Origin of the sequence: Komarekiella delphini-convector SJRDD-AB1 (assembly GCF_014831675.1) — a bacterium.
GTDB lineage: Bacteria > Cyanobacteriota > Cyanobacteriia > Cyanobacteriales > Nostocaceae > Komarekiella.
The window spans coordinates 57672-115342 of sequence record NZ_VJXY01000002.1 but is presented as its reverse complement, the minus strand read 5'-3'; the positions used below and the strand labels follow the sequence as shown (position 1 = coordinate 115342).

Here is a 57671-nt window from a genome sequence, read left to right as displayed (position 1 = left end):
CGGCAATTCGCTCTTTAGACTGGGATCGCGATCGCTTCGATATTGAGTTTGGTCTGCAAAACGGTACTACTTACAACTCGTTTCTGATCCGAGGCGAGCAGACTGCCTTAGTTGATACCTCCCACGAAAAGTTTCGTCAATTATATTTTGATACGCTTACGGGACTAATCAACCCAAAAGAAATTGATTATTTGATCATCAGCCATACAGAGCCAGACCACAGCGGCTTAGTTAAAGATATGCTGCAACTGGCCCCAGAAATCACCGTTGTTGGTTCTAAGGTGGCGATTCAGTTTCTTGAGGATCTGGTACATCAACCATTTAAGCGGCGGATTGTGAAAAATGGCGATCGCTTAGATTTAGGTAATGGTCACGAATTTGAATTTGTCATTGCACCCAATTTACATTGGCCAGATACCATCTTCAGCTTTGACCACAAAACCCAAATTCTCTACACCTGCGATGCTTTTGGGTTGCACTATTGCTCAGATAGCACGTTTGACGAAGACTTGGCAGCTATCGAAGAAGACTTTCATTACTACTACGATTGCTTGATGGGGCCAAATGCGCGGTCAGTTTTATCCGCCCTCAAGCGCATGGGGGAACTGAAAAATATTGGCATGATTGCCACAGGTCACGGCCCGCTATTATCTCACAATGTTGAGGAACTAACTGGACGTTACCGCACTTGGAGCCAAAACCAAACCAAGGCAGAAACAGCAGTAGGCATATTTTACGTTTCCGAATATGGGTATAGCGATCGCCTAGCTCAAGCAATTGCCAACGGTATCAGTAAAACTGGTGTCGCCGTGGAAATTGTGGACTTGGGATCAGAAGTAGATTTGCAAGAGTTGCGGGAACTAGTTAGCCGCTGTACTGGACTTGTAGTTGGTATGCCTCCGGCTTCTGGTGCTGCTAGCATCCAAGCTGCACTCAGCACAGTGTTAGGATCTGCCAAAGAAAAGCAAGCCATAGGTGTATTTGAAACTGGCGGTGGCGATGATGAGCCGATAGATCCGTTGCTGAGTAAATTCCGCAATTTGGGTTTGACAACAGTTTTCCCAGCGATTCGGATTAAGCAAACCCCTACAGAAAACACCTACAAGTTGTGTGAAGAAGCGGGTACAGACTTAGGTCAATGGCTGGGACGCGATCGCAGCATCAAAGCGATGAAATCCCTAGATGCTGACCTAGATAAAGCATTAGGTAGACTCAGCGGCGGACTATACATCATTACCGCCAAAAAAGGCGATGTCTCCAGTGCAATGTTAGCCTCTTGGGTAAGTCAAGCCAGCTTCAAACCGCTGGGATTTTCCATTGCAGTTGCCAAAGACAGAGCAATTGAATCACTTATGCAAGTAGGCGATCGCTTTGTCCTCAACATCTTGGAAGAAGCCAATTACCAAAAACTCATGAAGCACTTTTTGAAGCGATTCACCCCTGGTGCTGATCGTTTTGAAGGTGTGAGAACTCAGCCAGCCGAAAATGGTGCTCCCATCCTCACCGACGCCCTCGCATACATGGAGTGCGAAGTTGTCAGTAGAATGGACTGCGGCGATCACTGGGCAGTATACAGCACCGTTTACGCCGGACGAGTTTCTAAGCCAGATGCATTAACAGCAGTTCACCATCGCAAAGTCGGAAACCACTATTAATTTTGGATTTGGGATTTTAGATTAATAATCCAAAATCCCAAAACACTCAATAAAAAAGTATTTGTGCAGGATAGCCATCCCTACTTAATATCCAGAATTTGGATGTTTAATTAACAATCCAAAATATGTCTTGGAAAGTTCTGATGCCTGCGGCGGGCTGCGCCAACGGAGGAAGCCTCCGCTCAGACTTTCCGCAAAATCTAAAATCTAAAATTGTTTCAGCCATGTCAGCAAACAAACCCCGTGACGTTCAAGTTTACCCCATTGCTACAGACACAAGAGTACTGCGATCGCGCAGTTGGTCAAGGCTCAGATTTGAAATTGAATACGCTCTTGCCAAGGGTACAACTGCCAATTCTTATTTAATTGAAGGCGATAAAACTGCTATCATTGACCCTCCGGGTGAAACGTTTACGCAAATTTATTTAGAAGCTTTGCAGCAGCGTTTTGATGTCACAAAGCTGGATTATGTAATTTTAGGTCACGTCAATCCCAACCGCGCTGAAACCTTAAAAGCCTTACTGGAAATTGCTCCTCAAATTACCTTTGTGTGTTCTAATCCAGGGGCAAAAAATTTGCGTGGAGCGTTGGAAAACCCAGATTTGCCAATTATGGTAATGCGGGGGGAAGAAACCCTAGATTTAGGTCAAGGACACTATCTACAATTTATCCCCACCCCTAATCCACGCTATGCAGATCAGCTTTGCACCTATGACCCGCAAACAGAAATTTTGTACTCAGATAAGTTATTTGGGGCGCATGTTTGCGGGGATCAGGTTTTTGATGAAGGTTGGGAAATATATAACGAAGATCGGCGCTATTATTTTGATTGCCTGATGGCTCCTCATGCTCGTCAGGTTGAAACAGCGCTGGATAAACTGGCCGATTTTCCCGTGAGAATGTATGCTACCGGACACGGCCCTTTGGTACGCTATAGCTTAATTGACCTGACTAAAGCTTATCGAGAGTGGAGCCAGCAGCAAACATCTGCTGATTTGACAGTAGCGTTGATTTATGCTTCAGCTTACGGGAATACTGCAACTTTAGCCCAGGCGATCGCTCGTGGCATCACAAAAGCTGGCGTCGCTGTAGAATCGATTAACTGCGAATTTACCGATCCTGAAGATATCCGCGCCGCTGTCGAAAAATCTGCCGGCTTTGTCATCGGTTCCCCCACCCTCGGCGGACATGCACCCACACCTGTACAAACGGCTTTAGGAATTGTCCTATCGACTGCCACTAACAATCAACTCGCTGGTGTGTTTGGTTCCTTTGGCTGGAGTGGTGAAGCAGTTGATTTAATTGAAGGCAAACTTAAAGATGCTGGTTATCGGTTTGGTTTCGACCCCATCCGCGTCAAATTCAAACCCAACGATGCGACTCTGCAATTATGTGAAGAAGCCGGAACCGACTTTGCCCAAGCACTGAAGAAAGCTAAAAAAGTGCGATCGCCAAGTCAACCTGCTACTACTGTAGAACAAGCAGTTGGTCGGATTGTCGGTTCTCTTTGCGTTCTCACTGCCAAAGAAGGTGATAGATCCAGTGCCATGTTAGCCTCTTGGGTATCTCAAGCCAGCTTTAATCCCCCCGGTTTAACCATCGCCGTAGCCAAAGACCGCGCTATAGAAACCCTGACCCACTCAGGAAACAAATTTGTCCTCAACATCCTCAAAGAAGGCAATCACTTAGGTTTGATGAAGCACTTCCTCAAACCTTTCGGCCCAGCACAAGACCGATTTGCTGGTGTTGCTGCCGAAGAAACTGAAAACGGTTCTCCTGTTCTTACAGATGCCCTAGCATACTTGGAATGTTCTGTACAAAATCGGATGGAATCCGGTGATCATTGGCTGGTTTATGCAACTGTCGAGAATGGCAAAGTTCTAAATCAAGATGGCGTTACCGCCGTGCATCATCGCAAGTCGGGAACTCATTATTAGGCCTCTTGGACTTGTTCTAGCAATTTTTTACGGCGTTCTTCTATAAAATGTTATCCAGATGAGGGTTTAGAATAATTTTGTACTAGTGTGAAGCAGTCGTTTCAGAATTCTTATGCCAATCCAGTTTCGGTTTCATCCAGAGAAAGCTGTTGAAGCCGCAGCCGTACTTTTAAAGCTGCATGGTAAGCCTATGAAGTATCTAGGCTTGCTTAAAATGCTTTACATCGCTGACCGGGTTGCATTGAAACGCATGGAACAACCGATTACTGGTGATCATTATGTGTCGATGGATTACGGCCCTGTCCTCAGCGGCGTTTATGACATGATAAAGGGGAAGCCCGTTGATGACGCTTTACCTCTATGGTCTAAGTTCATTTCTCCTCGTAATGAAAATCATGTTTCCTTATTGCATGATCCAGGAGATGAAGACCTTTGTGAAGAAGAAGAGGAAATCATTCAGCAAGTTTATCAAGCTTTTGGGCATCTTGACCCTTTTGATGTTGCTGAGTGGACTCATGACCTTCCAGAGTGGAAAAACCCTCATGGCTGTGCCATTCCGATTTTGGTAGAGGATATTCTCAAAAATGTGGGCAAGAGTGACGAGGAAATCGAGGAAATTCAGCAAGAAGCCATTCGAGAAGCATATCTAGATAGGGTTTTGAATGGCTAGCATCACCATTAATTTGGGAGATGCATTTTTGCTGGATACGCCTCCTAACAGTCAACACCTCTACATCGCAATAGCACAAACTTCTGGAAAAGACTATCTATTCGTTAATATCACTACCCGTAGACCTAATTCTGAAACTGCCTGTGTTCTCCTACCAGGTTTGGATGTACCAAGCTTTATAATTCGTGAGTCGGTAATAGCTTATCAATTTGCTCGTGAAATGGATGCTACTGAACTAGCTGGGTTGATAAGCATTAGTAGCCCAATTCCGAAAGGATCTTGTTCCATGGCTGTTCTTACACAGATCCAGCAAGGCGTTTAGTCTCCAAGCGGTTGAAGAATAGGTATAAAACTGCTCTTAAAGCTTTCTTGGGAATACCGTAAAATGTCGAACGTCCATTTTAGATGTTTGTCAATTTTTATGAAATTATTATTTCCTATCCTGAAAAGATGTACATGAGTTGTAAAGACTATTCGGATTTACCTTAACAATTCAGACCGTTTTATGGAGAAGTGGAGTCCAGATATTTATTAGTAGACAGGTGATTAACCTCAATCCAAAAAAGCGTAGTGAAAGGATCGCGGCTTTGAATGAAAAAGGAGCACTTTAATGAATACAGTTATCCTAAACCTAGAGCCAATAATTCACCTTACAGATGAGCAGTTTTATCAACTCTGCATGGCAAATCGGGATTTAAATCTAGAACTGAGTGCAACAGGAGAAGTAATTATTGTGCCACCTGTGGGAGGAGAAAGCGGAACTCAGGAAGCAGACTTCATTACCGACTTGAATAATTGGAATCGCCAAACTAAATTGGGAAAGGTTTTTAGCTCCTCTACTATATTTAAGCTGCCGAATGGAGCAAATCGTTCTCCCGATGCTGCTTGGGTAAAATTGGAGCGATGGGAAGCGCTGACTACTGAGGAACGTAAAAAATTCCCGCCACTAACGCCTGACTTTGTAATTGAACTCCGCTCGGAAACTGACCGCCTAAAACCTCTGCAAGACAAAATGCAGGAGTATCTAGAAAATGGTTTGCGTTTGGGTTGGCTAATCAATCCTCAAGATAAACAGGTAGAAATTTACCTACCAGGACAGCCTGTAGAGGTAGTTGCGATACCAGCACTACTCGTTGGGGAGGAAGTTTTACCTGGGTTTGAGTTACAGGTATAAATTGCTGGCGATCAACTAACTCTTCACTCTCTTTTTTTCATCGCCAGTGGAGCTGATAATTATCTGTCTTATGAAGTATTTCTACTAATTAACTTCTACTGTTTTTTAAAACCACCTAGTAAAAGTTGTTATACGGCGTATATCTTAGGGTTGTATCTTCTTTTTAATAAATTCTCTAGCCTAATTGTAGAGTTCATTTAAGCATAGGGAAAAATTTGTATGACAACTAATGTTTCCGATGACGTTAACATCAAAAAAAATATTAATGGATCGCTAGTAACTGGCGTTATCCTGATTATTTTTGGGATTATTGCGATCGCAATACCTACTATTTCAACGATTTTTGCTGAGACTTGGTTTGCTATAATTCTGATCTCTTCAGGATTTGCCAAACTAGTTTACGCTACTCAAACGCGCGATCGCGGAGGTTTCGTTTGGAAGCTTTTATTGAGCGGACTTTATATTGCAACAGGTGTAATGCTGTTTGTTTACCCCAAAACAGGTATCCTAACGCTGACTCTGTTATTAAGTAGCTTTTTGCTGACTGAAGGTATATTTGAGCTGATCCTGGCATTCCGGTTGCGTCCGCAACAAAACTGGACTTGGGTACTTGGTGATGGCATCATTACTCTAGTGTTGGGCGCAATGATTTGGTTTCAATGGCCCTTCAATGCACCCTGGATTCTTGGCACACTAGTAGGTGTCAGCGTTCTGTTCACAGGTGTTTCACGCGTGATGCTGTCGCTAAATGCGCGTTCTTTCTTGAAGCAATCAGATTCTTCTGCAAGCGCTTAAAGCCTTGTAATTTTCTCTAGGTAAGTACCTTGAGTTTTGTCCTTACTTATAAATTAGGCTGAGGAAGAATTCCTATTTTTGAATTCTGAATTCTTCTTTTGCCTTTTTCCTGTGTCTTAAATCTCAATTCTCTTTTCTAAATACTGCCCAATCATCAACTGCTCACCAGCACGAGAGATTATAGTTTGTCTAGTCCGGTATTTGCTGCCAACTAATTTTAACTCTTCCTCAAATACTGAACCGTTGTACTCAGTTCGCAAACATAGAGTTTTGGGGTTGGAGAAATAATATTTAGCTGTGACTGGTTTGGATGTGGCAAAACCGCGATCGCGATATAAAATACTTCCCAGAGCACCAAACAGTGTACAACCTTTCGACTCCTTCCTTGCTTTGAGCAAGTCTGTACTTTCCCAGATAACTTCTGCACCACATTGCAAACTTACTGAATCGGCTAAATCGTGCATCTGAGCAAGCTGTTGCAATTCATGACATCCTTGTTCCAAAAACCGGATGGTGATTATACTCTCCATCTCTTTGGTTTCTCCTTCCGGTAATGTGTAGTAGCGCCGTTCCGAGCGCCATTTACCTGCTGATTCTTGGAAAAATTCCGCAATCGGCGCTCGCTCAGCGGTTTGTGCAATTTGTAGTGGTAATGTCACTGGTCACTTTCCTCACCTAAAGTAAATAGAATTCTGGCAAAAGTTAATTGCTCTAGTTGCTGTGAAACATATCAGCCTGTTCTTTGCCATATATGCAAGGGGTCGAAGAAAAAACTGCATTCATTCACATTATGGCGTTCAAAAAGCAATTTATCTTTAATATTCTTAATATATTACTTTAGCAACGAAAATTACTAGTCTTTTTGCTATGATAAATATGAGTATCTAAAAATAAATATAACTATTTGATACTACTTGTATTAAAAGCGAGGACAAAAAAGTCCCATATCTTTAGGTATTACAGGTCTTCTCCTAGGGGTAGATGTCAAAAAAGTAAAAGATATTTATACTAAGTTAATAATTACAACGTCTGCAAGAAGATTGTTTACCTCCGCGTAAGCACTACAGTAGTGAGATTTTTTTGAGTTTTAAGAAAATAGTAATTTCTGGTACAGAAAATTTAGGAGATATAATCGTGGAACTTTTGTTTTCCATTAATTGTATCTTTTAAAATTGCTTGCTCAGAATTACTTGGTAATACACGGCTGTATAACCCAGAAACTCCCCAACGGCTGTATAACCCAGAAACTCCCCAATAGGAGAAAAGTAAATGATTTTGGATGGAAATAAGCCGCACAAGCAGGCGAAAACATCAGCTTCAGCGGCGGCTAACCAGGTAATTAATACCCAGTTAGATTTAGCTGCGAAAACTGACGCGGCTGTTGCAGACGTAAATAGTAGTTTTAACACTTTACCTAGGTTCCAGTATTTCTTTGTTTCTGTATCTTCGAATTTGGCATCTATCTTATTGATTCCCTGTTTGCTGGGTATAGGAGTATTGACAGCAAGTTGCGGAGCGCTACCCAAAGAATCAGCCGGAGCACAATCCCAGAATCCTGGTGGTGAGCGTAGTGGCGGTGCAACACCTGTGGATGTAGCGATCGCTCGAACTGAGGTGCTAGAAAAACAACCAGAGTATACAGGAAATACCACACCATTCCGCATTGTGTCACTGCGATCGCAAGTAGAAGCCAGACTATTGGCTTTGAACCTAGATGTAGGCGATACAGTTAAGCAAGGGCAAAACGTTGGACAGTTAGATGATGCCATCCTGTTGACAGAATTAAAGCAAGCAGAAGCAGAACTAGCAGCCCTCAAATCAGAAGTAGCCAGAGTTACAAATCAAGTCAGTAATGCTCGTGCTGAAGTAGAACGGGCACGGCTACAAGTCGTCCAAGCTCAAGCAGACTCAGAACGGCAACAGAAATTATTCAAAGCAGGTGCGATCGCCGAACAAACTGCTCAACAAGCACGTACAGAAGCACAAACAGCTGCCCAAGCACTACGAGCAGCTCAAGAGCAAGTCCGTACAGAACAGCAAGCTGTCGCAGCTGCCCAAGGCAGAGTAGTTGCTCAACAAGCATTGGTTGCTCAAACAAAAGAACGTAGATCTTATGCTCGGTTAACATCCCCCATCAACGGTGTAGTCACAGAAAAGGTGACAGAACCGGGTAATCTTCTGCAAGCAGGTAGTGAAGTCTTGAAAATTGGCGACTTTAATCGCGTCAAAGTCGTCGTTCAAATCTCCGAATTAGAACTGGCACAAATTCAGGTTGGGCAATCTGTGCAAGTCCGTTTAGATGCCTACCCTAATCAAACATTAATGGGCAGAGTTACGCGGATTTCCCCCGCTGCGGATGCTACAGCTCGCTTGATACCCGTAGAAGTAGTGATTCCCAACAATGATGGAAAAATTGGCAGCGGACTACTGGCGCGGGTCAACTTTGAAAACCAGACACCACCGCGAGTAGTAGTGTCGCAAGCAGCTATTCAGAAAGAAGCAGGTAACAAAAAGACCAAGAATACAGGGGAAACACAAACAAATGTAGAGCAGTCCTCTCCCACATCCAATACACCCAATGCCACAGCGGCAGAAAAGCGTACAGGGACATTATTTGTGGTGACAGACACAGAAGGCCAGACAAAAGTGGCGGCGCGTGCTGTCACTTTAGGAAACAGAGGTGATGGCAAAGTAGAAATTTTATCTGGTTTGCAGCCGGGAGAACGCTATGTAGTTCGCAGTGGTCAACCTTTAAAAGATGGAGCCGCTGTACGTTTATCGATTATTTCTGAAACAGCGGAGTCTGTACCGAAAGGTAATTCACAATAAAAAATTGCAAGATTAAAAATTCTTTTTGAATTTTGAGAGAAGTTTGAGAGTCGGCTTTTGACCTAGAGAACTTCTGTAATTTGGCATTTTTAATTGGAGCACAGCGACAGTAATGCAGCAAGTTAAGAACGGTGGCGGATTTAGTATCAGTGCCATATCAATTCGCCAACACATCGGCACACTCATGCTCACCCTAGCAGTGATAGTTCTGGGTGTATTTTTTGTCCTCAAATTACCCGTAGATTTGCTACCATCAATCACCTATCCCCGAATTGGTGTGCGGGTACAAGCACCTGGAATTTCTCCAGAGGTAGCAGTTGATGAAGTGACAAGGCCTTTAGAAGAAGCCTTTGCCGCTACCGAGGGCGTGATCCAAATTTTTTCCCAAACTCGTGAAGGGCAGGTGAATTTGGATCTGTACTTTCAAACGGGAGGCAACATTGACCAAGCCTTAAATGATGCCACAGCTGCCTTTAACAGAGCTAGAAGCACTTTACCAGACACCATCGAAGAACCGCGCTTATTCAAAGTTGATCCTTCTCAGTTACCAGTTTATGAAGTGGCATTAACTTCCCCTTCCTTAGAAGGCGTTGATTTACGTGTTTTTGCCGAAGAAGAACTAGCCCGTGAACTGAGTGTTGTACCTGGAGTAGCAGGGGTAGACGTGTCGGGCGGAGTTCAAGAAGAAGTTAGGGTCAATATTGATCTAGATCGCTTACAAGCTTTGGGTGTAGGTTTGACCGATGTGCTAGATCAACTCAGAGATCGCAACGTAGATATCTCTGGCGGCCGGATTTTGGGGCAAGATTCTGAACCGTTAACTCGTACCGTCGGGCGCTTCCAAAATGCCGATGAAATCAGCAATCTTTCTTTTGAAGTCTCCTCCCCCACTTCTCCTACTTCCTCCTCAGTCACCAATAATTCCCAGTCCCCAATCACCAGTACCCAGCCCTCAGTCCCCAATCGCCGCGTCTATTTGCGGGACTTTGCCGAGGTCATTGATGGCTCAGAACAACAAAGAGTGTTCGTCTTGCTTAACGGGCAACAAGCTGTAAAAGTCAGCATCCAAAAGCAGCCAGATGCTAACACTATCAACGTTGTCGAGGGTGTGAAAAAACGGATAGAAGAACTCCGCCAATCTAGTGTAATTCCCGAAGGAACAATTCTGACACCTACCTTGGATGAGTCGCGGTTTATCCGCAATTCCATCTCGAATGTTACCAGTTCCGGGTTAATCGGAACAGCACTAGCCGCGATCGCCGTCCTTCTATTCCTTGGTTCCCTGCGGCAAACTTTTATCATCGTCTTTGCCATTCCCTTAGCAACCCTCGCCGCCATCATCTTCATGGGGCTATTTGGTTTATCCCTCAACGTTTTCAGCTTGGGCGGTTTGGCATTGGGTGTTGGTATTGTGGTGGATAACTCCATCGTCATGTTGGAGAATATTGCCGAGGGTGCTGGTATGACTCCTGGCAAAGATACCAAAACCCGCTTGAATTCACAGCAATTAATTTCTCAGGCGGAACAAAGTAGCCAGCAAGTAGAATCAGCTTTAGTTGCTTCCACCAGTACGAACTTGGTGGCAGTATTGCCGTTTTTGCTCATCGGTGGCTTTATCGCACTACTATTCAATGAGTTAATTCTCACCATTACCTTTTCCGTAGCGGCTTCAATTTTGATTGCTGTTACCGTTGTTCCCATGCTCGCCTCTAGGATGTTGGCATGGCGATTTTCCAGTCGTTTGAGCCGATTTTGGCTGTTGCGGAAGTTTAATGACCGCTTTGAGGCTTCTACGAGGGGATACGGCAGTTTTTTAGCTGGGATATTGCGTTGGCGGTTAGTAACGGTGGCGATCGCTCTTATCCTTTTTGGTGGTGGTAGTTTGTGGATGGCTCCGCAAATTCCCCAAGAAATCCTCCCCCGGATTAATACTGGACAAGCCAACTTCAATGCTCAGTTTCCGCCCGGTACACCTTTAGAAATTAACCGAAAAGTGATGGCTGCGACGGATGAACTAATCCGCAAACAGCCAGAAACAGAGTATGTTTTCTCAACATCTGGTGGTGCTCTATTTGGGAGCAATACCAGTGAGAATGCTCTACGCGGCTCCAGTACTATTACTCTAAAACAGGGTACAGATGTAGAAGCTTATGTAGAACGAGTTACCCAGGAGTTTAACAAGCTAAATTTAGCAGGAATTCGCCTACGCCTTTCCCCCGGTCAAGTACGGGGTTTGATTCTCAGCAACTCTCCAGTACGTGGCGCTGATGTTGATGTAATTCTTCAGGGAAATGACGCAAATATTTTACAACAAGCAGGCCGTCAGGTACTAGCAGCCTTAGAAGAACAAGTCACCCAAGCGAGATTCCGTCCCGATGCAGACGATCGCCAACCAGAAATTCAGATTCGTCCTGACTGGGAGCGGGTTTCTGCTTTGGGCTTAACTACTACAGATATTGGGCAAACAATTCAAACCGCACTCGAAGGTAGTACACCAACTCAGCTACAACGCGGCAACCGTTTAGTAGATGTGCGAGTGCAGTTGAATGAAACATCGGTGCAAACACCTTCTCAATTAGAGAGGTTGCCTTTGTTTGTAGACAACAATCGCCAAGTCCGCTTGAGCGATGTTGCCAAAATTGTTGAAGGGCAAGCTCCTGGAGAGGTTCAACGGATTAATCAACGTCAAGTTTTCTTAATTGCTGGCAATTTGACTGAGGGAGCTAGCCTTAGTGGCGCTCTAGAACAGGTGAGTACAGTACTGGAAAGCATAGATTTGCCTGAAGGCATCAGCATCTTACCCAGTTCGGCAGCCGAATCTAATCAACAACTGCAAGACTCTCTCCAGCTGTTAGGTGCATTAGCTGCCTTTTTAGTCTTTGTGGTGATGGCAGTGCAATACAATTCCCTGATTGACCCCTTGGTAATTATGTTTACCATCCCGCTAGCACTAGCTGGGGGTATTTTCGGGCTTTACATTACCAAAACTGCCATTGGCGCAACAGTAATCGTTGGTGCAGTATTGTTGGTAGGTATTGTGGTCAACAACGCCATCATCATGGTGGAATTGGCGAATCAAATTCTGGAACAGGAAAAGGTTGATCGGAAAACAGCGATTCTAAAAGCTGCTCCTCAACGCTTACGTCCAGTGCTAATGACCACCATTACTACCGTTTTAGGTATGTTTCCCCTAGCGTTGGGAATTGGCGAAGGCTCAGAATTTTTGCAACCATTAGGCGTGGTAGTGTTTTCTGGTTTGTCTTTAGCAACCGTTCTGACGCTGTTTATCATTCCCTGCTTTTATACTCTGCTGCACGATTTATTTGGTGGGAATTGGGCGAAGCCGATATTAATTTGGTTGCGTGGATTTACCAAAAAATTTATTTGAACAGGATTAAATCAGTCAACAGTGAACAGTAAACAGTAAACAGTTGGGGAATTTAAACCCGCCAGATAGCGCCTCCCAATAATCGGCTTTGGGTTATTAGTTTTCAGTTGGAAGTACTCGCCCTCTTAGCGGTTCCACTTAAACCCAATTATGTTTACTGTTTACCGTTTACTGTTAACTGTTTAGGGTAGGATATTATCCTTTGTTCTTCTAACTGTCAAACCCTCAATATTTTCAGTATTTACAGATAGTTTTTCGGTAATTAATTTAATTAACCACAAAAACACTAAGGCACTAAGTAAAATCACGATAAAAGATATTTTTCACTACCTTGACAGGGCTAGTTGGGCTATGCCTACGCTTACTCAGCATAATTACACACTAAGGATATAAATCAAATTTTTAAATTCACATATTGCCCAGTCTGTCAATATATAAGTTCTAATTTAGATTTTTGATAAAGATTCCGTAAAATTACTGGTTATGTTGATAAAGCATTATCAGAATTGCTTTATAAATCTACCTATGAGTATATATCAACCAAGTAAGTAAACACTTCTCAACCAAAAGTATCTGCTAGATAAAAAGCGGTTGAAATGTGAGTATTTGCTGTTTGATTTCACCTACACGCCATAACATTCTTTCAATCCATATAAAGAGGAGAGAACATGAATACAATAGCAACCAAAATAGCATTGTCTGTTCTAGGTGCAGCAGGAATTAGTTTTTTGTCTTTGACACCAGCCAAAGCCGTCATCTTGGTAGAACCCATTGTGACAACCGTCAATGAAGACATACTCAAAATGAGAGATCCAAGAAGCCTTGGGCCAGATATACACCCTGGAGAAATAATCAGATATGGTGTTCCAGATAGAGCTAACAACTTACTCAATGCCACTGAGCGAGATATAGCAAGCCTGGTCTTTGAATTAGAAACGCTTTCGTATAGCAATCCAGATTCTACTCCAGCATTTGACAATGAGTCAGTGGAGTGGGGAGATGTAAATGGAGATGGGAAGATTGGTTTCTCTAATATTCATGGCTTAAAAGATATCTTTAAGAACGTTACTGTTGATGGTAGTACTCTCACTTACAGTGGTGGTGTAATACCGAACCAAACTGTGTTTTTCAATCGATTTTATAGCCAGCCCGATTTATCCCCAGGTGGTGGAATCATCCCAGCAGCACCACCCCTACCAGCAGATCAAGATGGGCCCATCCGAGTGAATAGCTATTACAATGCTGTTCCAGAACCATCTGACATTTTAGGTACATTAGCTTTTGGCGTCTTAGTTGTAGCTTTTAAACTAAAGCGTAAACTTAAGTAGCTTGCAAATGACAACACTGAGAAAGGCACAAATCCCCCAATTTCCATGCCTTTCACTGTGTAATTAGCTCACAATATACTCCCAATGTTTCCTGATGTACGCGGCTAGCATTCAGCCATTCAAGGTTTTGATTTGCCCGATTTTTCCACTCGTACAACGTATCTGCATTACTCAGTAATTGCACTAATGCTTTAGCTAGAGCTTTACTATCTTTTGTTGGTACTAAAAGACCTGCTTGCCCATAATCCAAGGCTTCAGGAATCCCGTCTACCTGAGTACCAATAATAGCAGCGCCAGCTTCCCTAGCTTCTGAAAGTACTAAGGGACAAGGGTCACGATGAGAAGCAAGCACAAATATGTCGCAAGATTTTAGATAGCGTTGAGGTTCTGGTTGGAAGCCTTCAAAATGAATGCGCTCTCCTACAGAAGTTGCTAGCGCTTGAGCCTCGAATAGCTCTCTATCAGGGCCATTTCCAACCAAATAAAGATGCGCTTGGGGAAAATTTAAAGCAATTTGCTCAAAGGCGGCGATTAACTCAGCAATCCCTTTACGTTTATACATCCCGGCTACGGTAGCGATCGCCGGATGCTGTAATGGTAAAGGTTGATAATCGTGTAGGTTACGGGTGCGGGGACTACCCAGAGTTCCGTTGCATACCACCCGCAACTTGTTTTCCGGGATACCGCGCCGTGCCATAGACGCTTGCACAGCCTTACTGACAGCAATTACTCTGTCAGCTAAACCCATTAGCAAACTGGTACGCTGAAATTCGTTGTGTACTGTGGAAACTAAAGCATACTTGTGCCCATATCTGAGAAAGCGTGCTAAGACTATTCCCGTCATCATGTGAGCATGAACGATATCCGGCTGGAATTCTGCTGCGATCGCCTGATAACGCACAGCTGCTTTTATAATATTTATCGGGTTTCTCTGCTGATCTAAATGGTAGTGTTTGACGCCACAAACAGCTAGTAATGCCTCGTATTCGCCACCAACAGAAACTACTGCTACTTCATTCCCAGTTTTTGCTTGGAGACAGGCAAGATCCACAGCTACATTTACAATTCCATTACCTATCTTTTGAACATGATTCAAAATATGAATTATTCGCATGATTTTTGATATGTGTATAAAAAATTTAGATAAATAACTGAGTATTAATTAGCATACTTATTAGGTTTTAAGTGGTAATTTAAGAACCTTCAGTAATGAGTATAATCCCCTGAAACTATTAGTAACCAGCTACTTCTTTTTAAAGACTTACTCATAATATACAGTCTGATTCTATAGCAGTCAGAAATGATTTAGGACATTTATGAATTATTTATTATTTTTTGTTTGGCGGTTTTTGCTTTGTAGCAAGCCTACTTAGCGGTTAGCTAAAAAATATTTTCATATTATTGCCAATTAAAAATAATATGTCTAAATAAAATTAACTATAGTACTTAGTTAAAAAAATACTTAACAAATGTGAGTTTTGAGACACTATTTAAGTTAGTACCTTCCTAACATTACAGAGATTATACAAACGCACTGTATCTGTAAGAAAAAAAGATTATTGCAAAAACTCAAATAATTAAGAATCAATTAATACAAATTTGCGAATATGAGAATTGCGTTCTGGAAAGTGACGTGATAAAAAAGCAGTCAGTAAAAGTCTCCAAGCTAGAAGCGAAAGGACAGATTCATCTATCATCAACAGAAAGTTTTTCATGTTTCTTTGCTTCAGTGCTACTAAAATCCAATGTAGTTTTAGGTAATTTTTTATATCTTGAAGAAGAGGAACTTTTGAGCGGTACTGTTCATCTACTAAGGCGTAAATCTTCTCCTTCATCAAGATATTTGTAGCTAACCGTTGAGTCAAAGAAAATTTTTGATTATAAGCACCGGGCCAAATAGTCCGATAAGCAAGACACTGATTAAGGAAAATGGCATGGCCAAACTGGACAATGCGAATCCAGGAATCAATGTCGTCACAGTTAGCATCAAGAGTAGAGTCCCAACCACCAGTTTGCAAGAAAGCATCACGCCGACAAGCCACTTGCACTGGCGTACCAAAAGGTAAAAGCTCTAGGAGCATACCGTAGTGAATATCAGCTTGTGGAATATAAAAAGCCAGTCCAGAACCAAGTTTGGGGGTGCGGCTGATCTCAACTTCATTGCAATCCACCTGAGCAGCCACGCATGAACAAATGACCGCATCAGGACAAAGTGCGATCGCTTTTGCCATCTCTTCGAGACAATTGGGAGCTAGGTAGTCATCATCATCCAAAAACTTAATCCAGTCGCCGCTAGCTTTCGCAACCCCAGCATTTACCGTCGCCGCATGACCTTGGTTGACTTCGTTACGATGGTAAACAACGCTGTTACCCAAGCTTTTGATATAGGTTTGGGTGTCATCAGATGAACAGTCATCGACAACAACCACCTCGCACTTAAGAGTCTGGTTAAGAGCAGAGTCAATTGCTCGTTGCAGTAAGTTTAAGCGATTATATGTGGTGATGACGATGCTAAATTTCATAAATTCTATACTTGTGGCACAGTCTTTTGTAACATTCTTTCCATTACAAAGCATTCATATCAGAAAAATTCTCAACATCAAATAACTGGACTCTCAGGCGGTTATAGATCTATGATTGATGATCGTGAGTTTTTTAATTAGACACAGAGATTATGAACGCTCAAGAGATCATCCGCTCCATTGAAGCGGAACATCTAAAATCTAATCTGCCCGACATTTATGTGGGCGACACAGTAAGAGTAGGAGTAAAAATTAAGGAAGGCGAAAAATTCCGCGTCCAACCCTACGAAGGAGTAGTAATTGCCAGACGCAACGGCGGCATCAACGAAACTATTACAGTCCGCCGGGTATTTCAAGGTGTTGGCGTTGAACGGGTGTTTTTGTTGCATTCTCCCCGGATTGACAACATCAAAGTATTACGTCGTGGTAAGGTACGGCGTGCTAAGCTGTATTATCTGCGCGATCGCGTTGGCAAGGCAACCCGGATCAAGCAACGGTTTGACCGCCCTTTGTGATTCGCCCTTCAAAGTATGGGAGACTCCAACTTCAAGCGGCTTCTGCCGCTGGTTTATTCACTTACCAAAACTACGAAAAGCCTGTAGCGCTTCTGCGGTAAGCATCAAGTCGTTAAACATCAGAACTTTTCAAAAGCAAGGTAAAATAAAAGTCAAATATTGCGTTAAACTGAGATTTAGTTCAGCGCAATGGCTGAACCAAAAACAGCTTGTGCGCTCTTAGTTCAGTTGGTAGAACGCAGGTCTCCAAAACCTGATGTCGGGGGTTCAAGTCCTCCAGGGCGCGCTCAAGAGCAAAAACAAAGCCCGAAATAATTACACAGCTGCTAACATGGCAGTTAGTGCTAATGATTTCGGGTAAAACTTTTGTATTTGCAGCTTTTTGGCTTCCAGTTAAGTTGTTAACCTGGATAAAAATTAGCAAAGCATAGCTGTACGAGATAACGGAGGGATAAACGGCCGTGGCCAAAAAAAATGAAGCAGAATTGCCAGAAGCAACAAATGGGTTTAGCTTTAACAACTTTATCCAGGGAACCAAAGAAGAACTTGACAAAGTCGTTTGGCCCAGTCGCAAGCAAGTAGTGAGCGAATCCGCCGCCGTATTGTTAATGGTAGTACTCTCCGCATCTTTGATATACTTGGTCGATGGATTGTTTGGTTGGGCAGCAAAACAGGTGTTCTGATGACTTCCTCAACAGACGAACCACGCAACTCCACGTTGCAGTCAGAAGAAACCGCAGAAGCAGCGTCAAATGAAGCACGCTGGTATGCAGTACAAGTAGCCTCTGGCTGTGAAAAGCGTGTAAAAACTAACTTGGAGCAACGCATCCAAACCTTTGATGTAGCTGACAAAATTATCCAGGTGGAAATTCCCCACACGCCAGCGGTGAAAATCCGCAAAGATGGCAGTCGCCAGCATACTGAAGAAAAAGTTTTTCCAGGCTATGTGCTGGTGCGGATGATGATGGATGATGATACCTGGCAGGTGGTACGAAACACCTCCCATGTAATTAACTTCGTAGGTTCAGAACAAAAACGTGGCAGCGGCAGAGGTCGCGGTCATGTCAACCCAATACCCTTGGGCCCTTCAGAAGTAGAACGTATATTCAAACAAACCAGCGAACAAGAGCCGGTTGTCAAAATTGACATGGCTACTGGTGATAAGATAATCGTGCTTTCTGGTCCGTTTAAAGACTTTGAAGGTGAGGTGATTGAAGTCTCTCCAGAGCGGAGTAAGCTCAAAGCTTTGCTCTCGATTTTCGGTAGAGATACACCAGTAGAATTGGAATTTAATCAGGTAGAGAAACAGAGTTAAACACAAATGGCGAAGAAAGTAGTAGCGGTCATTAAATTGGCCCTGAATGCTGGAAAAGCCAACCCAGCACCGCCAGTTGGCCCCGCATTGGGTCAACATGGCGTTAACATTATGATGTTCTGCAAGGAGTACAACGCCAAAACAGCAGACCAAGCTGGGATGGTAATACCTGTAGAAATTTCGGTTTTTGAAGACCGGAGTTTTACATTTGTTCTCAAGACGCCACCAGCATCAGTACTGATTCGCAAGGCAGCGAAAATAGAAAAAGGCTCGAATGAACCCAACAAAAAGAAAGTTGGGTCAATCACAAAAGCGCAATTACAAGAAATAGCCCAAACAAAACTGCCCGACCTCAATGCCAATGACATAGAGGCGGCAATGAAAATTGTGGCGGGAACTGCCAAGAATATGGGCGTAGGAATTGCAGATTAGTCAAGAGTCAAGAGTCATTAGTCATTGGTAAAAGAAGAATACAAATGACAAAGCGCAAAGTCTAAGCTAAGGCATCCTTAGATCAGAACTTTGTAAGAGAGGACAAAAGACAAAGGACAAATAACTAAAATTTATCGGGGGAGAGGCGAAGCTTCGGAATTACCCCAGGAGAGGAAAATGGGAAAAAAATTATCACGCCGTTTGCAGGCGTTGCAAGACAAAGTAGAAGATAGGGACTATGAACCCCTAGAGGCTTTAGCCCTATTAAAAGACACGGCAACAGCCAAATTCCCTGAAGCCGCAGAAGCACATATCCGGCTGGGAATTGACCCGAAGTATACAGACCAACAACTGCGGACAACGGTAGCACTGCCCAAAGGTACAGGACAAGTAGTCCGAGTGGCGGTAATTGCCAGAGGGGAAAAAGTCAACGAAGCAAGCAACGCTGGTGCTGATTTAGTCGGTTCAGAAGAGTTGATTGACGAAATCCAAAAAGGCATGATGGACTTTGACAAGTTGATTGCCACACCGGATGTGATGCCACAGGTGGCGAAGCTTGGGAAGTTACTTGGGCCTCGTGGTTTGATGCCATCGCCCAAGGGTGGAACTGTGACATTTGACTTAGCAAGTGCGATCGCTGAATTCAAAGCTGGTAAATTAGAATTCCGGGCTGATCGAACTGGTATTGTCCATGTTATGTTTGGTAAGGCATCCTTCTCGCCTGAAGATTTGTTAGTAAACTTGAAGGCATTGCAAGAAACGATTGACCGCAACCGTCCTTCAGGAGCTAAAGGTCGTTATTGGCGCACATTTTATGTGGCAGCTACTATGGGCCCATCGATTAAACTCGATATTAATGCCCTCCGAGACTTTAAATTGACCGAAGCCGCTTAAATTTTAGTCATTAGTCATTAGTCTTTACGATGACTCATGACAAAGAGCAAAACTAAATAAGCAAAGCCAAAGATAGCAGGTGCAAATTGCTTAATATCCTGCCGAGGTTAAAGTTCTTATTGTCTAAAGTACCACCCCCAAAGGGCGTGATGATTATGGCATGAAGAATATTACTTTTAAACCCCGGCTGAGATAGCTGGGGTTTATTGTTTTGAGTTGCTTAGAAAAAGACACCAAGTATGGAGGATGGTTTTAAGGAGGTGAAACAAGCATGGGTAGAACACTAGAAGATAAAAAAGAGATAGTAGCTGACCTCAAAGAAACTTTGAGCGGGTCAACTCTAGCGCTGGTGATTGACTACCAGGGACTAACAGTTGCGGAAATCACTGACTTAAGGCGGCGGTTGCGTCCAAGTGGCACTGTTTGCAAGGTGACTAAGAACACCTTGATGGGTATTGCCATTCAAGACCAGGAAAAATGGCAGCCATTGACGGAATTGCTCACAGGTTCTTCTGCCTTTTTGCTGGTCAAAGAAGATTTCTCATCTGCGATTAAGGCTTACCAAGACTTCCAGAAAGTCACCAAGAAGACAGAACTTCGTGGCGGCGTCATGGAAGGTCGCCTGCTCAAAGAACCGGATGTCAAAGCTCTGGGAGATTTACCGTCCAAGGAACAACTGATAGCACAAATTGCTGGAGCTATCAACGCCTTGGCTACCAAGATTGCTGTGGGTATCAACGAAGTTCCTGGTTCACTGGCTCGTGCTTTGCAGGCTGTGGCCGACCAAGAGCAAAGTGGTGGTAACACTGAAACCGCTGCTGTACAAGATAGCAGCACCGAAAGCGCTGCTGAATAGACTTCGTGGTTCATCAGTCAAGAGTCTACAGCTAATGACTAATGCCCCATGACAAATAAATAATCAAAATTACAGGAGTTAAATCAATGTCTGCTGCAACCGATCAAATTTTAGAACAATTAAAAACCCTGTCTTTGCTGGAAGCTTCTGAGTTAGTCAAGCAAATTGAAGAAGCTTTTGGCGTAAGTGCTGCTGCACCGGCTGGCGGCATGATGATGATGGCTCCTGGTGGTGCTGCTGCACCCGCTGAAGAAGCTGTTGAGCAAACCGAGTTTGACGTAGTTCTAGAATCCGTCCCAGCTGATAAGAAGATTGCCGTGCTGAAGATTGTCCGGGAATTGACTGGTTTGGGTCTAAAAGAAGCTAAAGACTTAGTGGAAGCTGCACCCAAGGCAGTTAAGGAAGGTATTGCTAAAGATGCCGCTGAAGATGCTAAAAAGCGGATCGAAGAAGCTGGTGGTAAGGTAACTGTTAAGTAGTCACAATTTCATTACTAGTTTTTGATTGAGGAGCCTAAGTTAGGCTCTTTTTTTATATCAATAGACCACTGGCATTATAACGCCCACCCTACAAGCTACCCTGTGGTTTTAACATGGGAAATAAAAAGAATCATTGAGAGGAAGCAATCGCCATGACTGTTTTCGCTGCCAAATGGACGATTGATGAATATCATCGCATGATTGCAGGTGGTATTTTAAGCGATCGCCAAGTTGAACTGCTCAAGGGAGAAATAGTAGAAATGCCGCCGGAAGGGGAACCTCATGCTTATTCTAGTCATGAAGCGGGGGAATATCTGATGGAATTATTAGGCAAACGTGCCACATTACGTCAAGCCAAGCCTATCACCTTGCCCAACAACTCGGAACCCGAACCAGATATTGCCATTGTTCAACGCTTAGGACGTAAGTATCGAGAACATCACCCCTATCCAGAAAATATTTATTGGCTGATTGAGTATGCTAACTCCAGTTTAGAGAAAGATTTAGAGACAAAAAGTCAAATATACGCAGAAGTCGGTATCCCAGAATATTGGGTTGTGAATCTTAAAAAGCTACACTTAGTAGTGTTTCGAGAACCTTTAGATGGAGAGTATGCTACAAAAATGACACTGACTACGGGAACAATTCAACCACTTTCATTCTCAGATATTTCAATTTCAGTAGAAAAAATTCTTAACAGCTAACTTAGAAAATAAGTCTTAGATGGTCTTAAATAAGTTTAGGATATATTCTCTGACTTCTACATTATCCTTAACAGTGATAGTGATTTTAAGGGTGTTACTCTACAATGTCTATGGAGAATAACGGATTTGAACCGATGACCTCTGCGGTGCGATCGCAGCGCTCTACCAACTGAGCTAATTCCCCTTTTGAACAACCTAAACAAAGTACTCTTTAACTTGTTTTAACTGTCCTAATGATAACTTAATCCGGCGGTGTTTGACTACTTGGATTAAGGGGTTAGCAGAGTGCGAGCGCCATTATTTTTACTCTCAGGCTGCAACACAGATGCTTGATGAATGAGAGAGTATCAAAGGTGGGCGATTAGCCACAGTGCGCTACGCGATCGCATGATCATTCCTTCCACTAATGCTTATGTTATGGGGCTATTGGATACCGATTCTTGAACCATTAGAAAAACAACTTCCTATGAGAATTTTAAAGTCACATCACTTGACTTTTTGCTTAAACAAAAAATAGGAATATTTACTCTGTAAACAACAACCACTGTTTAAAAAGATCCGGCAATCATCCCAGCAAGTAATGTAAAACCAATCCAGACATTTTGCCGGAACATTTGACCGTACATAGGGTTAGGTAAGTCTTGCTGCTTTAATCGTAGAGACTGCCAAACCCAGCCAATAGTAGCCAGTACTAGACTAATCCAAAAAGGCAAGTGAAGGTTGATTAATACACCTAACCAAACTAGTAACAAAATTGTGCCCGCAAAGAAAATTCCAATAGCTACAGGGGCGTAATTACCAAAAAATAGGGCACTAGAATTAACACCAATGCGCCGATCATCTTCGCGATCGCTCATTGCATAAAGCGTATCAAATCCCAATGTCCACAATACAGTCGCGCCCCAAAGTAGCCAAGTCGGTGAAGAAAGGTTTTGCGTCACCGCACTCCAGCTGATCAATACGCCAAAACCCCAAGCAATCGAAAGCACTAATTGCGGTACTGGAAATACCCGCTTTGCCCCTGGATAAAGCAGAATCACGGGTACTGCTGCCACAGATAACCAGAAACTCAGAGGGTTAAGATAAAAGGCAAGAACTGCTGCACACGCCATTGCTACTATAGCGACGACAATCCCAACTTTTACAGACAAGGCGCGGGAGGCGAGAGGGCGATCGCGTGTTCTCTCAACTTCTGGATCAATGTCCCGATCCCACAAATCATTGACAACACAACCGGCTGCACTTGTGGCCAGAGTACCCAAGATGATCACACCAACCAGAGGTAAAGGTGGTTTCCCGGAAGCTGCCAAAAATACAGCCCAGAGGGCAGGAATCATCAAAATTAACCGCCCTTCTGGTTTATGCCACCGCAGCAGCCGAATAATTACAAGCCATACAGGTTCTTGGTTGCGTTCTGGCGTCCTTAACATAAAAATCACTAAAAAATTAAGAACTTCACTTTAGCTAGATGAATTAATGCATCTTTACATCTATAGAATATCGTTATTTGCTATTTGTAAAAGCATAACTACAAGTGGCAACTTTAAAAACGTTTAAATAGTCACGAAAGTTATAAGCAGCAGGGTGAATATACTTAGCTCAGTTAGCCTCAACGCCCTTCGGGCAGGGAAAAAAGCAAGGGGTAAGGGGAACCTCATAAACAAATTTAGTTGCTCTAAAGCGAGTGCGTTTGTTATTTATCCTTTTGCCTTTAACCTTTTCCCTCCGAAACGCAGTTTTGACCAAGCTGAAAGCAAGTGTGTTGCAACAGATATCAGTGCCAACTACCCCGACACACCACTTTTTACCATTATTTCTAATTAAAGAGAGAAAACTAGATGCTGAATTTAGTTTCGGCTAGCTGGGAAAGTATTCCAACTCAACCAGTTGAGCGACATCGGATTATTGCTGCCATTGACCTGGGAACAAATTCACTGCACATGGTAATTGTCAAGATAGACCCGACACTACCAGCTTTTAGTATTATTGCCAGAGAAAAAGATACTGTGAGACTGGGCGATCGCGATCTGGCTACAGGGAATTTAAAACCAGAGATCATTAAAAAAGCGATCGCAGCTCTAGGACGCTTCCAAAAAGTTGCCAAAACTTTAAACGCTGAAACAATTATTGCAGTAGCAACTAGTGCTGTGCGGGAAGCTCCCAATGGTAAAGATTTTTTACACCAGGTAGAAACGGAGTTGGGTTTAAGCGTTGACTTGATTTCTGGTCAAGAAGAAGCGCGACGCATCTACCTAGGGGTGCTGTCGGGGATGGAATTTAATAACCAGCCCCACATCATTGTCGATATTGGTGGTGGTTCTACAGAATTAATTTTGGGCGATAGTCATGAACCGCGTACTCTCACTAGTACTAAAGTTGGTGCAGTCAGGCTTACTGGCGAGTTAATCACCACCGACCCCATCAGCAACACCGAGTTTCAGTATCTACAAGCCTATGCCCGCGGGATGTTGGAACGTTCTGTAGATGAGGTGTTAGCAAACCTACAGTTTGGGGAATCTCCTCGTTTGATTGGAACGGCTGGCACGATTGAAACCCTGGCGATGATTCATGCACGGGAAAAGCTAGGAGTTGTCCCTTCTACTCTCAATGGCTACCAGTTCCATCTTAAAGACTTGCGGGAGTTGGTAAATCGCTTGCGGAAACTGAGTAACTCAGAAAGGGGTGCAATACCCGGTATGCCCGACAAGCGGTCTGAAGTAATACTTGCTGGCGCAGTAATATTGCAGGAAGCAATGACCCTTTTGGGTGCTGAGTCGGTAACAGTATGCGAGCGTTCTCTCAGAGAAGGTGTAGTTGTAGACTGGATGCTCTCCCACGGTTTAATTGAAGATAGACTGCGCTACCAAAGTTCGGTTCGTGAGCGCAATGTGCTAAAACTTGCCAGTAAGTATCATATTAACTTAGAACATAGCGATCGCGTGGCAGCATTTGCCCACAGTTTATTTGACCAAACTCAAGGTACTCTACATAACTGGGGGCAGGACGAACGCCAACTACTTTGGGCGGCTGCAATATTACACAATTGCGGTCATTATGTCAGCCATTCGTCTCACCACAAGCATTCTTACTATCTAATTCGCAATGGTGAATTACTCGGTTATACAGAAACGGAAATTGAAATTATTGCCAATTTAGCGCGTTATCATCGCAAATCGCCACCGAAGAAAAAACATGAAAATTATCAGAATTTACTGACTAAACAGCATCGTCAAATGGTCAGCCAATTGAGTGCCCTTTTAAGATTAGCAGTTGCATTGGATAGGCGACAAATTGGAGCGATCGCCCAAGTGCAATGTGAATATTATCCACAGTTGCGGCACGTTAACTTATTAATTTTTCCATCTCAAACTGCTGATGATTGTGCTTTAGAACTCTGGAGCTTAGATTATAAAAAAGGAGTATTTGAGGAAGAATTTGGAGTGAAATTAATTGCAACTTTAGAAGATTCTGTCGTTGCAACTATCTCCTAGTTCACGATGTCATTACCCACATTTTTGTAACAGTCATTTCATGACGATCTCACTTTTTCGCGTTGCTTGCACATCTATATATAGCGTTTCCTAATCTAATGAGATACAGATTGACCTCACCCCGCTAAAGTAAAGCTTTACCTCCCCTCTCCGAACTTCGGAGCTACGGTGTACACACAAGTCTTTGAGAGTGGCCTCACAAGCTTTTGATCCCCCCAACCCCCCTTCTCAAGGGGGGCAAAAACTTCTCAAAGTCCTCCTTTTTAAGGAGGATTTAGGAGGATCTACACGATTTTGGTTTGGTACAGAGATGTGTGTACACCGTAGTTACTAAGGAGAGGGGCTGGGGGTGAGGTTTTGATATGTACCTCATCCACCTGGGAATCGCTATAAGTGATTGAATATGGCGTAACTCGACTGCGGGGCGATCGCATAGAGTTGTTTTTTGAAAATGACTTGACGAGATGTAGGGGAAACCCCCTTGGCACTAGCCTCTCCCTTTGGGAGAAGACCGCGCTGTCCCACTAAATCTGTCACTGTTGCGGTAGAAATATAAATATGATTCGGCAAACACCCTTTCATAGAGTTTTTCATCCTTTTGGAACTGCACTTCACAAAAATACACCACACCCGGACTTTTATTTTCTGGCGGGAGAAACACCGCATCAATCTCGTCGAATCTAGGTTCTTTAACAGCTACCGAATAAAATTTATATTCATCTGCATTTTTTGGCGGATTTTTCAATAGTTAAAATAGTAAAGTAGGAGATTGTTGAAATAGTTTATAAAAAATCGAATCACGCCGCATTAAGCATTCCAGTAAATAATTAGCCCTATGAAACATTTAACCATAATCCCCTCGATATTGCTATTTTATTACCACTAAAACCATGCCCAAACACACGTTATTCGTCTGCAAATCCTGCCACCGCTCATCTGAAAAGCGACCAGATAATCCACCTTTTGATGGCACTATTTTACTTGAACAACTAAACACTTTATGCGCCGAAAAATTCCCAGATAATCAAGTGGAAATTCAACCAGTGGGATGTTTATGGGCGTGCGATCATGGCTGTGTTGTATCCGTCGCCAGTCCAGATAAACCCACCTATCTCTTCGTCAATCTCACCCTTGAAGAAAGTACCACAGCATTAATAGATTTTATGCAACTGTATATCAAAAGTGCTAAAGGAAATGTAGTTTGGAAACAGCTTCCTGAAGTATTACAGTCTGCTATTTTCGCCCAAATTCCACCACAGAATAATTCGTAATTCGCCCTGGGTCTGCGCTAACGTAATTACTAAATTTGGTTACAAAAAAAACACCGCCGAAACCTACCAAGAGAACGTGTCTAATCTGAAAGTCAAGCCTATCGTCGCAGTAACGCTCGTGCGATCGCTCTTTCTGCTGCCTTTTTTCCAGTGATTGTCTTTGTGGTTGTAATAGGTTTCATCGTTACGCTATTTTTTGGCGGTATTGCAGAAGTAAATAATTAGTTAAATTTGGGTATTTACGCCTTTTTAGACCGTTGACAGTCAACAGTTAACAGTTAACGTGAAATCCTATTCCCTTTTAGGGGTGGGACGAGCTTAACATCTATCAAAAGTAAGACGTTTGCTGGAAGTTAACTGAATGCATTGCACTCACTTTTGAATCACATTTGTTTCCAATACTGGATGTACAGGTCAACTTTAGTAGTTAGCTAGAACTATAAAAACAGCTAATAGTCTTAATTTACCCTGTCAGTGTTGAATATGGGGGCGAATAAGATGACAGCAACACCAAAAGAGATAATTCGGTCAAGTCAATGGCATCATCTATCTGTACAAGAAATAACTCGGCATTTAGATACAAATTTAGAAACAGGTTTAACCTCTGCTGTTGCAACAAAAAAACGTGACTATTTTGGTACAAACGAACTCAAGAGCAAACCTGGAAAAAGTCCATTGCTACGATTTCTCTTGCAATTTAACCAACCGTTGCTGTACATCTTATTAATTGCGGGTGCAATCAAGGCAATACTTGGGCAATGGGTAAATGCTGGGGTGATTTGGGGCGTAACTCTGATTAACGCCATTATTGGTTTTGTGCAAGAATCTAAAGCTGAAAGTGCGATCGCAGCCTTAGCTTCTTCTGTGCAAACCAATGCAAACATCATTCGCAACGGTAAAAAGGTGCAACTATCTTCCACAGAGTTAGTACCGGGGGATGTAGTACTACTTACTTCGGGAGACAAAGTACCAGCTGATTTGCGTTTAGTGCAAGTACGGAATCTGCAAGTTAATGAATCAGCGCTAACGGGAGAATCAATTGCAACTGAAAAAAACACGCAACTGCTCAATCTAGATGCACCCTTAGCAGAACGCACCAATATGGCTTATGCTGGTAGCTTTGTGACGTTTGGCACAGGCAAGGGTATTGTTGTCGCTATTGGAGATGCCACAGAAACCGGGCGGATATCCCAGCTAATGGAGCAAGGAACCAGCTTAAAAACCCCATTAACCCGCAAATTTGACAAATTCAGCCGTACATTACTGTACATAATTCTAGGGATAGCAGCATTCATGTTTGCAGTTGGGCTGGGATACGGCTACTCCTGGACAGAAATGTTTGAAGCTGCGATCGCTTTTGCTGTGAGTGCCATTCCCGAAGGATTACCAGCTGTGGTGACGGTTACACTAGCAATCGGTGTTTCCCGCATGGCACGGCGTCACGCGATCGTTCGCAAGTTGCCAGCAGTGGAAACTCTTGGCGGTGCTACAGTTATCTGTTCTGACAAAACTGGTACGCTAACTGAAAACCAGATGACTGTACAGGCAATTTATGCAGGCAATAGACAGTATAAAGTCACTGGTGTAGGCTATGCTCCACAAGGAGAAATTTTACTCGATGAAAAACCAGTAAACTCAGATAATTCTTCTGCTCTTGAAGAATGTATAAAAGCTGGATTGTTATGTAATGACTCGTACCTGGAAAAAAAGGACGAGCAATGGCAGGTTGTTGGCGATCCTACAGAGGGAGCATTGATAGCTGTTGCCCAGAAAGTTGGATATAGCCGCAGCAGCTTAGAACAGGAAATGCCCAGATTGGATGTTATCCCGTTTGAATCTGAGTTCCAATATATGGCAACTCTGCATGAAACTTCGTCGTTTGTCATTGGTCATACCCCACATGAAGCTGTTAGGGCATCTACGTCATTGGCAAATGACAAAGGACAAAGAATTATCTTCGTTAAAGGTTCGGTCGAGGCAATCCTTAAACGTTGTCAGCAGATGTTAGATGCAGAGGGAAACTTTACCTCTGTGGATGCAGACATGATACATCAAGAAGTTGATGCAATGGCAAATCTTGGTTTAAGGGTGCTAGCGTTTGCCAAGAAATCTGTGCCTGTAGAGACGTTGCATGCAACGTCTCTACAACATGCAGATATCGAAAATGATTTGATTTTCTTGGGATTACAGGGGATGATCGATCCGCCTCGAACAGAAGCAATCAAAGCGGTACAAGCCTGCCAAGAAGCTGGTATCCAAGTCAAAATGATTACAGGCGATCATGCGGTAACTGCACGGGCGATCGCTCAAAGTATGGGCTTCAACAAAAACGGCGAAGTTCTAGCTTTCACAGGAAGCGAACTTGCTCGAATGGAGAAATCAGAACTCGCCACAGCTATAGAAGATGGGGCGGTATTTGCGCGTGTTGCGCCAGAACAGAAACTCCGTATCGTCGAAGCATTACAATCCAAAGGCGAAGTCGTGGCGATGACGGGGGATGGTGTCAACGATGCACCCGCTCTCAAACAAGCAGATATTGGTATTGCGATGGGGGGTGCAGGTACGGAGGTGGCGAAAGAAGCCTCTGATATGATTTTGACCGATGATAATTTTGCCTCAATAGAAGCAGCAGTTGAGGAAGGGCGAACGGTTTACCGGAACTTGCTCAAAGCGATCGCCTTTATTCTACCTGTCAACGGTGGCGAATCAATGACGATTTTGATTAGTGTACTGCTGGCCAGAGAATTACCAATTTTGTCTTTACAAGTTCTGTGGCTAAATATGGTTAATTCCATTGCTATGACTGTACCTTTAGCCTTTGAGCCAAAATCGGAACGGGTGATGCAGCAACCGCCACGTAACCCCCGCGAATCATTGCTTTCCCAAAGTTTAGTCAAGCGCATCATAGCAATTTCTATCTTTAACTGGATTTTGATTTTTGGTGTATTTGAATGGATACGACAAACTACAGGAAATCTCGCTCTAGCTCGGACAATGGCAATTCAAGCTCTAGTAGCAGGAAGAATATTTTATCTTTTAAGTATTAGTCAATTAGGAAATGCTTTTATTGCCAGACTTCGAGGAATTAGACAGAAAATTAACGATGCCTCAGCAATTGGAATTGGAATTGCTTGTACTGTAATTTTGCAGATAATTTTTAGTCAATGGAACTTGATGAATAGCTTATTTTCTACAGCACCACTGAACTTAAATCAATGGTTAATTTGCTTATTTGTTGGGTTGCCAATGATTGTAGTATCCGCATTAGTCAATCGTTTTGACCCTCTTGATTGAACTATAGCAATCTTCTTTAAATTTTAATTTAAAGCCACAGAGTTAGACGATTTTAGATTTTGGATTGACCCCAGGGATCAATCCGCTTGCTTTCTTAATTTTGGATTTGGGATTTCCTATTGATTCCACGAATAAATCTGCTTGCTCTGTACCATTAAGGAATCATTCGGTCATTAATTATTAGAGTTGGGTATAGGTACATACCAATTCCTATTTTTTAGCAAAAGTATAACTTTCATTGCGAGGAAATTATCATTACTATATTTAGATTAATATCAAAAGATAGATTGGGATTAATATCAATAGATAGATTTGGCAATAAAACAAATAAACTACTGTCAGTAAATAAAGCAAACTATTAGGAGTCATAGTCATGACTTTTTCACTGCAATTATTATTAGCAGCTGCATCTTTACCAACGTTATGTTTTGCAGTAAACGCAGTTGCACCGTTACCAATTTATGCTCAAACTCCAACACAGACAGTCTTCAGTGATGTTCAACCTAATTATTGGGCACAGCCATTTATTCAACGCTTAGCACAAAGAAATATTGTGGCGGGATATCCTGATGGCACATTTCGACCAGAGCAAGCAGTACAGCGTGATGAGTTAGCTGCAATCATTCGCAAAGCTTTTAATCAACCGCCAGTGCGACAAATAGAAAGTGGTTCTGTATACGAAGATGTTTCTGAGGGATATTGGGCAGAACGTCCAATTGAGTCGGCATCTCAACAAGGTTTTATGTCCGGTGATTCTAGTGGTAACTTTAGACCAAATCAACCTGTTACCAAAGTTCAAGCAATAACTGCTTTGAACCAAGGTCTGGATTTAACTTCTGATACACCAGTAGCAGCCTCAACACAACCAACTACACAAAGACGAGCAAGGAGAAGACCAGTATTTGTGCCAATAGCAATAACTTCCTTAATGCAGCATCTATTAATTCCTAGAGCCGAGGCTGTACCTTCTCCCGCGACTACTCCTAGAACGACACCTCAAACCACACAGCCAGACCGTTCTGCCTCAGCTATTGTCAGTGACTATTACACAGATGCCAGCAGTATCCCGCAAAATGCTATTCCTGATGTAGCTAAAGCAACCAAACAAAATATAGTGGTTAACTATCCGAATCCAAAAGTACTCAATCCTAACCAGCCTGCTAGCCGTGCAGAAATTGCGGCTTTAATCCATCAAACATTAGTTTCTCAAGGAAGAATTGAACCACTTGCGAAAGATTCATCTGCTACTCAATATATTGTTCGGACTTCTGGTAATAACCAAAATACTCAATAATAGTCATTCATGGTTTATAGAGACGTTACAATGCAACGTCTCTACATGGTCTATCTGCCACATTTTTTAAATTGGTATGACGCACGAATTCGTGTATTCGCTCGTGGCTACAAGGTTGACGTAACGCAATATGTCTGCCAGAAATAAATTCTGTATCTATTTGGTAGGCTTTAAATTCTGGATTCCCAGAGGTGGCGTGGCGATCGCTTCTGCAACTTTTAAATTCTTGCTAAACCAAAACTGAACTAACTCACTAAGAATCCGGCGACGATAAAAAGCACATTTGATAGCATCTTCATTCCAAATATAAGGATTTGGAGAACCGAAGAAAAAATAATGAATTATGCCAGCAATCTTGTCTGTATAAAATATTTTTTTTGCTATTAAACCTTGCTGGGTAGTTACTAAAAATACCTGTCCCGACCTACCAGCCCCCAGCAATTTCCCAGGATAATTGTGCTGTAATTTTGCCATTTATTTTGATTTTTATATTTATTTTATTTATAACAATCATGTCTATTGAGTAGAAGGGCTTAAAGCAAAGCTATTAGTAAGCAGATCTAGCCCTTAAGAATCTTGTATAAAGCGATAAATCACTCACTACGAACAAAAGTTTTATCTTACATACCTACTTGTCGAGAATGCCGGAACTATAAAACGCTACGCGATCGCGTAGCGTTTTATAGTAAAGAATTTTTAGAGTGTGGGTAAGCTTTACTAGATTTACTTGTCCACAATCGGACGTCCTTCGGCATCTATGTCAAGTTCTTCGCGTCGAACAGTTTCTTGAGCTTGAACTGTGTCATGTTCTACAACTTTCTTGACTTTAACTTCTTCTTTCAATACAGCTTCTTTGCGAATATCGGGTGTTTCTTCGTAAATTTCCATGCGAGCTACTTCACCTTCACGAAAGGCATTACCTGGATTGGTTGGTGTAGCATTTGTGGGATTTGTACGCTCAATTACTACTCGTTCTTTTTCAACGGGAACTGCAACACGAGCAGTCTCAGTTTCTACATGTTTACCAATAGTAACTTCTCCAGTCTTGCGACGTTGTTTGCTAGCAACTAACCGTTCTTCGTATAACTTCAAGGTTTGACTATCCTGTTTGTTAATGTCGTAAAGTGACGGTTCTTGCTCGTAGTTGTAAGTGCTGCGGTCATAAGTAGCAGGCTGAGTTATGCCAGAAGCAGCAGTTGAAGTCCGATAAACTCCACGTACTTGTTCTTCATAGTCGTAATCAACCTTTTCCAATTCATCAAAGTTAGGCAAGTTTTCTACTTGCTCTTTAGTCAGACTTTTGGCATAAATCCGTCTGTCAGTGTAACGAATATCAGCAAGCCCGACTGGTAGTAAAACTTTTTTACCAAAAATCCAGAAACCTGTGTCTACTACAAAATAGCGGAATTTACCTGTTTGTTCATCAACTAAAATGTTGTGAATAGAACCAATTTTGTCATTTGTTTGGTCATAGACATCAAAACTCTTGATGTCATCAATGTTGTGAGAGTCATGCTCACGATAGTCTGGATAGAATTCTTCTAATTTTACAAGTGCCATTTGGGTTTTCTCCAATTTATATCTGTTACTTACTATGTTAAAAATATTTATAAAATAATCTTCTAACTATTGGATGATTAAGGATTAAAAATATTGATGATTTTTGTATAATAGCTATTTTTTATTCTAATATGAAATTATAGATTTGTTGTCATTAATTTTAGCAGAGACGTTGCATTGCAACGTCTCTACATGGTCTGTCACATTCTTTTTTGTAATTGGTATTATTTATAAATAAATTTGTCTTCACACTTATGTTAATAGAGTTCCCTGAAACTCACGAAATAGGAGGACTGAAGCTTTCACTCTTCAGTTGCTAGTAGGAAGTTCCAGGACATTGACATCAATAAGAGGTGTGATATTGAGATTTTGTTGTAGTAAACGGGTTTGGATGGCTTGAGTCAGGCGGGAACGAATTTCCTCTGAAGATGCGATCGCATCCTCACGTGGTTGGACGTAGACTACACAAAGTAGTGTGTTCTGGCCTTTAATATTTGCGCCAGTGAATCGAACATTCGCCTCTACCAAGTTCACCAGAGGGCTTTGACTCACCACCTCTTCAATCTGAGCATTAGCGCGTTGAGCAAGAGTGGAGCGTTGCAAATTAGGAGAACTGGTAAACTGCCAAGTCAGTAAGCTTGCTATGACTGCCACAGTAAATGTTAATGCCACAGGAAACAACCAGCGTTTGCCTCGTTTATAACGTACTCCTTGGGCAGACAATCCAAAAAAGCGGAACAACAATGCAGCTGTGAAATTAATTCCTACCAGTTGTAGTAAGAGCAAAAACAAACCGCTAGCTACCAAATCCCACCTAGCAATTGCGCTTGCCATACCGACAATTCCCGCAGGAGGAGCCAAAGAAGCGGCAACTAGCATTCCGGTTGCTGCCCCAGATACCAGACTACTCCGTTCAGATTGAACTAAATTCAGCGCTCCCGCTGCTCCTGCTGCTAAAGGTAATAAAACTGCTACTGAGGAAATTTGACTGCGTTCAAGCATCAAACTAGTGGCAATATCCTGCCGCATAATTAAACTGAGCATTCCGGCGACGGTTATCGTCATTGCTAATGCTGCAAAATAGCGCAGAATGCCGCGCCAGAGCAATTGGCTATCTCCCCTGGCTGTTGCTATCGCTACATTCATCGCTGGGCCAGCAAACGGGGCAATCAGCATTGCCGCAGTTAGTAAGTAAATTGTGTTGGTGTACAAGCCAATCCACACGACAAAACCAGCTACAGCCGCATATCCCAAAAAACCGCGCCAAGAGCCAACACTTTGCAAACCACTGAGAAAAATCTCAATTGGGCTGCGTTCTTCCACATTTTTGACCTGCTGAGGTGCTTGTGAAGCGGGAGGACTTAGAGCTATGACTCCCGTTGGCAGTAGTGTGATATGTAATTTGGGTATGTTTTCTAATTTTCCTAACAACTTTTCAACATACTGATTGGAAACGTGAACCAGCACTAAGTCAAGTAATTCGTCACAGCCTGTTGCCTCCAACTGAGCTAGGTTTACCCCATTAACAGACTTAGCAATATCAAGAACTTCTTTGCCTTGCCCGCGTGGTACTTGGACGATTACTTGGCGCATAGTAATACCATTTCACCTTGAGATGTTTTTGAGCAGGGGAGGCAGGAGGAGTTAAGAAAAGTATATTTGTATCAAAAATTTCGTTAAATGTTATAACCTCCTGCCGATAACAATCTCGTATTGCAAGATAATTTCCTCTCTAACTGAAGGTATATTTGTTAATTTTCTGGGTGATAACAATAGCCCGACGTTTTTAGCTTTGCACAGTAGGAGCTGCAATGAACAGCTCCATCACAGTTTGATGAAAAATCCTTGTTAAAAATCCCCTCTCTAAAACGGAGCTTCAGAGATCATCAAGCTGTACCTAGTTAGGGCGCGACTGCGGAGCACGCTTAGGCCCACCCGCCCAAGGTGGAGGCCCTTGAGATGGACGAATATCAATCACAGAACCATCTGCACGAGTAATGGAAAAAGCATCTAACTCCCCGCCTCTGCCCAACTCACCCGTAACAGTAACCTGCTCACCAGACTTAAGATCAATCTCGCGCCACCAACGCGGCCCCGCATCAACAATTAGTTGCCCACTACCATCGTCAATGATGAAATCATTACCCACAATCTGTGTAACTTTACCAGATACAGTTGTACCAGCGGTACGCTGTTGTAAGTCACTAATTCTGGTTCTAGTTTGGGCTTGTGCCAAGGTAGGTAAGGTTGGAATTGTTATTGCAGAAATTGCTGCTAAGGTTAAGCCGAATAGTAGTTGTTTATTCATTGCTAATTACCTGATTAACTCTGCTATCTTCATTGTTGAAAGCAAATGTGAGCAGAAAGTGACGGTTAAAATTTAGATGAATTTTCAACAGCTATTCAATTGAATTGAGAATATCTAAAAGTTGTAGCCTACACCCAGTAATATGCCTACATCAGTTTCATCGATAAAACTGACATTTACTCCACCCGTTGCTGTAATCTGTGGGGATAAAGGAACATCTACACCGCCAGAAATTAATGCACCTACGGTGCTATCTCTGCCTGTAGAAACTGCAATGCCACCACCAACATAAGGCGCTACATTTAGTTGAGTAACTTCCAAATTTTCTGTAGGAAAATCTACAGTTAGGGGTATGAGGAAAACTGTATTATCTCCAACTAAAGCCGCAGGACGCGCAGACAAATTTTGTGTAAGTCCAATTTTGCTAATCACAGCAAATGAACCTTCACCTACCCGTGTATCGCCACTCAAACCAATGTTACCACCAACACCGATATAGCTAGAACCAGAACGAGTAGCTCTACCAGGTTCAAAAGTTTGAGCTACCTTTTCCGATTGAATATTTGAGGGAGTTTGTACAGTTTGAAGTTGTGTTGATTCTGTAGTCAAACCTGATGCAGAAGTAAGAGCAGTATCAGGAGTTTCACCCACTTTTTCTAACTGATTTGGCGTTAGCGTTACATAATTAGTGGTATTAACAGAAGTAGAGTTCTGCTTTTCAGCACGAGCTGGCATGCTACCAATAACAACCATCCCAAGAGTTAGTAAAGTAGAAGTGCATTTGAAAAAAGTAGTATTCATGGATATTCTTTCCTTTTCATCTTGTTATCTTTAGTATTGACAACAAAAGTGAGGAGAAAGTGACAACGCTGTTGCAATGCTAACATTTTTATCGAAAATTCTTCGGTCTACGTTGACTATCTTGCTTACTTGAAAACGGTTCTTGAGATTCGTGTTGGTCGTTGTGAGAAATATGGATAGCATACTCTTCAGGTATAATCGGGGAGCCATATATTTTGGCATAAACTTTAGTAAATTCTGCACCTAAAAATAGAATGTGAGCGGCGTAATAAATCCAAGTAATGACAATTACAAAAGAACCTGCAACACCGTAAGCAGAGCCAATATCAATTTGACTCAAAAATAATCCAAATAAAAACTGCCCTACCATAAATAAAAGTGCAGTAATTGCCGCACCCACCAAAGTAGAGCGCCATGCAACTTGAGCATCAGGTAGAATTGTGTAGATTGCTGCAAATAACAGTGCGAGGATACTAAAGGAGAGTAAAAAGCTGAGAATTTGCCATAGATAACTTAAACCTGGCAATAAATCACTCAAATTATTAACTATTACTACTAAAATGTTACTTACGAGATAGGAAACAAATAGTAAAAAAGCAATGACCAGCACCATTGCAAAGGTCAAAATACGTTTACGAAGGAAGTGAAAAATCTGCCGTCTAGGTTCTGGTTTTACTTCCCAAATTTTGTCGAGTGCGTATTGGATTTGTGCAAAAACTCCAGAAGCACCAAAGGCAAAAAAACCAAAATTGAAAATTAGTCTCAATACTCCTCCACGAGTATCTTCTCTCATGTTGGCGATCGCAGTGGCAAGTAATTGTGCGCCTTCTTCACCAACTATTTCTTGCAATTGGTCAACAATTTGTTGTTGCGCTGTTGCTTCTCCATAAATTGCACCAAGGATTGTTATAATAATTACCATCAAAGGTGCAAGCGAAAATACTGTGTAATAAGCTAAGGATGATGCTAATAGAGATACTTCGTTAAATTGCCACTCTGAAAATGTTTCTTTGAACAGTCTCCAAACTTTTCTTAAATTCATAATAAAAATTACTTGGCTGGTAGCCCCCTTTTAGTTGTAAAATTACTCTAGCTAGCATTAGATAAATAAACCTTCTCTGCGTTCGCGTAGCGTGTCGTAGAGAAGAGAAGAAATAAGAGATCAAAAGAGTTTGGCGCAGCTTTACAAAGGAACGGTATAAGGTGGTGATTGCCAGCAAACTCATCCTCACAGTCATGCTTATAATTGCGATCGCCCTAACTCCACAAGTTCTTGTCGAGACACACTCGCTCGTGGTGAAGTGTTTTTAGTCAAAAGGAATGATAACCTGCTTATTTAGCTGTTTTCAGTATTAACAAAAAATGTGAACAGAAAGTGACAGCACCAACTACTGCGACTATTTGAGTTGTAAAAAAATTTGAAAAGTTGTTCCCTTCTCGACTACACTTTTGACACTAATGTAACCAGCATGTGCAGCAACGATTTGGTGGACAATAGATAACCCTAAACCATAACCGCCAGTTTTGCGCGATCGCTTTTTATCCACCCGATAAAACCGCTCAAAAATATGCGGTAAATCTGCGTTGGGAATACCGATACCACTGTCCATAACTTCAATTACAGCCCAATATGACTGGGTGAACAGCCGCAACTGAACTTGACCGCCAGCAGGAGTATATTTACAGGCATTACTGAGCAAATTAACTACTGCTTGACGCAGCAAGTTGGCATCACCCAGTACAATCAAACTCTTAGTTGGTAAAGTATAAGTTAGATTGAGATGTTGTGTAGCCTCTTGTGTTGCATATTCATCTGCTATTTGTAAAAGCTCACTCTTTAAGTCAACTTCTTGCAAAGATTCAGGGGATAATCGACCTGCATGACGCGCCAGAAACAGCAGATTATTCACCAGAGTATTCATTGACTTAGCGACATCGAAAATCTTCCCGAAGCGCTGACGCTGCGCTTCAATATCGTTAGATTTAGATATTAAACCATACTGGGCATTGCTAGTAATCGCTGACAAAGGCGATCGCAATTCATGAGAAGCATCAGCTGTGAAGCGCTGTAGCTGGTCATAGCTGTCATGAATTGGTTGCATTGCTATTCCCCCCAAATACCAACCAGCTAAACCGATTACCCCCAAGGTTGCTGGCACTATCAAAAGCAAAACTAGCCGTAACTGAGCCAGATCATTTTGTACGGATGTTAGCGGCGTTGCAACTTGGAGATAACCGATTAACAAACTATCTTGGTAAACAGCCAGCGTTAATTGACGCAGCCAGATTACAGAGGGTATTTCCTTTGAGTAGTAAAACGTAGTCTTGAGAGTGTTAAATCCAGGGGTTATTGTCAGCTGCATCTCTGGAGTTTGACCAAAAAATTGTACAAGTTGCTTTTTGGTGTCGTACCAATGTGCGTATAGAAAATCAGTACCCAATGGAGATACGTTACTTCCCAAAAGCGGCACATTTTCCAGGTCTAACTGTTTTTTACGCAAATCATACTTCGCATTCACCGCCATAACTCTAGATTTTTTGTAGAGCAAGCGATCAAGATCCTCCAGTTCGTCTAAGACTGCTTGGTAGTAAACTACCCCCGCAAAAACGACCAAAATACTCCCCATTGTTAGGGTAAACCACAGAGCTAGATTACTGCGACTACGGAGAAACATTATACTTAGACGAGAGGTTTATAATATACAGATGCAGCTAAAATTTTTGTATAGCAAATTTGTGAAAATATTTATAATGATAATTGTTTATCTTACTACTTGTACTAAAAAACTAGACCTTAACAACATATCTTTTTTCGGTCAGATTGTAAATAAAATCAAAGTTTAAAAAAGTCTTGAAAAGATAAATCTAACACTATATTACTTAAAATTTTTATCTAAATACTAGCTGTAAAACTAAGTTTATTACTGTATGTTTTTGTCCAACTTATTAGAGAAATTACATTCTTTAAAGCTAGAATATTTGCTACCTTTGCCACTGCTCCTAACTGCTTTTGGACTTGGTGGTGAATCGTTAACAAATATCCTATTGAGTCGTTCACACCCTATCATAAACAAGCTCCAAGCTGATACACAAACAGTAAAAATCAGACTTGCAGCTAATGTGCTACTAACCGAAGCTGAAATTGAAAAAGAGCAGGAGTTTACCGAAGTTGAGCTTAAGACCGCAAACTCCGTACTAAAAAAGTTAATATTTAAAATTCCAGTCGCAGAATTAAGCAAAATAAAAGCTATGATTGCTCAAGAGTTGGGAGTATCTGGTGAAATAGAAATACAAGCTAATACACAAATACAAATACGGTCTGCGGTTCAAGTGCTAGGAATCCTAGCTGAAATAGAAAAAAAGCGAAGATTGACAAAAGTTGAGGTCAATACTGCCAACTCCATACTTAAAAAGTTAGAATTTGAGTTTCCAGTCACAGAATTAAGCTCTGTAAAAGCTATGATTAATCAAGAACTGGGATTGTCTCATGAAGATGCTGGAATGTTTATAAGCTATCGGGTAAAAAATTAGCCAGTATTCCAATTAATTTCTACTAAATTTAGGAATCAAGTTTGATTTTTGAAAAAACTCAGTACACTTGAGGTTTAAGTGTAGGGTGAGTATTACTAGCCATTTAAATATGGTAAAAAATCTGCTTTATCGGTGCAATTAAGCTCAGTGTCTTAGTGGTTAATTGAATCCTATAGAGCAATTTTTGATAACTTTGGAGCGTCTCTGTCTCTATTTATATTTAATTATCTGGAGCTTTTAGACTATAACCCATACCGTAGACTGTTTTAATCCAATCTGCTGCACCAACTAACTGCAAACGATGGCGCAACTTCCGTACTAGTACAGTTAATGCATTGCTTTCCGGTTCCGAACCCCATTCCCACAATGCTTCTTCAATCAACTCGCGAGTTAAGATCTGATTGCGGTGACGCATTAAGTACTCTAGCAATTGAGCTTCGCGTGGTGATAAATCTATAATTGTCTGATTGCGTTCCACAGTTAAGTTATATAGGTGCAGTTGTAAATCTGCAACGCGAAGAACATCACCCACCCATTGGGGCGATCGCCTCCCTAAAGCACGTACCCGCGCTAATAATTCTACCAAATCAGCAGGTTTGACAAGATAATCATCTGCTCCTGCATCTAAACCCATAACTTTATCTGGCGTGGTGTCCTTGGCAGTGAGCATCAACACAGGTGTAGTTTTACCACGAAGTCGGTACTGACGACAAAGACTTAACCCGCTAATTGTGGGCAACATCCAGTCCAAAATTAATAAATCATACTCTTTTTTGGACAATAACCACTGTGCAGTTTCGCCATCTTCAACGCCATCTACAATGTATCCAGCTTCCGATAGCACACCTTGTAATGGTTCTATTTGTTCGCGATCGTCCTCTACCAGCAATATCCGCATAAAGCTCTTTTTGGCAATTAAGCTAACCGAAATTGCCAGCCTCCTTGCTTAAGAGTAAAAGAACCAAACGTAGCTTTCTTCTTCCACCAGTAAGATGTTAATGTATATTTTGATATCTAAGATCTTCACACAAAAAATATTACATTTCTGCCAAAAGGTAGTTTTTAGGCTTACGAATTTTGTAACATACTCACCAATTTTTGGTACGATTTGCGATCGCAGGTCATGTTCGCCATGGGCTTGATTGATGGCTTCAAACAGACGCTCCAAAAAACTTGTCAGAGGTGAAGTGATCTGAAGTGTACCCGATCAAGGTCTAGAAGCTTTGAGGACAGTATAGAATCTACAATTTAATTACAGAAACAGCTTTTTGCTTCTGCTCTGACGTAGCCTCTAGATAATATTGCAACGTTCTTAGGTCGCTGTGAAATAAGCAATGTGGTATTGAAACGACCTGACAATTTTACTCTGAAACTGATGGTACTAAGACCGTTAAACCGCCTGGAATACATTTAATTTCAACAGGAGTATTTCCATTCATATCACCATCTAAAGCTACTTTTTTTGGAGGTTCAGTTCTCACCCGCACATTTTTAGCACGTAAATGCCGAATATCATCTCGATTAGTAGCAGTACCCGTAAAGCCCGATCTCAGCAGATGATAACCAGCAAAGAGAGCATTTTGGCGGTTAACAGGAGCAACAATTGTCACATCTAGCAGACCATCATCTATAATTACTCCCGCAGGCCCATGTGCCAAAATCGAAGTCGGTGCGGCTGAATTGGCAATAGTGACAGCCGAGGCTGATAAATTGATTGTTTGCTCCTCTGTTTCTACGTAAACTGTAAAAGAATCCAAGTGTCTAAGTAGTTTTATTCCTGTCCCAATAAACGCCAACATCCCAAAAAGTTCTTTAGCTTTTTTATCAGTTTGTTTGATAGTTTCAGCTTCAAAACCGATCGCAGTCAAGACAATCATTGGTTTGCCATTACATAACGCAACATCAACTTTTCGGGGTATCCCAGTTAAAATTGTTTTGCAAGCATCCTGAATTCCAGTAGGAATACCCAAAGCTTGAGCAAAGGCATTGACAGTACCTCTGGGAATAATTCCAAAAAGAATTCCTGTGTTAATTACTGCTTCAGACGCAGCTGATACCGTACCATCACCCCCAGATACAATAATAATTTCAGCACTATGCTCAATCGCTTCACGGGCTAATTGAGAAGGACTAACTTCATGGGTGGGACGAATATCCAGATTGATTTGCGGTTCCAAAACTTCTCGAATCGCCACTAAATCTTCTACAGGGTCGCCTTTACCCGCAGATGGATTAAAAATTAAACAAGCATTGCGACGAGTCATAATTTAATCCTTTTTATCGGGTAATACGGAGAATTTTGTCCTGCTGTGAGGGACAACTTCCTCGCCCATCGCAATTACTCGTTGTGATATACAACTCGCCATCCGGCCCCATAATTGCCTCTCGAAGTCGTCCATATTTGCCCTGCAAATATACCTCATGGCGCTGGACTTGCTGGGGTGATTGTGGGTTGAAAGCAACACGCTGCAAATGTTCAGAACGGAGGGTAGGAATGATTAAGCTACCTTTCCACTCAGGAATAGAATTTCCGGTATAAATTGCTGCTCCACCTGGAGGTAGAGCTTGACGCCAAACAATGGAAGGAGTCACCAACCCCTCTCCTGATTCACAACGGTAGATAGTGGGCCAGCCGAGGTTGTCGCCTGCTTTTGCTACACTAACTTTATCGTGGCCGCTTCTGCCTAACTCACCACTGGGGCCGTGGTCTGTTACCCATAGTGTTGATGCATCAGACCAATCAAACCCTTGTGTGTTACGAATACCAGTAATATATACGGGATTTTTCCCAAACGGGTTATCTTGCGGTACTTGTCCATCTGGTGTCACACGCAGAATTTTACCAGCAAGGCTATTTTCATCCTGGGAACTTTGCGGATCTCTTGCATCGCCAGTACCTATATAGAGCATTCCATCGCCACCAAACCGAATGCGACCACCGTTGTGATACACAGCCACGGGAATATCATCAAGAATTATTCTATCTGATGAGGCACTAAGTCCATTTTGAGATAGTCGCCATCGTTCGACGCGATTAACCTGTGAGCCATTTCTATCAGCAGTATAGTAGACGTAGAAAAGTCGATTTTCGGCAAACTTTGGATGAGTTGCAATGCCGAGTAAACCACCTTCACCGCTATCTGTAACATCAATAGTGGCTACAGGTTTTTGGACAAGTTTACCATCCTGCACCAACCGAACCCGTCCAGGTCGTTCAGTGACTAACATATCTTGATTTGGTAAAAAAGCAATTCCCCAAGGAACTTCAAGACCTGTTACTACTTCTTGGGCCCGCACATTTACCTTTCCTTGTGAACCAAAGCCATCTTGGACTAAAGTACAGGCTTGATTGTTGGTAGTAGAAGTTTGTTGACTGACTTGTGCAGTTGTTTGGGTTTCTTGATTGTTAGTATTTGCCGAATCAGATGTTGGTACGGTGCAAGAAGAAATTACCAGACATACCACGCCAATAGATAATTTTACTGCAAGATTTCTTGTCAGTTTCATGCTAGTTTTCTCCACAAAATTACTGCTTACATGGTATTTAAAATAGCTAAATAATTTCCCTATTTCTAGGATTTGTTGCGAGCTTGATAGGGATATATAGACAGCTTGACCATCTAGTAGCCATGAAGACTATAGATTATATATTAATATATTATTTTGTCTTTAGCTGAGTTTTATAACCTCTATCCATAGACCTACGTAGACTAGCCACGGGTGCAAAACCAGTGTGAATATTCACATACAACATGGTTGATTCTGCACTTAGTCGCATTTATTGCACTATTTTTCCTTACTACCTGAAACTCCGGCACGTTATTCTGGTGAGCATGTAGCTTCTGAGATATTTTACCAACTAGGTGTTGAAGAAGTTTAGCACTGCATGAGGCTAGAACAAATCGAAAAGGAGAGCACAAAATGTTACAATCTACCAAAAAAATCCTATTATGGCTGTTTGTCATAAACCTCGGTATTGCTTTCGGTGCTGGACTTTACGAGTCAAAAATCATGTTTCCTCAGTGGCTTATCTCTTCACCAGAGTCAGTGTACCGTTGGAATGCTGAAGCCGCACGCAGGGCTAACACTGGACTGAATTTCTGGGTTTATGTAACAACAGTGCCTCTGACTCTGCTTACCCTAGCGAATTTGATCGTCGTTTGGTGGACGCAGGGTAGTGTACGTCGCTGGTGGCTAATCGCCGCCGTGTTTGCTTTAGCGGATAGAATTTTCACCTTCTCATACTTCATTCCCACAATGATCAGGCTGATGAGTAATACTTTATCTCAGCCGAAGGCAGTGTCTTTGGCATTGCAGTGGGAGAATCTGAACTATGTACGTCATGCCATCGCTCTAGTAGCTTGGTTGGCAGCATTGAAGGCGTTCTCGTTGTTATATGCACACCACGCTAACAAGGCGCTACACCGGAATAATTTCTAATCGTCCTATCCACATTAATAATATGAGGGTGAGTTTATGGCATGACGCAAGTATGTTTCACCTGTCTCTGGAAACAGACGATACAGCATTTGACCTAATACTATTGCCGCAGTAGCCGTTGTCAGAAAAGGTGCAATCGCATAATATTCACCAAACCACAAACAGATTAGTACAGAACATAGTCCCATAACTCCGGGTACATGCAAAATTATTCCCAAATCTTGCAAAATGAGGCAAACAGGAGGGCTAAATAAGGAATGTTTAATCTTCATAATGAAACAAAAAATATTTACCGATGGGTAATTTTACGAATCTGGTTCGCTTCCTCTAATATTGTTTCAACTCCAGAATCAGCAATGCCTTTGACATAGTTAATTTTGATTTCTTCTAACATATCGATAAGTAAAGATTGAAATTCCTGAATGTTATGCTTTTTTTGTAACTCCTCCTCTAAAACATCACGAAAGTGGGTAATTAGACGAGAGGTTAGTTTTACTCCAACTGGATCTGATAACGCCTTGATGAGATTGTTATAAGCTGATTGAGATAAATCACGAGCCAGCTTTTCTGTTAGTCGATTCGGTAAGTGATTTAGACCGGGTATATTTTGTATTTGTTGGTAAACCAGAGATTCGTTAAGGGTGCTTGTAATACTGTGATGCATTAAGGCTTCTATGTCAGGCTGGACTTTAGGTAAAACATCATAGACACCGACGTTAACTAAACGAGTGGCTATAGCTTTTACTTCGTTTATTTCATTAACTTGAACATAAGGTTTGCGGCTTTCAGGATGAAATAACCAGCGTGCTAAATCACCTTTGCGAATGGTATCTTGCATCTGGTCAATTACTTGAATACCTACCATCTCAGTGATTTCCTCAGCAAAGCTCACCGCAAAGTCGTGATTAAGTTGCGATCGCAAAGGCTCAAGATTAAGTAAATCAGCTTGATAAAGACGAATAGTGACGGGAATTATTCGTAACCAACGCCAGATGGGAAGTAACAAAAATATATCGTACCATCGCCTTAATATCGCTTCTAACCAGTTTAAATCGGGATTGCGACGGCTTATATAGAAAGTACGTGCCAGAAATTCTACAGCAAAAATAATTACAAAAGGTAAGTCAATCAACCAGAAATGATTGACAAAATTACCAAATCTATCAATATCTCGATAGTAGTTACTATTGATTAGGGGTCTAATTTGAGAATTAAAAAAGTTGATTTCTGATTGCCAACCCTGTTGTAACAAATAAGCTTGACTCCAAAATCTAGTAAATGCTTCCCTAGCAGATAGTTCATTAGTACGCAAGCGTATTTCATGTTTGATTTTTGCTAAAGTACCACTTTTATTAGCCTCATCAAACGAATTATCCTCAATCATGTGGATACTAAGAAGACGTAATTCATCAAGCAAACTTTCTGCTTGAGGTGAAGATAAACCATTTTGCAAAACCTGTTCTTTTAATTCTGTAACCTTGTTGAGGTAGTTTTGCGTTTCTGGGTGTGGTTGAATACCCTTAACTGGGTCATACAGTTGAGTTAAACTTGGTAATACTTGTAGATAGAAATTACGCAAAGGTATGTAGGTCATGTCAAATAAAATCAAGCATAAATTCAGCAATGCTAGGATAGCAATTATTCGTTCAAACCAACGATTGCGATGAACAGGAGATTTTTTTCTCTCTATTTTTGATGTCATATAAAATTTTATTTACTGAATATCAAAACTAATTAACTTTAAATGACTAGGATTTGAAACGAGTTCTTTTGCTACTAAGAATCCAGCAAAAGTCCAGGTTTGACGTTTCCTTGCTTCCTTGCCAATTAATCGGCCATTTTTACCGTCATAGTATTCTGGCCATTTATCCTCAAATAATCGATTTTGTGCAACATCAATTGCTCTGTGGGCAATTTCTAGACGATTTGTTTTTTGTGCTGCTGCTGTTAGCAACCAGAGTAAAACTGGCCAGTTACCACCGTTGTGATATGACCAAGGATTATTTTTTGGATCGCATCCTGTGACGATTTGCCATTCTAAACCTTCAAGTGCTGGAAAACAGATTTTCATCGGCATGTTTCCAACTAAATCATTCCAGCGTTGCTCAATTAAATTCATAATACTTTGAGATTCTTGCTCACTAGCTAAAGAGGTGATAATAGCCATTAAGTTTCCCAAAGTAAAGAAACGAAAATCCATGCGTCCAGAACCGAGATTACCTACTAAATAACCGCCATCATCTGGTAGCCATTCCGTTAACCAAGCAGGTATTGAGTTAGCATAAATATTAAATCTATTCGCTACTTTTCTGCCAAATTCTTCACCTTTAAAGCGATAAATTTCATTTAATCGATTTAGGTCAATCCAATAATATTCTCGTAGATGATAAGTCAAGGGTGCTAAACGTTGATTTATCTTATTAATGCAGAAAGCATTATCATCGTTTGGTAAAATAAGTTCTATGGCCGCGCGTAAAGCAGCATAAAACAGTACTTGAATTTCTAGAGGATGTTCGTAGACTCCCATACGACGATCTATCATAAAAGCGCCATCGGGAACTAACATTGTTGGGTACATAGCAAACCGATGGACAAGACACATTTCTAAAATTAGCTTAATGCCTTGTTGAAATTCGGGTTGATGAGCAAGGGAAATATCACCTGTAGATTTGACATAAGCCCGGAGTAAAATAACCCACCATAAACAAGAATCAATAGGTGGAACTCTAGCGATCGCATGTTCTCCAAAATCAGCGCTCAAATACTCTTCGCCATCTTTTAATACTACTTTAAAACTGGCTGGCATCAATCCTGGCCCCGGCTGAAAAGAGTCCATTTGAGGTTCATTACTCTGTAATTTCAGAGTTTCTATCAAAAAATTGCGGACAATCTCTGGTTTACCACTAATCAAAAAAGCCAGCGCCGATAAAACAAAATCACGGACAAAACATTGATCATAATTTACTGCTTCTGACCCTGTTTCTAAGGCGGCTACTGTTCCAATCGGACGACCATGATAATAGATAATTGACTTATCAAGCAGTGTCCAAGCTTCTAGAACTAAATCATTTTTTGTTTTCATTATTTACACAGTCTCCCTAAAAAATAATATGTAGAGACGTAGCAATGCTACGTCTCTTTACTACGTCATGTCAAAAAACGACCATGAGTAGATAAAATTCTCCCCTGTGTATTTGTTCCTTCTGGAATTGGACGGTATTGCAACCAAGCAAATAAAGCAGCAGTACCAAGAAAAATCAAAGTTATCGTAGCCACCAGTTGAAGCATGATACTGTAACGCATAATAGAAAGTTTTTATGTGTGTATTTTGTGCTAATGAAATCAAGGTTTTTTAAATAAAGTATTAATATTATGAATGTTCCACCCGAAAATTCGCCCACATCACAAAACCATAAATTTGGCAGTCTAAATCTTGTAGCTACTCAACGATTTCGTGATTGCTATTCTGTAATAATGTATATTCTTGAGCATCTTAGACTAAAATTACTGTTTGGGAATTTTGGATGCTTATTGCAATATTACGGTTAAAACTTTCATCTAATAATTTCAGCAGTTGTGTTACTTTGGTTTGCGCTACTTCTAAACTTAATATTGAGTTAAACAAGGTTATAGTGTTCCATGTGGACATTGGTGACAGGTACTTCCAATTCGTGCAAAGCTTTCTCTACCTGATCCATCATTTTTGGTACAGCACAGATAAAGTAATTTCGTGTTCCAGTACGCTTAGGAATGTACCTCTTCAGCAGTTCTTTATCAACATACCCGCTTTCCCCTGACCAATCCTCTGGAGGTTCTCTAAGAACATGGACAACTGTCAGGTCTAATTTATTTTTCAGTTCTTCAATTTCCTCACGATAAGTTATATCTTCCCAAGTCTTACTTGAATATATGAGTAGTAATGGACGTTCATCTTTGCGTTCTGCTAAAGTAACGAGCATACTCATAATTGGTGTGATCCCGATACCTCCAGCAATAAAAACAAATCCGGCAGTATCTTCATAGCGCTCTGTGGTAAAAACTCCATAAGGGCCGTCTAGAAAGGCTTTTGTACCAGGTTTGACATCTTTGATAGTATTAGTAAAATCTCCCACCGCCTTGATGCCAAATTCAATGCGTTGGCTACGCCCGCCGCAGGCATTGCTATCTTCTGCACTGGAAGCAAACGAAAATGGATGTTCCCGCATTCTCAACGGCGAGATTTCTAGAGTAATCCAAGCAAATTGACCTGGTTGAAAACGTATTCCTTCATGTCCTCTGGGACGCAACACCAAATTCCAAACATTGCCCCTTTGTGGAATAACTGCTTCCACTAAGTAGGGTTTTTTCTGCATAAAGTAGGGTTTGACTAGGCGGACATAAATCAACAGCCATAATGCTGCTAGTGCAATACCAATCCAGATAACACTCTTCCAGAACAAGCTAAGGTAATTGCCTACACCCAAGACGTGTCCTAAACCAAATGCCATAACCACAACTGCTAAGATGCCATGAGCTATACGCCAAGGTTCGTAGGGGATATTAAGCTGTTTGCGCCAAATGGAAGTGATAATAATTGCAATTAGCGCCAAAGTAGCGATTACTGCCGCCCTTGCCCGCCACGGTGCTTGGATGAAATTTAATAGTTGCAGTGTCTCTGGGTTATTGGTAAATACAATTATGGGGTGAGCCAGAATGAAAAAGAATGCAACTATCGAAGTGTAACGGTGAAACTGAAGAATTAGGTCAACGCCATATGAGGCTTCGATGCGATTGATGCGAGCAGTTAGAGCAAATTGCATTGCCATCATTGCTAAACCAATGAAACCCAAAGCCGCAGAAAATTCCAGCCAAAAACTACGTTCATCACTCGGTGTAGGCGGATATAAAAGTAGTATCAATAGGGGTAATAGGATAAGTACAAGATATGCACCTATCCAAGATGCCCCTATTACTACGGGGTTTTTCATCAATAGACTTCTCATACTAATTCGTACTCCCTATCAGGTAAGCGGTGCTATAAGTCTCAATAGAATTGAGTTAATGATTGCCAAAGCCAGTGAGCCAAGCAAAGCACTCCAAAAGCCGTATCTTAAGCGAAACCCAGGTACTAAAGCAGCTGATATCCCAAAGATAATTGAATTTAAAACAAAAAAGAATAAGCCTAAAGTAAGGATAATAAACGGCAAGGTAAATAAGGTTAAAACGGGAAGCAAAAGTGCATTCAAAATGCCAAAAACTGCAGCAGTAATTAATGCTTTACCAAAATTGTCTATTTCTACTCCTATTGGTAGTTTAGAAATAATCAAAAAACTGATAGCTGTGACTAACCAAGTAATTATCAACCCAACCATAAGAAGAACTCCTGATTAGTAATATTATAATTTAATGGCATTTCACGAAATTATTGATCCAAATCACTTTTCTTACTCCCCCTGCCTCCTCAATTTTAGATTTCCAATTTTGCGGAAAATCTGAGCGGAGGCTTCCGACGCTCGTTCGCGCAGGATGTCGCAGACAAGACTCGCTCTAAGCGTTGGCGCAGCCTCAAAGTAGAGAAGCCATGCCGTAAAGCCTGCGGCATGGCTTCGCTTAAGGCGAAGCCTCTCGTTCACGAAGTGTCTCCGATAGGAGAAGAGAAGGCTTTACACTGCGCTATCCGTTGACGCCGCCTCTCGTAGAGAAGACATCAGAACTTTCCAAGACGAATTTTAGATTATTCAATCCAAAATCTAAAATTTTGCCGCTTTCGCTGCTTGCCATCTGTATCAATCTTAAGGTGAAACAGTATAAGTCGATATTCTTAGTATTTGTGATAAATGTGAATAGAAAGTGACAGACTACTATGCCTGCGCGAACTTGATTCATTTAAACAGTATTCTTCTAGTGGAAAAGTAACAATTAATTTTACTTTTCATCCTTCACGCGATGGTTATCAATAAATGGCGGTAAACCGAGTAACTTAACAGTATAAATATCTGTCGGCATATCAATTCCTGCTTGCATTAATGCTTCTTTAATCGCTTGTGCTACTTGCGAAGTCATTTCTAAAAATGGCAAACGACGAGAATTAACCCAAAATCGTACTTCAATATTTACCGTACTTGCTGCCAGTTCACGCACTAAAATTTCCGGCTTTGGGTCTGGTTCAACTCCTTCGACTCCCAAAACTGCGTCATTAATAGTTTGTTTTGCTTCAGTAATATCTGACTCATAGTCAATACCAACCATAATTGAACTACGGCGATGAGTACAGGCAGTATTGTTAGTAACAATGGCGCTAAAAACTTCCTGATTCGGAATGTAAACTACACGCCCATCATAGGTTTTTAACGTTGTTGCTCGCAGTTGAATTTGAGTAACTGTACCTTCAAATTCTTGAATCATAATTTGGTCGCCCAAACGAAAAGGACGAGATGCTAGTAAAACAATTCCAGAGAAATAATTACTTAAAACATCTCGCAAACTAAAACCAATCGCCACACTTGTTAATCCCAAAGTTCCTACTAAGGTGGCAAAATCAAGTCCCAAAACTCCCAAAGCAACAACTGTACCAATTACCCATACGCTACCATATACCAACCTACTCACAAGAATTTTAGAATTGCGGTCAACTTCCCACTGTCGAGAACCAAATAAGGTTAGACGACGTATACTACCAGCAATTATCCAAGTAGCAATTAAGGCTAAAAATGCACCTAAAAAAGAAGGTAGGTTATCGATAGTATCTCGCTGGAATTGGCGTACGGTATTGTACAACCTTTGCCCTACATCAATTGCTAGCGGTGGTTGTTCAAATGCTTGGGTTAGTTGATTCGCCCACTGTTGCGCTAGGGTTTCCACTGGTAAATTAAAATCTTGGGCATCCTGTTGAGTAACAGTGAGCAAAACCCGGTTGCCCACTTGCAAGGTAGCAATACCCCGTGATTGGTCAGGTACAACAGTAACATTTCTGCTACCTTGAGGTTGTGCCAAAATACCCGCAATGCGACGGTTAACTATCTGTGCGCGTTGCGTAGCATTCACATCTCCCACACTACCAATTTGGAAGATGGGCTGTCCTCTAACAATAATATCTGCAAAAAACAGCCCATCAGTTGGGATGATTTCTGTATCAGTTGGTTGAGATGTTGCAGGAGTAACAGGAATCTGCTGCGTTAGTCCTTTTCCAGGATTTATCAGTAGCAGACAGAAGATGAATACTGCCATTGTTGCAGCAAATCTGCGTTTACCACAATAAAAGGTGTGATTCATCATGTTTATTAATAACGCAAAACTGCTGCTAGAGAAGCATCTCCGGGTACTTGCTCTGGTTCAACAGCATAGACTGTACCACCATTAAGAAGGGTATGCAGCGCGGCAAAATCCATCAAATCCTCATCGCCTGCTTTCTGTTCTGAATGCACTTGTACACTGCTTGTATCAGGATTGAACATTCCCCATTTTTGCTGTCCGACTGGCACAAACAAAGATTCAACTCGCTGATAATAGGCTGCGGGAACAATTTCTTTGATGCTATTAGCTGTTTTCCCAGTCCCTAAATTAGCTTGATAGTAAGCAATGGCTTCATTTTGCTCTTCTTCAAAGTAGGGTTGAACAATTTGCCAAGCTTGTGTGTGCAATTCTTCCGCTTTCAATTGGTCAGGATTTCCGGTAATACCTTCATCAACTAAATAAGAATAGGAATTTGCTTGCCTATAGATAGGTAAAAGATAGTCTACTCCCGCAAGAATCAAAGGCGACTTCTGATTTTTGAACAATTCCTGTAACCCATCGTTGACCTTGCGGAAGTAGCGAAGAATATTCTGTTTTTCATCATCATTGCCAGCTCCATGTCCGTGAAAAATTGCAGCCCTGTCACCGCTTCCACCTTGGGGTGTACCTGTGTGAAACTGGAGGTTTTTTTCTGGGTCATCGTACCTTAATGCTTCAGCAATACTGGTGGGTACATCTTCTAATTCAATTTCGCGGATACTGAAGCGAGTAGCTTGAAACAAGCGCACTAAATTTTGACTTAGTGCTAATATATAAAACTGCCCATCACCTGTAAATAAAGACATCAAAGGTTTGAGGTGAAAACGTTCAGTAACTACAACTAATTCTTGAAAATCAATAGGTACAGTGTAGTAACTAAAAAAGTTTTTTGAGATAAAAACTGCCAATCCATCACTTTGGTACTGCCAAAAATTGTATTCATTTAACTCTTGGGCTGGCAATAATAAGTCTCTCGCTTCTTGAGGACGAAGACCATTTTCGATTAATTTTTCTTCAGCGTCTCGTATTAAATTTTTAAAACGAATCGGATTTTGTAAAGTTTCCGTACTCATTTTGTAAGTTGGCATATAAATCGAAACGCAATTTGTATTTGTTTCTGCTGTTAAAATTGCCAATTCATCAATTGAAAATAGGTTCATAGATACCTCGTCCTAATTTTTAGAGTGTATTACAAAGAAATTAAATTTGTGCACGATCGCATAGTTTCCTTATTGTTGGTTTGTTTATAGCAAGCAGCTAACTATGTCTATAGCGATCGCTTTAATGTTTGAGATTGAGAATGTCTCACAAATCAACCTCTCAAGACATATTTTGTCGCTGATAATTTCAAAATTTTATCGTCTGTCAAAGGGAATATTTTCTTAATAAGAATCTATAGTAATTTAGTTATACGCCTCAAATGTGACTGAAAAGTGATGATATGGTATTAAGTTAATTGCTTTTTTGATATTTAACTAAATATGTAGCTCATAAATCTTTCGAGGTTGTGATATTAGTTCTAACTGATTCACTTGTGCAAGTGTTCTGCGGCATTGTCAATATTTATTTTGTTGCAACTTTGATAAATTGGGCGGCAAAGTTGCTTGTTTCAATAGCGGGTTTAACCTTTGAGCAATTCGGTTAGCTATAATCCGATGTCCTGCTTGATTTGGATGAATTCTATCAGATAAATAACGCGGGTCGTTTAAACTAGCTAAAACATCAGGAATTAAATAAGCTTGAGTATCCTTTGCCACTCGTTCATACAATTTTTCGTAATCTCCATTAAACGGTTTAACATTCATCCCTAAAATAACTGCGATCGCTCCTTGTTGTTGAATGCGAATTACAATTTGTCGTAAATTTTGTTCTGTTTGTATTAAAGGAACTTCTTGCAAAAAATCATTACCACCAAGGGCAACAATTACTAGCCAAGGGTCTTGGGAAATCACATCTTGCTGTAAACGAGCCAAAGCTGTTGCTGTTGTATCACCACCCCTACCCTTATTTAAAATTGGTAAGCCCAAAGTCCAACTGAGAACGCGTGGATAAGCAGCCTCAGTTGTGACTCCTGCACCCGCAGTAATACTATCTCCAAAAACAATGATTTGCGTTCCTGTGCCCCGACGCAAGTTGTTGACATCTTGCTTAACCCCAACATTCTCAACATTAATATTATGAATATTCATGTTGCGCTGACAGCCTGTTAAAACTAGCAAGCTACCAAAGCATAAACCCACAACCCAGGTTTGAAAGTTGGTTCTCATTGATGGCGATCGCCTTACCCATACTCACCAAATTAATCGGGCCTTACTTCAGTAAACGGTAAACAGTTAACAGTAAACATAATTGGGTTTAAGGGAAATCCCTGTATCGGCGATCACTTCCAACTGAAAACTAATAACCCAAAGCCGATTAGTAGCAGACGCCATCTAGCAGGCTTAAATCCCCCACCTGTTAACTGTTAACTGTTTACTGTTAACTGTTTACTGATTAGCCAAGACTGCTCCCGGCACTAACTCCACCTTCACCCAACCTGGTTGTCGTCGGTCAAATGCTTTGTATGCATCTATAACGGACATCAGCGGTTCGACCTGGGTCAAGACCTTTGTCGGATCTACTGTGCCATTACGAACCAGATCCACCAATGTCGGAATATACTTGCGGTGATTACAATTACCCATGTTGATCGTCAGATTTTTGTTCATCGCCATGCCGATGGGGAAAAAATTGTGAGTTGGTGGATAAACACCAATAATTGAAAGCGTGCCGGCTTTGGCTAACGCCTGAACTCCCCACTCTAAGGCTTGAGAAGGAGCATTACCTGGATGCCAATTGCCGTTTTGAGGATTAGTTTCAGGAGCAATCTGCTGTAACTGCTGCTGGAACTGTTGCGCCTTCGTTCGTGTTGTTTCGGCTGCCGGGCCACTGTCAGGAGCATTAGCATCTACGCCGACTGCTTCAATCACCCGATCAACGCCAATTCCCCCAGTGAGTTCGCGGATCGCCTCAATTGGGTCTTCGGCATTGTAGTCGATGACTTCTGCACCTAATTCCCGTGCCATTTCCAAGCGTGAAGGAATTGTATCCACTGCAATGATGCGTCCTGCACCAAATAGTCTGGCACTGACAATTGCAAACTGTCCAACTGGGCCACAGCCAAAGATGGCTACCGTGTCTCCTGGTTTAATCTCTGCAATGTCGGCTCCAAAATAGGCAGTTGGGAAAATATCTGAGAGCAGAATCGCTTGGTCGTCTGTAACCTCTTTTGGCAGCTTAACTAAGCCCACATTGGCATAAGGAATCCGGGCGTATTCTGCTTGTAATCCATCAAAAGGGCCAGATTCCTCTGGGCCGCCGAAAAAAGCTGTTCCGGCGTTGTGTCCGTGGGGATTGGCGTTATCGCATTGTGCATGATACCCTGTACGGCAGTAAGAACAGTAGCCGCAGGCGATTGTAGAGGGAACGACAACGCGATCGCCTACTCTCAGATTTCGGACATTGGAGCCAATTTCTTCAACAATACCAACGCCTTCATGTCCTAAAATTGTTCCAGGCTTCATGCCTGTAAATGTACCCCGAATCATATGCAAATCCGTACCACAAATGGCACTGGATGTTAGTCGAATAATCGCATCTGTTGACTGCTTGATTTTAGGTTCTGGGACATTATCTAACCGAATATCTCCAATTCCATGAAAAACTACTGCTTTCATTCTGAATAGTCCTAGTAATGATGTTTATGTTTCTAGTAAAAACAAAGCTAACGCTGACTTTTTAGCTACTAAAAGCATGAAAAATTTTCTATGCTGTAGAATTGTAAATCTTGCATCCAATCTAAATCATGCAATCGCTGATTTTAGCTAGAGATTAAATTAATATCCTAGTCAAGGAAACCACGTATTTAGAAAGTATGCTATCAATGCCAACATACTTTTTTATCGTCCTCTAGTAAGATATAAATCGTAGATACAATATAAACTAAACAAAAAATTGAGTTGAGAAACACAACCTATTAGCGCGTCTATTCTAAAATACTAAATTGATCAAATCCGCAAAATCTTAATTTTCTAATCTAAAATGATAACCATTTTCTTATCAAAAAAGTTAGGCTAGACGTGCTACTACAATTATCCTCACCCCAAGCATATTGGGCTATAAAGGACAATTTGCTACTGTCAACAGCCCAGGTAACTAGCCTATCAACAAGGAGCCAATATTGCTAGAAAAACACTAAAACAGCATTCTCAGTTTTAAATTTAAGTAAAATGTTTGCTTGCAAAATTTGTCTATGTCTAAAGGCTGAATTTATAATCTCATAAATATACCGTCAATTCGTTGTATATTTATAACTATTGAAATAAAGTAAAGCGTCAAAGCAAAAATATCTAGATATTTTTCATTCTTTAGATTACATTAATTGCTTTGAAAAAATTATTACCAATCATAGGAAAAAATAGGATATGGATCTTGGTTTCAGTGGTAAAGTTGCTGTGATTACTGGAGGCGATTCTGGTATAGGCAAGGCAACAGCCCAACTACTTGTTCGTGAAGGTGCAGAAGTTGCAATTATAGACAAAACTTCTGAAGCGCTTGAACAAGCAGCTAAGGAGATTGGCTTTGGAGAAGTCTTTGCAGTTCAAGCAGATCTTACCAAGCTCGAAGAAGTGGAAGCCGCTAAACGTCAAATTATTGAGCGCTTCCAGAAAGTTCACATTCTCGTTAATGCGGCAGGAATCACGGGTGCTACAGCAGATTTTCTTGAGCTTAGTGATGAAGACTGGTATGAAACCATCGAGGTAGACTTGATGGCGGCGGTACGCATCTGTCGCGCCTTCATTCCATTAATGCGCGAGGCTGGTTGGGGACGCGTGGTTTTGATCAGTTCAGAAGACGCCGTACAGCCTTATCCAGAAGAAGTGCCCTACTGCGCCTGCAAGGCGGCAGTGCTCAACCTTGCCAAAAACCTTTCCAAAGCTTATGCAAAAGATGGTGTGCTGGTGAATACAGTTTCCCCTGCCTATATTGCTAGCCCCATGACTGACGCCATGATGAAAAAACGATCGCAACAGCTAGGCATTAATTTTGATGAGGCGATCGCTACTTTTCTTGATGAACAGCGCCCTCACATTGAACTTAAACGACGTGGTAAACCCGAAGAAGTGGCGGCTGTGATTGCGTTCTTATGTTCAGAACAGTCGAGCTTCGTAGTTGGTTCTAACTACCGGGTAGATGGTGGCTCGGTCGCTAGCCTGTGACAAAGTAATATTAAGTCTGGGTGGTGTTGGAAGTTGTTTAACGGGTTTCTAGAGGTTGGAGTAACAAAATTTCAATCTTCCTAGAAACCCGGTTTCTGAAGTTAGTGAATAGGTATTCTAGGTAATTACAGTTGGTTGCTCCCGTCCTATGGAGTTGCGAATCTGACCTATCTGATCAGCAAGCGTAATTAACGAAGCAAGTGCTTGTTGCGTATCGAGGTCATGTTTTGCAGGATCAGGCTCGTAGCTTTCTAGGTAAATTCTCAGTGTTGCGCCTTGAGTACCTGTACCTGAAAGTCGCACCACAATGCGAGAACCATCAGTAAAGCCGATGCGAATCCCCTGCTTGTTGCTAACGCTGCCATCAATCGGGTCGGTATAACTAAAGTCATCACCATATTCGACTTGATAGTTACCGAATTGCTTTCCTTTCAGGGTTGGCACTAAGGAACGCAGATTTTCCATTAGGGTGTTGGCTTGGTCTGTATCCACCCCTTCATAGTCATGGCGAGAGTAATAGTTGCGTCCATAAGTCTTCCAGTGTTCCCGCACAATCTGCTCAACAGATTGTTGTCGCACTGCTAAAATATTCAGCCAGAAAAGAACAGCCCATAACCCATCTTTTTCGCGCACGTGGTTAGAGCCAGTACCAAAGCTTTCTTCACCGCAGAGTGTAGCTTTATCTGCATCTAAGAGATTGCCGAAGAACTTCCAGCCAGTCGGTGTTTCATAACATTCAATCCCAATCTGAGCCGCAACTCGATCCACTGCTTCACTGGTGGGCATTGATCGCGCTACCCCTGCTAAACCGGAGCTATAACCTGGGACTAGCTTGGCATTTGCAGCCAACACGGCTAAGCTATCGCTAGGGGTGACAAAGAACTTACGCCCTAAAATCATATTGCGATCGCCATCCCCATCGGAAGCTGCCCCAAAGTCTGGTGCATTCTCTCCATACAAAATATCCACCAACTCATGAGCATAAACCAAATTCGGGTCAGGATGTCCGCCCCCAAAATCTTCTAGGGGTATACCACTACGCACAGTTCCCGCTGGTGCGCCCAAGCGTTGTTCAAAAATAGCATGGGCATAGGGCCCAGCCACCGCATGTAATGTATCCATGCACATCCGAAAATTTCCCGAAGTCAACAGTTGGCGAATGCGATCAAAATCAAACAAAGACTCCATTAATTTTTCATAATCCTCTACGGAGTCAATGACCTCAATTACCATGTCTCCCATACGAGACTCACCCAGAGTTTCTAAATCTACATCTGGTGCTTCTATGATTTGGTAGCGATCAATTACTTTAGTCCGAGCATAGATAGCCTCTGTCACCTTCTCTGGTGCTGGGCCGCCGTTGCTGATGTTGTACTTCACACCAAAGTCACCATCTGGGCCACCGGGATTATGGCTTGCAGACAAAATAATTCCACCCAATGCCTGGTACTTACGAATAATACAGGATGTTGCAGGAGTAGACAAAATCCCGCCCTGACCAACTTTAATGCGACCAACGCCATTGGCTGCGGCCATTTTCAAGATGATTTGAATGGCTTGGCGATTGTAGTAACGACCATCGCCACCTAGGACTAAGGTTTGTCCCTGCAAGTCTTCTAGACTATCGAAGATGGATTGAATAAAATTCTCCAGGTAATGGGGCTGCTGAAAAACAGTGA

50 protein-coding genes, 2 tRNA genes, 1 pseudogene and 1 other annotated feature (2 of these 54 cut by a window edge) are annotated in these 57671 nt (G+C 41.8%); of the genes and pseudogenes, 25 read left to right on the top strand and 28 right to left on the bottom strand.

Going from position 1 to position 57671, the window contains the following annotated elements; genetic code table 11:
* The 6 genes from FNW02_RS03215 to FNW02_RS03190 form a co-directional block, all read left to right on the top strand.
* Positions 1-1655, top strand: the 3' portion of a protein-coding gene (locus FNW02_RS03215; protein ID WP_191756151.1) for a diflavin flavoprotein. It extends 70 nt beyond the left edge of the window; 1655 of the gene's 1725 nt are visible here — the last part of the coding sequence; its start codon lies off the left edge, out of view; its stop codon occupies positions 1653-1655.
* 224 nt (positions 1656-1879) lie between these two features.
* Positions 1880-3592, top strand: a complete 1713-nt coding sequence (locus tag FNW02_RS03210; protein WP_191756274.1) for a diflavin flavoprotein — start codon at positions 1880-1882, stop codon at positions 3590-3592.
* A gap of 112 nt (positions 3593-3704) precedes the next feature.
* On the top strand, positions 3705-4262 hold the full coding sequence (locus FNW02_RS03205) for a Panacea domain-containing protein (RefSeq protein WP_191756150.1): 558 nt from the start codon (positions 3705-3707) through the stop codon (positions 4260-4262).
* Positions 4255-4584 carry a hypothetical protein gene (locus FNW02_RS03200; protein ID WP_225225392.1) on the top strand — a complete coding sequence of 110 codons (330 nt, stop codon included), beginning with the start codon at positions 4255-4257 and terminating at the stop codon, positions 4582-4584. Before FNW02_RS03205 ends, FNW02_RS03200 begins: the two co-directional genes overlap by 8 nt.
* A 288-nt stretch (positions 4585-4872) precedes the next feature.
* Positions 4873-5436: a Uma2 family endonuclease gene (locus FNW02_RS03195; RefSeq protein ID WP_191756149.1), complete on the top strand. Its 564-nt coding sequence runs from the start codon at positions 4873-4875 to the stop codon at positions 5434-5436.
* A 219-nt stretch (positions 5437-5655) separates the two neighbouring features.
* On the top strand, positions 5656-6231 hold the full coding sequence (locus FNW02_RS03190) for an HdeD family acid-resistance protein (protein ID WP_191756148.1): 576 nt from the start codon (positions 5656-5658) through the stop codon (positions 6229-6231).
* A gap of 116 nt (positions 6232-6347) precedes the next feature.
* On the opposite strand, the gene FNW02_RS03185 is transcribed toward FNW02_RS03190, so the two are convergent.
* Complete coding sequence (locus tag FNW02_RS03185; protein ID WP_191756147.1) at positions 6348-6890, bottom strand: phycobiliprotein lyase; 543 nt, start codon at positions 6888-6890, stop codon at positions 6348-6350.
* Between the two features lie 610 nt (positions 6891-7500).
* On the opposite strand from FNW02_RS03185, the gene FNW02_RS03180 reads away from it, so the two are divergent.
* From FNW02_RS03180 to FNW02_RS03170, 3 genes are all read left to right on the top strand, one after another.
* Positions 7501-9060: an efflux RND transporter periplasmic adaptor subunit gene (locus tag FNW02_RS03180; RefSeq protein ID WP_191756146.1), complete on the top strand. Its 1560-nt coding sequence runs from the start codon at positions 7501-7503 to the stop codon at positions 9058-9060.
* A gap of 112 nt (positions 9061-9172) precedes the next feature.
* Positions 9173-12448 (top strand): efflux RND transporter permease subunit, encoded by a 3276-nt coding sequence (locus FNW02_RS03175; RefSeq protein ID WP_191756145.1) that lies wholly within the window; start codon positions 9173-9175, stop codon positions 12446-12448.
* 668 nt (positions 12449-13116) lie between these two features.
* Positions 13117-13776, top strand: a complete 660-nt coding sequence (locus FNW02_RS03170; protein ID WP_191756144.1) for a hypothetical protein — start codon at positions 13117-13119, stop codon at positions 13774-13776.
* Between the two features lie 52 nt (positions 13777-13828).
* Here FNW02_RS03170 and FNW02_RS03165 read toward each other — a convergent pair whose 3' ends face one another.
* Together FNW02_RS03165 and FNW02_RS03160 are read right to left on the bottom strand one after the other, a co-directional pair.
* Positions 13829-14890, bottom strand: coding sequence for a glycosyltransferase family 4 protein (locus FNW02_RS03165; protein ID WP_191756143.1), 1062 nt, complete (start codon positions 14888-14890; stop codon positions 13829-13831).
* 463 nt (positions 14891-15353) lie between these two features.
* Positions 15354-16298 carry a glycosyltransferase family 2 protein gene (locus tag FNW02_RS03160; RefSeq protein WP_191756142.1) on the bottom strand — a complete coding sequence of 315 codons (945 nt, stop codon included), beginning with the start codon at positions 16296-16298 and terminating at the stop codon, positions 15354-15356.
* 152 nt (positions 16299-16450) lie between these two features.
* Here FNW02_RS03160 and rplS point away from each other — a divergent pair, with 152 nt between their 5' ends.
* The 9 genes from rplS (at position 16451) to FNW02_RS03115 (ending at position 21493) form a co-directional block, all read left to right on the top strand.
* On the top strand, positions 16451-16813 hold the full coding sequence (gene rplS / locus FNW02_RS03155) for a 50S ribosomal protein L19 (protein ID WP_191756141.1): 363 nt from the start codon (positions 16451-16453) through the stop codon (positions 16811-16813).
* 213 nt (positions 16814-17026) lie between these two features.
* A tRNA-Trp gene (locus tag FNW02_RS03150) sits at positions 17027-17099 on the top strand.
* A 175-nt stretch (positions 17100-17274) separates the two neighbouring features.
* Positions 17275-17496, top strand: a complete 222-nt coding sequence (gene secE, locus FNW02_RS03145) for a preprotein translocase subunit SecE (RefSeq protein WP_191756140.1) — start codon at positions 17275-17277, stop codon at positions 17494-17496.
* A complete protein-coding gene (nusG, locus tag FNW02_RS03140; protein WP_191756139.1) occupies positions 17496-18128 on the top strand; it encodes a transcription termination/antitermination protein NusG in 633 nt (210 codons plus the stop codon). Before secE ends, nusG begins: the two co-directional genes overlap by 1 nt.
* Positions 18129-18134: 6 nt before the next feature.
* Positions 18135-18560 carry a 50S ribosomal protein L11 gene (rplK, locus tag FNW02_RS03135; RefSeq protein ID WP_191756138.1) on the top strand — a complete coding sequence of 142 codons (426 nt, stop codon included), beginning with the start codon at positions 18135-18137 and terminating at the stop codon, positions 18558-18560.
* 177 nt (positions 18561-18737) lie between these two features.
* On the top strand, positions 18738-19454 hold the full coding sequence (gene rplA / locus FNW02_RS03130; RefSeq protein ID WP_191756137.1) for a 50S ribosomal protein L1: 717 nt from the start codon (positions 18738-18740) through the stop codon (positions 19452-19454).
* Positions 19455-19502: 48 nt separating this feature from the next.
* Positions 19503-19671: a sequence feature (ribosomal protein L10 leader region), on the top strand.
* 54 nt (positions 19672-19725) lie between these two features.
* Positions 19726-20310 (top strand): 50S ribosomal protein L10, encoded by a 585-nt coding sequence (gene rplJ, locus FNW02_RS03125; protein WP_191756136.1) that lies wholly within the window; start codon positions 19726-19728, stop codon positions 20308-20310.
* 86 nt (positions 20311-20396) lie between these two features.
* Positions 20397-20789, top strand: a complete 393-nt coding sequence (gene rplL, locus FNW02_RS03120; RefSeq protein WP_191756135.1) for a 50S ribosomal protein L7/L12 — start codon at positions 20397-20399, stop codon at positions 20787-20789.
* A 152-nt stretch (positions 20790-20941) separates the two neighbouring features.
* Positions 20942-21493, top strand: coding sequence for a Uma2 family endonuclease (locus FNW02_RS03115; RefSeq protein ID WP_191756134.1), 552 nt, complete (start codon positions 20942-20944; stop codon positions 21491-21493).
* A gap of 111 nt (positions 21494-21604) precedes the next feature.
* Here FNW02_RS03115 and FNW02_RS03110 read toward each other — a convergent pair.
* Together FNW02_RS03110 and FNW02_RS03105 are read right to left on the bottom strand one after the other, a co-directional pair.
* Positions 21605-21677: transfer RNA gene (locus FNW02_RS03110), tRNA-Ala, on the bottom strand.
* A gap of 364 nt (positions 21678-22041) precedes the next feature.
* Complete coding sequence (locus FNW02_RS03105; protein WP_191756133.1) at positions 22042-22923, bottom strand: 4-hydroxybenzoate solanesyltransferase; 882 nt, start codon at positions 22921-22923, stop codon at positions 22042-22044.
* A 408-nt stretch (positions 22924-23331) separates the two neighbouring features.
* Here FNW02_RS03105 and FNW02_RS03100 point away from each other — a divergent pair, with 408 nt between their 5' ends.
* Positions 23332-24984, top strand: coding sequence for a Ppx/GppA phosphatase family protein (locus FNW02_RS03100; protein ID WP_191756132.1), 1653 nt, complete (start codon positions 23332-23334; stop codon positions 24982-24984).
* A gap of 387 nt (positions 24985-25371) precedes the next feature.
* Here the strand turns inward: FNW02_RS03100 and FNW02_RS38340 are convergent, their stop codons facing one another.
* Positions 25372-25578 (bottom strand): hypothetical protein, encoded by a 207-nt coding sequence (locus tag FNW02_RS38340; protein WP_225225408.1) that lies wholly within the window; start codon positions 25576-25578, stop codon positions 25372-25374.
* Positions 25508-25792: pseudogene (locus tag FNW02_RS03095) on the bottom strand (DUF2887 domain-containing protein); the annotation flags it as partial. The gene FNW02_RS38340 and the pseudogene FNW02_RS03095, both read right to left, overlap by 71 nt.
* An 82-nt stretch (positions 25793-25874) precedes the next feature.
* Here FNW02_RS03095 and FNW02_RS03090 point away from each other — a divergent pair.
* The 3 genes from FNW02_RS03090 (at position 25875) to FNW02_RS03080 (ending at position 30843) form a co-directional block, all read left to right on the top strand.
* Positions 25875-26255, top strand: a complete 381-nt coding sequence (locus tag FNW02_RS03090; protein ID WP_191756131.1) for a DUF1636 family protein — start codon at positions 25875-25877, stop codon at positions 26253-26255.
* Positions 26256-26753: 498 nt separating this feature from the next.
* Positions 26754-29549, top strand: a complete 2796-nt coding sequence (locus tag FNW02_RS03085; RefSeq protein ID WP_191756130.1) for a cation-translocating P-type ATPase — start codon at positions 26754-26756, stop codon at positions 29547-29549.
* Between the two features lie 373 nt (positions 29550-29922).
* Positions 29923-30843 carry an S-layer homology domain-containing protein gene (locus tag FNW02_RS03080; protein ID WP_191756129.1) on the top strand — a complete coding sequence of 307 codons (921 nt, stop codon included), beginning with the start codon at positions 29923-29925 and terminating at the stop codon, positions 30841-30843.
* 156 nt (positions 30844-30999) lie between these two features.
* On the opposite strand, the gene FNW02_RS03075 is transcribed toward FNW02_RS03080, so the two are convergent.
* The 7 genes from FNW02_RS03075 to FNW02_RS03045 all read right to left on the bottom strand — a co-directional run bounded on the left by FNW02_RS03075 (position 31000) and on the right by FNW02_RS03045 (position 38187).
* Positions 31000-31317, bottom strand: coding sequence for a hypothetical protein (locus FNW02_RS03075; RefSeq protein ID WP_225225391.1), 318 nt, complete (start codon positions 31315-31317; stop codon positions 31000-31002).
* Between the two features lie 249 nt (positions 31318-31566).
* A complete protein-coding gene (locus tag FNW02_RS03070) occupies positions 31567-32403 on the bottom strand; it encodes a DUF2382 domain-containing protein (RefSeq protein WP_191756128.1) in 837 nt (278 codons plus the stop codon).
* A gap of 309 nt (positions 32404-32712) precedes the next feature.
* Entirely contained in the window at positions 32713-33996 is a 1284-nt protein-coding gene (locus tag FNW02_RS03065) for a DUF389 domain-containing protein (protein ID WP_191756127.1), read from the bottom strand.
* A 304-nt stretch (positions 33997-34300) separates the two neighbouring features.
* Positions 34301-34711, bottom strand: a complete 411-nt coding sequence (locus FNW02_RS03060) for a DNA-binding protein (protein WP_191756126.1) — start codon at positions 34709-34711, stop codon at positions 34301-34303.
* Between the two features lie 114 nt (positions 34712-34825).
* Positions 34826-35512, bottom strand: a complete 687-nt coding sequence (locus FNW02_RS03055) for a hypothetical protein (RefSeq protein ID WP_191756125.1) — start codon at positions 35510-35512, stop codon at positions 34826-34828.
* Between the two features lie 88 nt (positions 35513-35600).
* Positions 35601-36554 carry a YihY/virulence factor BrkB family protein gene (locus tag FNW02_RS03050; protein ID WP_191756124.1) on the bottom strand — a complete coding sequence of 318 codons (954 nt, stop codon included), beginning with the start codon at positions 36552-36554 and terminating at the stop codon, positions 35601-35603.
* Between the two features lie 355 nt (positions 36555-36909).
* Entirely contained in the window at positions 36910-38187 is a 1278-nt protein-coding gene (locus FNW02_RS03045; RefSeq protein WP_191756123.1) for a sensor histidine kinase, read from the bottom strand.
* Between the two features lie 304 nt (positions 38188-38491).
* Between FNW02_RS03045 and FNW02_RS03040 the strand changes: the two genes are divergently transcribed.
* The gene (locus FNW02_RS03040) at positions 38492-39043 is read left to right on the top strand and encodes a hypothetical protein (protein ID WP_225225390.1); all 552 of its coding nucleotides are present in this window, start codon (positions 38492-38494) and stop codon (positions 39041-39043) included.
* 220 nt (positions 39044-39263) lie between these two features.
* On the opposite strand, the gene rppA is transcribed toward FNW02_RS03040, so the two are convergent.
* The 3 genes from rppA to FNW02_RS03025 form a co-directional block, all read right to left on the bottom strand.
* The gene (rppA, locus tag FNW02_RS03035) at positions 39264-39941 is read right to left on the bottom strand and encodes a two-component system response regulator RppA (RefSeq protein ID WP_191756121.1); all 678 of its coding nucleotides are present in this window, start codon (positions 39939-39941) and stop codon (positions 39264-39266) included.
* A 463-nt stretch (positions 39942-40404) separates the two neighbouring features.
* On the bottom strand, positions 40405-41307 hold the full coding sequence (locus FNW02_RS03030; RefSeq protein WP_191756120.1) for a YegS/Rv2252/BmrU family lipid kinase: 903 nt from the start codon (positions 41305-41307) through the stop codon (positions 40405-40407).
* Between the two features lie 13 nt (positions 41308-41320).
* Positions 41321-42550, bottom strand: a complete 1230-nt coding sequence (locus FNW02_RS03025; RefSeq protein ID WP_191756119.1) for a PQQ-dependent sugar dehydrogenase — start codon at positions 42548-42550, stop codon at positions 41321-41323.
* A gap of 414 nt (positions 42551-42964) precedes the next feature.
* Between FNW02_RS03025 and FNW02_RS03020 the strand changes: the two genes are divergently transcribed.
* Positions 42965-43483, top strand: a complete 519-nt coding sequence (locus FNW02_RS03020; RefSeq protein ID WP_191756118.1) for a DUF1772 domain-containing protein — start codon at positions 42965-42967, stop codon at positions 43481-43483.
* A 14-nt stretch (positions 43484-43497) separates the two neighbouring features.
* Here the strand turns inward: FNW02_RS03020 and FNW02_RS03015 are convergent, their stop codons facing one another.
* The 10 genes from FNW02_RS03015 to FNW02_RS02970 form a co-directional block, all read right to left on the bottom strand.
* Positions 43498-43755 (bottom strand): hypothetical protein, encoded by a 258-nt coding sequence (locus tag FNW02_RS03015; protein WP_191756117.1) that lies wholly within the window; start codon positions 43753-43755, stop codon positions 43498-43500.
* Between the two features lie 17 nt (positions 43756-43772).
* The gene (locus tag FNW02_RS03010) at positions 43773-45185 is read right to left on the bottom strand and encodes a hypothetical protein (RefSeq protein WP_191756116.1); all 1413 of its coding nucleotides are present in this window, start codon (positions 45183-45185) and stop codon (positions 43773-43775) included.
* A 12-nt stretch (positions 45186-45197) separates the two neighbouring features.
* Positions 45198-46565: a glycoside hydrolase 100 family protein gene (locus FNW02_RS03005; RefSeq protein ID WP_191756115.1), complete on the bottom strand. Its 1368-nt coding sequence runs from the start codon at positions 46563-46565 to the stop codon at positions 45198-45200.
* A 65-nt stretch (positions 46566-46630) separates the two neighbouring features.
* On the bottom strand, positions 46631-46786 hold the full coding sequence (locus FNW02_RS03000) for a hypothetical protein (protein WP_191756114.1): 156 nt from the start codon (positions 46784-46786) through the stop codon (positions 46631-46633).
* A 314-nt stretch (positions 46787-47100) separates the two neighbouring features.
* Positions 47101-48450 carry a ferredoxin reductase family protein gene (locus FNW02_RS02995; protein WP_225225389.1) on the bottom strand — a complete coding sequence of 450 codons (1350 nt, stop codon included), beginning with the start codon at positions 48448-48450 and terminating at the stop codon, positions 47101-47103.
* Positions 48451-48483: 33 nt separating this feature from the next.
* The gene (locus tag FNW02_RS02990) at positions 48484-48834 is read right to left on the bottom strand and encodes a phage holin family protein (RefSeq protein WP_162397378.1); all 351 of its coding nucleotides are present in this window, start codon (positions 48832-48834) and stop codon (positions 48484-48486) included.
* Between the two features lie 553 nt (positions 48835-49387).
* Positions 49388-50737: a mechanosensitive ion channel family protein gene (locus FNW02_RS02985; RefSeq protein WP_225225388.1), complete on the bottom strand. Its 1350-nt coding sequence runs from the start codon at positions 50735-50737 to the stop codon at positions 49388-49390.
* Between the two features lie 5 nt (positions 50738-50742).
* Positions 50743-51894 carry a baeRF7 domain-containing protein gene (locus tag FNW02_RS02980; protein ID WP_191756112.1) on the bottom strand — a complete coding sequence of 384 codons (1152 nt, stop codon included), beginning with the start codon at positions 51892-51894 and terminating at the stop codon, positions 50743-50745.
* Between the two features lie 396 nt (positions 51895-52290).
* Entirely contained in the window at positions 52291-53001 is a 711-nt protein-coding gene (locus tag FNW02_RS02975) for a GDSL-type esterase/lipase family protein (protein WP_191756111.1), read from the bottom strand.
* Between the two features lie 219 nt (positions 53002-53220).
* Positions 53221-54450 (bottom strand): zinc-dependent alcohol dehydrogenase, encoded by a 1230-nt coding sequence (locus FNW02_RS02970; protein WP_191756110.1) that lies wholly within the window; start codon positions 54448-54450, stop codon positions 53221-53223.
* Between the two features lie 747 nt (positions 54451-55197).
* Here FNW02_RS02970 and FNW02_RS02965 point away from each other — a divergent pair.
* Complete coding sequence (locus FNW02_RS02965; protein WP_191756109.1) at positions 55198-55992, top strand: SDR family NAD(P)-dependent oxidoreductase; 795 nt, start codon at positions 55198-55200, stop codon at positions 55990-55992.
* A 117-nt stretch (positions 55993-56109) separates the two neighbouring features.
* Here the strand turns inward: FNW02_RS02965 and FNW02_RS02960 are convergent, their stop codons facing one another.
* A protein-coding gene (locus tag FNW02_RS02960) for an alpha-D-glucose phosphate-specific phosphoglucomutase (RefSeq protein ID WP_191756108.1) crosses the window boundary here: on the bottom strand, positions 56110-57671 show its 3' portion. It continues 76 nt past the right edge of the window; 1562 of the gene's 1638 nt are visible here — the last part of the coding sequence; the start codon falls outside the window, past its right edge — the gene reads right to left on this strand; the stop codon is at positions 56110-56112.

Bases quoted from the DNA above. Each gene is read 5' to 3' on its own strand.
- FNW02_RS03210 (WP_191756274.1), top strand. From the start codon at position 1,880: ATGTCAGCAAACAAACCCCGTGACGTTCAAGTTTACCCCATTGCTACA.
- FNW02_RS03205 (WP_191756150.1), top strand. From the start codon at position 3,705: ATGCCAATCCAGTTTCGGTTTCATCCAGAGAAAGCTGTTGAAGCCGCA.
- FNW02_RS03200 (WP_225225392.1), top strand. From the start codon at position 4,255: ATGGCTAGCATCACCATTAATTTGGGAGATGCATTTTTGCTGGATACG.
- FNW02_RS03195 (WP_191756149.1), top strand. From the start codon at position 4,873: ATGAATACAGTTATCCTAAACCTAGAGCCAATAATTCACCTTACAGAT.
- FNW02_RS03190 (WP_191756148.1), top strand. From the start codon at position 5,656: ATGACAACTAATGTTTCCGATGACGTTAACATCAAAAAAAATATTAAT.
- FNW02_RS03180 (WP_191756146.1), top strand. From the start codon at position 7,501: ATGATTTTGGATGGAAATAAGCCGCACAAGCAGGCGAAAACATCAGCT.
- FNW02_RS03175 (WP_191756145.1), top strand. From the start codon at position 9,173: ATGCAGCAAGTTAAGAACGGTGGCGGATTTAGTATCAGTGCCATATCA.
- FNW02_RS03170 (WP_191756144.1), top strand. From the start codon at position 13,117: ATGAATACAATAGCAACCAAAATAGCATTGTCTGTTCTAGGTGCAGCA.
- FNW02_RS03165 (WP_191756143.1), bottom strand. From the start codon at position 14,890: ATGCGAATAATTCATATTTTGAATCATGTTCAAAAGATAGGTAATGGA.
- FNW02_RS03160 (WP_191756142.1), bottom strand. From the start codon at position 16,298: ATGAAATTTAGCATCGTCATCACCACATATAATCGCTTAAACTTACTG.
- rplS (WP_191756141.1), top strand. From the start codon at position 16,451: ATGAACGCTCAAGAGATCATCCGCTCCATTGAAGCGGAACATCTAAAA.
- nusG (WP_191756139.1), top strand. From the start codon at position 17,496: ATGACTTCCTCAACAGACGAACCACGCAACTCCACGTTGCAGTCAGAA.
- rplK (WP_191756138.1), top strand. From the start codon at position 18,135: ATGGCGAAGAAAGTAGTAGCGGTCATTAAATTGGCCCTGAATGCTGGA.
- rplA (WP_191756137.1), top strand. From the start codon at position 18,738: ATGGGAAAAAAATTATCACGCCGTTTGCAGGCGTTGCAAGACAAAGTA.
- rplJ (WP_191756136.1), top strand. From the start codon at position 19,726: ATGGGTAGAACACTAGAAGATAAAAAAGAGATAGTAGCTGACCTCAAA.
- rplL (WP_191756135.1), top strand. From the start codon at position 20,397: ATGTCTGCTGCAACCGATCAAATTTTAGAACAATTAAAAACCCTGTCT.
- FNW02_RS03115 (WP_191756134.1), top strand. From the start codon at position 20,942: ATGACTGTTTTCGCTGCCAAATGGACGATTGATGAATATCATCGCATG.
- FNW02_RS03105 (WP_191756133.1), bottom strand. From the start codon at position 22,923: ATGTTAAGGACGCCAGAACGCAACCAAGAACCTGTATGGCTTGTAATT.
- FNW02_RS03100 (WP_191756132.1), top strand. From the start codon at position 23,332: ATGCTGAATTTAGTTTCGGCTAGCTGGGAAAGTATTCCAACTCAACCA.
- FNW02_RS38340 (WP_225225408.1), bottom strand. From the start codon at position 25,578: ATGAAAAACTCTATGAAAGGGTGTTTGCCGAATCATATTTATATTTCT.
- FNW02_RS03090 (WP_191756131.1), top strand. From the start codon at position 25,875: ATGCCCAAACACACGTTATTCGTCTGCAAATCCTGCCACCGCTCATCT.
- FNW02_RS03085 (WP_191756130.1), top strand. From the start codon at position 26,754: ATGACAGCAACACCAAAAGAGATAATTCGGTCAAGTCAATGGCATCAT.
- FNW02_RS03080 (WP_191756129.1), top strand. From the start codon at position 29,923: ATGACTTTTTCACTGCAATTATTATTAGCAGCTGCATCTTTACCAACG.
- FNW02_RS03075 (WP_225225391.1), bottom strand. From the start codon at position 31,317: ATGGCAAAATTACAGCACAATTATCCTGGGAAATTGCTGGGGGCTGGT.
- FNW02_RS03070 (WP_191756128.1), bottom strand. From the start codon at position 32,403: ATGGCACTTGTAAAATTAGAAGAATTCTATCCAGACTATCGTGAGCAT.
- FNW02_RS03065 (WP_191756127.1), bottom strand. From the start codon at position 33,996: ATGCGCCAAGTAATCGTCCAAGTACCACGCGGGCAAGGCAAAGAAGTT.
- FNW02_RS03060 (WP_191756126.1), bottom strand. From the start codon at position 34,711: ATGAATAAACAACTACTATTCGGCTTAACCTTAGCAGCAATTTCTGCA.
- FNW02_RS03055 (WP_191756125.1), bottom strand. From the start codon at position 35,512: ATGAATACTACTTTTTTCAAATGCACTTCTACTTTACTAACTCTTGGG.
- FNW02_RS03050 (WP_191756124.1), bottom strand. From the start codon at position 36,554: ATGAATTTAAGAAAAGTTTGGAGACTGTTCAAAGAAACATTTTCAGAG.
- FNW02_RS03045 (WP_191756123.1), bottom strand. From the start codon at position 38,187: ATGTTTCTCCGTAGTCGCAGTAATCTAGCTCTGTGGTTTACCCTAACA.
- rppA (WP_191756121.1), bottom strand. From the start codon at position 39,941: ATGCGGATATTGCTGGTAGAGGACGATCGCGAACAAATAGAACCATTA.
- FNW02_RS03030 (WP_191756120.1), bottom strand. From the start codon at position 41,307: ATGACTCGTCGCAATGCTTGTTTAATTTTTAATCCATCTGCGGGTAAA.
- FNW02_RS03025 (WP_191756119.1), bottom strand. From the start codon at position 42,550: ATGAAACTGACAAGAAATCTTGCAGTAAAATTATCTATTGGCGTGGTA.
- FNW02_RS03020 (WP_191756118.1), top strand. From the start codon at position 42,965: ATGTTACAATCTACCAAAAAAATCCTATTATGGCTGTTTGTCATAAAC.
- FNW02_RS03015 (WP_191756117.1), bottom strand. From the start codon at position 43,755: ATGAAGATTAAACATTCCTTATTTAGCCCTCCTGTTTGCCTCATTTTG.
- FNW02_RS03010 (WP_191756116.1), bottom strand. From the start codon at position 45,185: ATGACATCAAAAATAGAGAGAAAAAAATCTCCTGTTCATCGCAATCGT.
- FNW02_RS03005 (WP_191756115.1), bottom strand. From the start codon at position 46,565: ATGAAAACAAAAAATGATTTAGTTCTAGAAGCTTGGACACTGCTTGAT.
- FNW02_RS03000 (WP_191756114.1), bottom strand. From the start codon at position 46,786: ATGCGTTACAGTATCATGCTTCAACTGGTGGCTACGATAACTTTGATT.
- FNW02_RS02995 (WP_225225389.1), bottom strand. From the start codon at position 48,450: ATGAAAAACCCCGTAGTAATAGGGGCATCTTGGATAGGTGCATATCTT.
- FNW02_RS02990 (WP_162397378.1), bottom strand. From the start codon at position 48,834: ATGGTTGGGTTGATAATTACTTGGTTAGTCACAGCTATCAGTTTTTTG.
- FNW02_RS02985 (WP_225225388.1), bottom strand. From the start codon at position 50,737: ATGATGAATCACACCTTTTATTGTGGTAAACGCAGATTTGCTGCAACA.
- FNW02_RS02980 (WP_191756112.1), bottom strand. From the start codon at position 51,894: ATGAACCTATTTTCAATTGATGAATTGGCAATTTTAACAGCAGAAACA.
- FNW02_RS02975 (WP_191756111.1), bottom strand. From the start codon at position 53,001: ATGAGAACCAACTTTCAAACCTGGGTTGTGGGTTTATGCTTTGGTAGC.
- FNW02_RS02970 (WP_191756110.1), bottom strand. From the start codon at position 54,450: ATGAAAGCAGTAGTTTTTCATGGAATTGGAGATATTCGGTTAGATAAT.
- FNW02_RS02965 (WP_191756109.1), top strand. From the start codon at position 55,198: ATGGATCTTGGTTTCAGTGGTAAAGTTGCTGTGATTACTGGAGGCGAT.